49 protein-coding genes and 1 riboswitch (2 of these 50 running past the window's edge) are annotated in these 57,671 nt (G+C 62.7%); of the genes, 25 read left to right on the top strand and 24 right to left on the bottom strand.

Annotation, left to right across the window (positions count from 1 at the left end):
• On the bottom strand, window positions 1–632 hold the start of the coding sequence (locus FKV68_RS14135; RefSeq protein ID WP_180938434.1) for a serine hydrolase domain-containing protein. 730 nt of this gene lie to the left of the window's left edge; 632 of the gene's 1,362 nt are visible here — the first part of the coding sequence; it begins with the start codon at window positions 630–632; its stop codon lies off the left edge, out of view.
• Between the two features lie 177 nt (window positions 633–809).
• On the opposite strand from FKV68_RS14135, the gene FKV68_RS14140 reads away from it, so the two are divergent.
• The 5 genes from FKV68_RS14140 to FKV68_RS14160 all read left to right on the top strand — a co-directional run bounded on the left by FKV68_RS14140 (window position 810) and on the right by FKV68_RS14160 (window position 6,336).
• Entirely contained in the window at window positions 810–2,060 is a 1,251-nt protein-coding gene (locus FKV68_RS14140) for a BtaA family protein (RefSeq protein ID WP_180938435.1), read from the top strand.
• Window positions 2,057–2,734, top strand: coding sequence for a class I SAM-dependent methyltransferase (locus tag FKV68_RS14145; RefSeq protein WP_180938436.1), 678 nt, complete (start codon window positions 2,057–2,059; stop codon window positions 2,732–2,734). Before FKV68_RS14140 ends, FKV68_RS14145 begins: the two co-directional genes overlap by 4 nt.
• 197 nt (window positions 2,735–2,931) lie before the next feature.
• Entirely contained in the window at window positions 2,932–3,711 is a 780-nt protein-coding gene (locus tag FKV68_RS14150; RefSeq protein WP_180938437.1) for a glycoside hydrolase family 25 protein, read from the top strand.
• Window positions 3,712–3,952: 241 nt separating this feature from the next.
• A complete protein-coding gene (locus FKV68_RS14155; protein WP_180941514.1) occupies window positions 3,953–5,164 on the top strand; it encodes a lytic murein transglycosylase in 1,212 nt (403 codons plus the stop codon).
• 233 nt (window positions 5,165–5,397) lie between these two features.
• The gene (locus FKV68_RS14160; RefSeq protein WP_180938438.1) at window positions 5,398–6,336 is read left to right on the top strand and encodes a DMT family transporter; all 939 of its coding nucleotides are present in this window, start codon (window positions 5,398–5,400) and stop codon (window positions 6,334–6,336) included.
• A gap of 502 nt (window positions 6,337–6,838) precedes the next feature.
• Here FKV68_RS14160 and metF read toward each other — a convergent pair.
• The 4 genes from metF to FKV68_RS14180 all read right to left on the bottom strand — a co-directional run bounded on the left by metF (window position 6,839) and on the right by FKV68_RS14180 (window position 11,618).
• Window positions 6,839–7,768, bottom strand: coding sequence for a methylenetetrahydrofolate reductase [NAD(P)H] (gene metF, locus FKV68_RS14165; protein WP_180938439.1), 930 nt, complete (start codon window positions 7,766–7,768; stop codon window positions 6,839–6,841).
• Window positions 7,769–7,770: 2 nt separating this feature from the next.
• Window positions 7,771–8,793: an ArsR/SmtB family transcription factor gene (locus FKV68_RS14170; protein WP_180938440.1), complete on the bottom strand. Its 1,023-nt coding sequence runs from the start codon at window positions 8,791–8,793 to the stop codon at window positions 7,771–7,773.
• 284 nt (window positions 8,794–9,077) lie between these two features.
• Window positions 9,078–10,727: an energy-dependent translational throttle protein EttA gene (gene ettA / locus FKV68_RS14175; RefSeq protein WP_180938441.1), complete on the bottom strand. Its 1,650-nt coding sequence runs from the start codon at window positions 10,725–10,727 to the stop codon at window positions 9,078–9,080.
• Window positions 10,728–10,844: 117 nt separating this feature from the next.
• The gene (locus FKV68_RS14180; protein ID WP_180938442.1) at window positions 10,845–11,618 is read right to left on the bottom strand and encodes a ribonuclease T2; all 774 of its coding nucleotides are present in this window, start codon (window positions 11,616–11,618) and stop codon (window positions 10,845–10,847) included.
• Between the two features lie 269 nt (window positions 11,619–11,887).
• Between FKV68_RS14180 and FKV68_RS14185 the strand changes: the two genes are divergently transcribed.
• The 3 genes from FKV68_RS14185 to FKV68_RS14195 are packed head-to-tail and all read left to right on the top strand — an operon-like array spanning window position 11,888 to window position 15,486.
• Entirely contained in the window at window positions 11,888–12,841 is a 954-nt protein-coding gene (locus FKV68_RS14185; protein WP_180938443.1) for an alpha/beta hydrolase, read from the top strand.
• The gene (locus tag FKV68_RS14190) at window positions 12,838–13,791 is read left to right on the top strand and encodes a DMT family transporter (RefSeq protein WP_180938444.1); all 954 of its coding nucleotides are present in this window, start codon (window positions 12,838–12,840) and stop codon (window positions 13,789–13,791) included. The genes FKV68_RS14185 and FKV68_RS14190 overlap by 4 nt, the downstream gene beginning before the upstream one ends.
• A 48-nt stretch (window positions 13,792–13,839) precedes the next feature.
• Window positions 13,840–15,486, top strand: coding sequence for a thiamine pyrophosphate-binding protein (locus tag FKV68_RS14195; RefSeq protein WP_180938445.1), 1,647 nt, complete (start codon window positions 13,840–13,842; stop codon window positions 15,484–15,486).
• A gap of 95 nt (window positions 15,487–15,581) precedes the next feature.
• On the opposite strand, the gene FKV68_RS14200 is transcribed toward FKV68_RS14195, so the two are convergent.
• Both FKV68_RS14200 and FKV68_RS14205 read right to left on the bottom strand, forming a co-directional pair.
• Window positions 15,582–15,920 (bottom strand): protein tyrosine phosphatase family protein, encoded by a 339-nt coding sequence (locus FKV68_RS14200; protein ID WP_180938446.1) that lies wholly within the window; start codon window positions 15,918–15,920, stop codon window positions 15,582–15,584.
• 116 nt (window positions 15,921–16,036) lie between these two features.
• A complete protein-coding gene (locus tag FKV68_RS14205; protein ID WP_180938447.1) occupies window positions 16,037–16,879 on the bottom strand; it encodes a DUF4432 family protein in 843 nt (280 codons plus the stop codon).
• Window positions 16,880–17,198: 319 nt separating this feature from the next.
• Here FKV68_RS14205 and FKV68_RS14210 point away from each other — a divergent pair, with 319 nt between their 5' ends.
• A complete protein-coding gene (locus tag FKV68_RS14210) occupies window positions 17,199–18,575 on the top strand; it encodes a L,D-transpeptidase family protein (protein WP_180938448.1) in 1,377 nt (458 codons plus the stop codon).
• Window positions 18,576–18,847: 272 nt separating this feature from the next.
• Entirely contained in the window at window positions 18,848–20,137 is a 1,290-nt protein-coding gene (locus FKV68_RS14215) for an NAD(P)/FAD-dependent oxidoreductase (protein ID WP_180938449.1), read from the top strand.
• Window positions 20,138–20,400: 263 nt separating this feature from the next.
• Here FKV68_RS14215 and FKV68_RS14220 read toward each other — a convergent pair whose 3' ends face one another.
• The 8 genes from FKV68_RS14220 to FKV68_RS33535 all read right to left on the bottom strand — a co-directional run bounded on the left by FKV68_RS14220 (window position 20,401) and on the right by FKV68_RS33535 (window position 29,975).
• Window positions 20,401–21,918: a globin-coupled sensor protein gene (locus FKV68_RS14220; RefSeq protein ID WP_180938450.1), complete on the bottom strand. Its 1,518-nt coding sequence runs from the start codon at window positions 21,916–21,918 to the stop codon at window positions 20,401–20,403.
• 363 nt (window positions 21,919–22,281) lie between these two features.
• Window positions 22,282–23,001, bottom strand: a complete 720-nt coding sequence (locus FKV68_RS14225; protein ID WP_180938451.1) for a ParA family protein — start codon at window positions 22,999–23,001, stop codon at window positions 22,282–22,284.
• A gap of 192 nt (window positions 23,002–23,193) precedes the next feature.
• On the bottom strand, window positions 23,194–24,339 hold the full coding sequence (locus tag FKV68_RS14230; protein ID WP_180938452.1) for an iron-containing alcohol dehydrogenase: 1,146 nt from the start codon (window positions 24,337–24,339) through the stop codon (window positions 23,194–23,196).
• Window positions 24,336–25,721 carry an aldehyde dehydrogenase family protein gene (locus FKV68_RS14235; protein ID WP_180938453.1) on the bottom strand — a complete coding sequence of 462 codons (1,386 nt, stop codon included), beginning with the start codon at window positions 25,719–25,721 and terminating at the stop codon, window positions 24,336–24,338. Before FKV68_RS14235 ends, FKV68_RS14230 begins: the two co-directional genes overlap by 4 nt.
• 168 nt (window positions 25,722–25,889) lie before the next feature.
• Window positions 25,890–27,254: a glutamine synthetase family protein gene (locus tag FKV68_RS14240; RefSeq protein WP_180938454.1), complete on the bottom strand. Its 1,365-nt coding sequence runs from the start codon at window positions 27,252–27,254 to the stop codon at window positions 25,890–25,892.
• A gap of 93 nt (window positions 27,255–27,347) precedes the next feature.
• Window positions 27,348–28,895 (bottom strand): amino acid permease, encoded by a 1,548-nt coding sequence (locus tag FKV68_RS14245; RefSeq protein ID WP_180938455.1) that lies wholly within the window; start codon window positions 28,893–28,895, stop codon window positions 27,348–27,350.
• Window positions 28,896–29,004: 109 nt separating this feature from the next.
• Window positions 29,005–29,778 (bottom strand): N-formylglutamate amidohydrolase, encoded by a 774-nt coding sequence (locus FKV68_RS14250; RefSeq protein ID WP_180938456.1) that lies wholly within the window; start codon window positions 29,776–29,778, stop codon window positions 29,005–29,007.
• Between the two features lie 68 nt (window positions 29,779–29,846).
• Window positions 29,847–29,975 (bottom strand): hypothetical protein, encoded by a 129-nt coding sequence (locus FKV68_RS33535; RefSeq protein WP_269808438.1) that lies wholly within the window; start codon window positions 29,973–29,975, stop codon window positions 29,847–29,849.
• Here FKV68_RS33535 and FKV68_RS14255 point away from each other — a divergent pair.
• From FKV68_RS14255 to FKV68_RS14290, 8 genes are all read left to right on the top strand, one after another.
• A complete protein-coding gene (locus tag FKV68_RS14255) occupies window positions 29,974–30,831 on the top strand; it encodes a MurR/RpiR family transcriptional regulator (RefSeq protein WP_180938457.1) in 858 nt (285 codons plus the stop codon). The two genes, FKV68_RS33535 and FKV68_RS14255, sit on opposite strands and share 2 nt — an antisense overlap.
• A 179-nt stretch (window positions 30,832–31,010) precedes the next feature.
• Complete coding sequence (locus tag FKV68_RS14260) at window positions 31,011–32,114, top strand: ABC transporter substrate-binding protein (protein ID WP_180938458.1); 1,104 nt, start codon at window positions 31,011–31,013, stop codon at window positions 32,112–32,114.
• A gap of 69 nt (window positions 32,115–32,183) precedes the next feature.
• Entirely contained in the window at window positions 32,184–33,068 is an 885-nt protein-coding gene (locus FKV68_RS14265) for an ABC transporter permease (RefSeq protein WP_180938459.1), read from the top strand.
• Window positions 33,065–33,853, top strand: coding sequence for an ABC transporter permease (locus FKV68_RS14270; RefSeq protein WP_180938460.1), 789 nt, complete (start codon window positions 33,065–33,067; stop codon window positions 33,851–33,853). The genes FKV68_RS14265 and FKV68_RS14270 overlap by 4 nt, the downstream gene beginning before the upstream one ends.
• Window positions 33,854–33,857: 4 nt before the next feature.
• Entirely contained in the window at window positions 33,858–34,919 is a 1,062-nt protein-coding gene (locus FKV68_RS14275; protein WP_180938461.1) for an ABC transporter ATP-binding protein, read from the top strand.
• 122 nt (window positions 34,920–35,041) lie between these two features.
• Window positions 35,042–35,208: riboswitch (FMN riboswitch) on the top strand.
• A gap of 143 nt (window positions 35,209–35,351) precedes the next feature.
• On the top strand, window positions 35,352–35,825 hold the full coding sequence (locus FKV68_RS14280) for a 6,7-dimethyl-8-ribityllumazine synthase (protein WP_180938462.1): 474 nt from the start codon (window positions 35,352–35,354) through the stop codon (window positions 35,823–35,825).
• 191 nt (window positions 35,826–36,016) lie between these two features.
• A complete protein-coding gene (locus FKV68_RS14285) occupies window positions 36,017–36,901 on the top strand; it encodes a helix-turn-helix domain-containing protein (RefSeq protein WP_180938463.1) in 885 nt (294 codons plus the stop codon).
• Window positions 36,902–37,084: 183 nt separating this feature from the next.
• Window positions 37,085–39,310 (top strand): TonB-dependent siderophore receptor, encoded by a 2,226-nt coding sequence (locus tag FKV68_RS14290; protein WP_180938464.1) that lies wholly within the window; start codon window positions 37,085–37,087, stop codon window positions 39,308–39,310.
• Between the two features lie 99 nt (window positions 39,311–39,409).
• Here FKV68_RS14290 and FKV68_RS14295 read toward each other — a convergent pair whose 3' ends face one another.
• Both FKV68_RS14295 and FKV68_RS14300 read right to left on the bottom strand, forming a co-directional pair.
• Entirely contained in the window at window positions 39,410–40,687 is a 1,278-nt protein-coding gene (locus tag FKV68_RS14295) for a low temperature requirement protein A (RefSeq protein ID WP_245181305.1), read from the bottom strand.
• A gap of 73 nt (window positions 40,688–40,760) precedes the next feature.
• Window positions 40,761–41,564 carry a helix-turn-helix transcriptional regulator gene (locus tag FKV68_RS14300; RefSeq protein WP_180938465.1) on the bottom strand — a complete coding sequence of 268 codons (804 nt, stop codon included), beginning with the start codon at window positions 41,562–41,564 and terminating at the stop codon, window positions 40,761–40,763.
• A 285-nt stretch (window positions 41,565–41,849) separates the two neighbouring features.
• On the opposite strand from FKV68_RS14300, the gene FKV68_RS14305 reads away from it, so the two are divergent.
• The 5 genes from FKV68_RS14305 (at window position 41,850) to FKV68_RS14325 (ending at window position 46,809) form a co-directional block, all read left to right on the top strand.
• Window positions 41,850–42,968, top strand: coding sequence for an ABC transporter ATP-binding protein (locus FKV68_RS14305; protein ID WP_180938466.1), 1,119 nt, complete (start codon window positions 41,850–41,852; stop codon window positions 42,966–42,968).
• A gap of 12 nt (window positions 42,969–42,980) precedes the next feature.
• On the top strand, window positions 42,981–44,141 hold the full coding sequence (locus FKV68_RS14310; protein ID WP_180938467.1) for a polyamine ABC transporter substrate-binding protein: 1,161 nt from the start codon (window positions 42,981–42,983) through the stop codon (window positions 44,139–44,141).
• A gap of 217 nt (window positions 44,142–44,358) precedes the next feature.
• Window positions 44,359–45,225, top strand: coding sequence for an ABC transporter permease (locus FKV68_RS14315; RefSeq protein ID WP_180941516.1), 867 nt, complete (start codon window positions 44,359–44,361; stop codon window positions 45,223–45,225).
• Complete coding sequence (locus FKV68_RS14320) at window positions 45,225–46,043, top strand: ABC transporter permease (RefSeq protein WP_180938468.1); 819 nt, start codon at window positions 45,225–45,227, stop codon at window positions 46,041–46,043. The genes FKV68_RS14315 and FKV68_RS14320 overlap by 1 nt, the downstream gene beginning before the upstream one ends.
• A 4-nt stretch (window positions 46,044–46,047) precedes the next feature.
• Window positions 46,048–46,809: an SDR family NAD(P)-dependent oxidoreductase gene (locus tag FKV68_RS14325; RefSeq protein WP_180938469.1), complete on the top strand. Its 762-nt coding sequence runs from the start codon at window positions 46,048–46,050 to the stop codon at window positions 46,807–46,809.
• Between the two features lie 19 nt (window positions 46,810–46,828).
• Here FKV68_RS14325 and ertB read toward each other — a convergent pair whose 3' ends face one another.
• From ertB to FKV68_RS14355, 6 genes are all read right to left on the bottom strand, one after another.
• The gene (gene ertB / locus FKV68_RS14330) at window positions 46,829–48,487 is read right to left on the bottom strand and encodes a thiourocanate hydratase (RefSeq protein ID WP_180938470.1); all 1,659 of its coding nucleotides are present in this window, start codon (window positions 48,485–48,487) and stop codon (window positions 46,829–46,831) included.
• A gap of 164 nt (window positions 48,488–48,651) precedes the next feature.
• Window positions 48,652–48,981 carry a TfoX/Sxy family protein gene (locus FKV68_RS14335; protein WP_180938471.1) on the bottom strand — a complete coding sequence of 110 codons (330 nt, stop codon included), beginning with the start codon at window positions 48,979–48,981 and terminating at the stop codon, window positions 48,652–48,654.
• 12 nt (window positions 48,982–48,993) lie between these two features.
• Window positions 48,994–50,091: a thiohydantoin desulfurase gene (ertC, locus tag FKV68_RS14340; protein ID WP_180938472.1), complete on the bottom strand. Its 1,098-nt coding sequence runs from the start codon at window positions 50,089–50,091 to the stop codon at window positions 48,994–48,996.
• Entirely contained in the window at window positions 50,092–51,360 is a 1,269-nt protein-coding gene (locus FKV68_RS14345; protein ID WP_180938473.1) for a Zn-dependent hydrolase, read from the bottom strand.
• Window positions 51,357–52,739: a hydantoin-5-propionate amidohydrolase gene (locus tag FKV68_RS14350; protein WP_180938474.1), complete on the bottom strand. Its 1,383-nt coding sequence runs from the start codon at window positions 52,737–52,739 to the stop codon at window positions 51,357–51,359. Before FKV68_RS14350 ends, FKV68_RS14345 begins: the two co-directional genes overlap by 4 nt.
• A gap of 31 nt (window positions 52,740–52,770) precedes the next feature.
• Window positions 52,771–54,309, bottom strand: a complete 1,539-nt coding sequence (locus tag FKV68_RS14355) for an aromatic amino acid lyase (RefSeq protein ID WP_180938475.1) — start codon at window positions 54,307–54,309, stop codon at window positions 52,771–52,773.
• 132 nt (window positions 54,310–54,441) lie between these two features.
• Here FKV68_RS14355 and FKV68_RS14360 point away from each other — a divergent pair, with 132 nt between their 5' ends.
• Complete coding sequence (locus FKV68_RS14360) at window positions 54,442–55,623, top strand: LysR family transcriptional regulator (protein ID WP_180938476.1); 1,182 nt, start codon at window positions 54,442–54,444, stop codon at window positions 55,621–55,623.
• Window positions 55,624–55,707: 84 nt separating this feature from the next.
• Here the strand turns inward: FKV68_RS14360 and FKV68_RS14365 are convergent, their stop codons facing one another.
• Window positions 55,708–56,679 (bottom strand): GlxA family transcriptional regulator, encoded by a 972-nt coding sequence (locus tag FKV68_RS14365; protein ID WP_180938477.1) that lies wholly within the window; start codon window positions 56,677–56,679, stop codon window positions 55,708–55,710.
• A 109-nt stretch (window positions 56,680–56,788) separates the two neighbouring features.
• Here FKV68_RS14365 and bcoG point away from each other — a divergent pair, with 109 nt between their 5' ends.
• Window positions 56,789–57,671, top strand: the 5' portion of a protein-coding gene (gene bcoG / locus FKV68_RS14370; protein WP_180938478.1) for a 3-dehydrocarnitine:acetyl-CoA trimethylamine transferase BcoG. 20 nt of this gene lie beyond the right edge of the window; the window shows 883 of its 903 coding nt (coding positions 1–883); it begins with the start codon at window positions 56,789–56,791; the stop codon falls past the right edge of the window.

Consider the following 57,671-nt stretch of genomic DNA (forward strand, 5'->3'; position numbering starts at 1 on the left):
ATCTTTCCCTCGCCGATCCGCAGGCCGATCAGCGCCGCAGTTACCGATTTCGTCATCGACCAGCCGAGCAGAGGCGTCTCCCGATCGAAGCCAGGGCCATAGGTCTCGGCCACCAGCCGGCCGTCCCGCACGACGGCGATCGCCCGTATGCCCGGACCCGCCAGACGGGCCTCCTCGATGACGCCCTGAAGTGCCGAATCGATCTCGGCCTTGCTGCCGTCGGGCCAGCCGATGGCCGTATCGTGAACCCTCGATGCTCCTGTCTCGGCCCCTGCCTCCGAACCCGCAAGCGCTTGCGCGCCGCTGTCATCGACGTTGGTACAACCATATCCCGGCCTATTGACCGCTCGGCCGGGCGCGGCAAAGCCGAATATGCGCGCCGTCACGCTCTCCCTTTCGCGATCGACCGAGACGCGGACGAACTTCAACAGCGGATGGCCGGGCGCCTGCACGTCTTCCGCAAGAACGGCTTGCGGATCGCGTTTGGCAAGGAAGACATTGGAGCAGACGATCTTGGCGGCATAGCCGTCGCCGACCTTCAGAAGCTCCGGCGGGAACAACACCAGCCAGCCGCCGATCCCCGCAACACCGACGACCACCGCCCCGGCGATCGCCTTCAGCAACCGTTTCATGCGCGTCCTCCCGGCTCCAGCACCACCACGTTTCCGCCGCGCGGCAGTCGCGAGAGAAACAGGATTCCAGCGAAAGGAAAAGCCCTCGGAAGCCTCGCGGCTGTGCGAAACTCCGTCATCAAAGTGTAGCGGAGTCACTTTAGAAGCGGCTAAGTTTCAACTGGATGACAGGCAAAGATGACCGAACTCGCCCCCGACGCCGGCTTTGGCAGGAAGAATCCGAAGCTGAAAAGCGCGCTGCTGCAGCACAAGCCTCTCTCCCTCGCCGGCCTGTCGGAACGCCTGTTCGGGTTGCTTTTCTCGGGGCTCGTCTATCCGCAGATCTGGGAAGATCCGATCGTCGACATGGCGGCAATGCAGATCCGTGCCGGACACCGCATCGTGACGATCGGTTCAGGCGGTTGCAACATGCTGACCTATCTCTCAGCCGGTCCCGCCCATATCGATGTCGTCGATCTCAATCCCCATCATATCGCGTTGAACCGGCTGAAACTTGCCGCCTTCCGCCACCTGCCAAGCCACAAGGATATCGTGCGCTTTCTCGCCGCGACCGACACGAAGTCGAATGTGCAGGCGTTCGACCTTTTCCTCGCTCCTAATGTTGACGCGGCGACCCGCGCCTACTGGAACAGCCGCGCGCTCGACGGACGCCGCCGCATCGACGTCTTCGGCCGCAACATCTATCGCACCGGCCTGCTCGGCCGTTTCATTGCCGCCAGTCATCTGCTCGCCCGTCTCCACGGCATCAACCCCGAGGAGTTCGTCCAGGCGCGCTCGATGCGCGAACAGCGCCAGTTCTTCGACGAAAAGCTCGCGCCGCTATTCGAGCGTCCGGTCATTCGCTGGATCACCAGCCGCAAGAGCTCGCTTTTCGGCCTCGGCATCCCGCCGCAGCAATTCGACGAGCTCGCGAGCCTGAGCGATGAGAAATCGCTGGCCGCGGTGCTGCGCCAACGCCTTGAGAAGCTCACCTGCCACTTCCCGCTTCGCGAGAACTATTTCGCCTGGCAGGCCTTCGCGCGGCGTTACCCGCTGCCGCATGAAGGTGATCTGCCGGCCTATCTGCAGGCGGAGAACCACGAACCGATCCGCGATCATGCCGACCGCGTCGAGGTCCACCACGCAAGCTTTACCGAATTGCTGGCCCGCAAAGCGGCTTCGTCAGTCGATCGTTACGTCCTGCTCGATGCGCAGGACTGGATGAACGACCGACAATTGAACGACCTTTGGACGGAGATCACGCGCACCGCCGACAGCGGCGCCGTGGTGATCTTCCGCACCGCGGCGGAAGCGAGCATCCTGCCGGGCCGCGTTTCCCCGGCTCTGCTCGACCAGTGGCATTACAATGCCGAGGCGTCCACCAAACTCGGTGCGGAGGACCGTTCGGCCATCTATGGCGGCTTCCACGTCTATCGGAAGAAAGCATGAACGCCGCCCGGCCCTTGGAAAACAACCACGCCCGCCTGATGGACCAGATGTACCGCTACCAGCGCTACATCTATGACTTCACGCGGAAATATTACCTCTTCGGACGCGACACGCTGATCCGGGAGCTCGACCCGCCGGCGGGCGCCTCGGTGCTCGAGGTCGGCTGCGGTACAGGCCGTAACCTTGCCATGATCGGCGAACTCTATACCGGTAGGCTCCTCTTCGGCCTCGATATTTCCGCGGAGATGCTTGCGACCGCGAGGGCAAAGCTTCGGCGTCAGGGCCTGTGTAGCGTAACCCTGCGCGTCGCCGATGCGACGAATTTCTCGGCCACCGCCTTCGACCAACCGGGCTTCGACCGCATCGTCATCTCCTATGCGCTGTCGATGATTCCCGAATGGGAGAAGTCTCTCGACGCCGCGATCGCCGCGCTCAATCCGGGCGGCTCGCTTCATATTGCCGACTTCGGCCAACAGGAAGGCTGGCCCGGCGGCTTCCGCCGCCTGCTCCAGGCGTGGCTGAAGCGCTTTCACGTGACGCCGCGCGAGACGCTTTTCGAGGTCATGCGCGAGAAGGCGAAAACAAACGGCGCAACGCTCGAATTGAAGTCGATCGGCCGGGGATATGCCTGGCTCACCGTCTATCGCCACCCGGATCGAAACGGCGCCCGATAGCATTTTGCGTGGCCCCGGCGGGCGCCCGCTCGCGCCAGCGAATGTTTGCCCGCTCGCCGCTGCCGCAATTCCCGCTTGAGCTAACTCAATTTTTACGATGATATGGTGAAAATGGGGCACGCCTCCGAGGGGAAAATCACCATCATGAAAGCCATCGCGTGAGGCAGGATCGTCGATCGTCTCGAAACGGGAACCCCATGCGCCGGCTTCTCCTGGCTTTGCTGCCTGTTGCAACCCTTCTTTCCGCCTGCACCTCAACCGACTACGACCTGGTACAGACCGCTTCGATATCACCGCGGTTCCAGGATACGGACCCGCAGGATTTCGGCGGCCGCAATCCGCATCGTCACAACATCCACGGCATAGACGTTTCCAAGTGGAACGGCGACATCGACTGGGCACGGGTCAAGAATTCGGGCGTCTCCTTCGCCTTCATCAAGGCGACGGAAGGCAAGGACAGGGTGGATACCCGCTTCAACGAATATTGGCAGCAGGCGCGCGCTGCCGGAATTCCCTATGCGCCCTACCATTTCTATTACTTCTGCTCCACGGCGGACGCCCAGGCCGACTGGTTCATCGCCAACGTGCCGAAGAGCGCTGTCTATCTGCCGCCCGTGCTCGATGCAGAATGGAACGGTGAATCGAAGACCTGCCGCTACCGCCCCTCCCCCGAGACCGTGCGCGCCGAGATGAAGCGCTTCATGGACCGCCTGGAGGCGCATTACGGCAAGCGGCCGATCATCTACACCTCCGTCGACTTCCATCGTGACAATCTCGTCGACCAGTTCAAGGACTATCACTTCTGGGTCCGCTCGACCGCCAAGCACCCGGGTGAGGTCTATGTCGAGCGCCGCTGGGCCTTCTGGCAATACACCAGCACCGGCGTCATCCCCGGCATCCAGGGAAGCACGGACATCAACGCCTTCGCCGGGTCCGCGAAAAACTGGCAGAAGTGGGTGGCGGCGGTTTCGAGATAGACGGCAATTGTCATTCAGATTGCTCGCACAAACCCCGCATTTCTTCATTCGGTCATAATGCTCTGAGAGAGCTTCGGCAGACTTCTTGCAGCGCCGGCGTCTCTCGGACGCATAAGGATCGCTGGGGCATTTCGAATGGCTGCCTGTTTCTCAAATCGATGCCGATCTGAGAACGCGGGCATGAGACAGATTGCACGCTCGCCGGCCTGTCGGGGCCGCGCGGCGAAGGAAAGGAATTATGATGACAGGCACGGCCCGCAAAGCTCTTCTCACCCTCGGACTGCTGGCGCTGACCGGCACGTCCGCGCTGGCGCAAACCCAACAGCAGACGCCGCCCGTAGCCTGCGGCGGTGATCTCGCCACGTTCCTTGAGGGCGTCAAGGCCGAGGCGGTTGCCAAGGGTATTCCGGCCGATGTCGCCGACCGTGCGCTCGCGGGCGCTGCGGTCGACCAGAAGGTGCTGAGCCGCGACCGCGCCCAAGGCGTGTTCAAGCAGACCTTCACCGAGTTTTCCAAGCGCACTGTGAGCAAGGCCCGGCTCGACATCGGCGCGCAGAAGATCAGGGAATATGCCGACGTTTTTGCCCGGGCGGAAAGCGAATTCGGCGTGCCGGCGCCGGTCATCACTGCCTTCTGGGCGATGGAGACGGATTTCGGCGCGGTCCAGGGCGATTTCAATACGCGCAATGCGCTGGTGACGCTGGCACATGACTGCCGCCGCCCGGAAATGTTCCGGCCGCAGCTCCTTGCTGCGATCGAAATGGTGCAGCATGGCGACCTTGACCCGGCGACAACCACCGGCGCCTGGGCCGGCGAGATAGGCCAGGTGCAGATGCTGCCGGAAGACATCATCGCCTATGGCGTCGACGGAGACGGCGATGGTCACATCAATCTGAAGAAGAGTTCGCCGGATGCCATCCTCACGGCGGCGAAATTCATCCAGAGCCTCGGCTTCAAGGCCGGGCAGCCCTGGATCCAGGAAGTCAGCGTCCCGGAAAACCTGCCCTGGGAGAAGACCGGCCTGCAAGCCGGCATGACTGCCGGCGACTGGTTCGCGCTTGGCGTCGCGCCGCGTGACGGCAACACGGCGAGCAGCGGTCTTGAAGCATCGCTTGTGCTGCCGCAAGGTCGCAAGGGCGTCGCCTTCCTCACCTATCCGAATTTCAATATCTATCTCGAGTGGAACCAGTCGTTCATCTACACGACCTCCGCCGCCTATTTCGCGACTCGCCTTGCCGGCGCTTCGCCCTATCAGGGCGGCAATCCGGAACCCGGTCTCGGTGACGTCGAGATGAAGGCGCTGCAGACACGACTCCAGGCCCTCGGCCACGATGTCGGCAAGATCGACGGCATTCTCGGCTCCGGCACGCGCACCGCGTTGCAGAAGGAGCAACTGAAGCTTGGACTGCCCGCCGACGGCTGGGCAACTCCGGAACTCCTGAGCGCGCTCTGATCCGCTGCATGTTTCCTTAATCGGCCCCGATTAAGGATAAGAACATGCAGCAATTCAAAGAGCTACAGCGACCTTTGTGCGTCTGAAAAGACGCACGGCGCTGTAGCATTCCGCTCGTCATCGGACAACCGTGGCGGGCACGAGAACATGGAACTGAGCAAGAAGCGGGTGGCAACGCCCGCTTCTTTGTATTACGGCTTGCGCATCACTTGCAGAATGGCACAGGCACGACCATGGGTTCACCGGCAAAGGCGATCAACACACAGATGACGATGCGCAACTGGGCGCTCCTGACCCTGCTCGGTCTTATCTGGGGTGGTTCCTTCTTCTTCGCGCGGGTTGCTGTTGCCCATGTGCCGCCCTTCACGCTGGTTCTCCTGCGTCTCGGTCTCGCGGCGCTTGCTCTCCACATCTACATTCGCGGCCGCTACGGCATCTATCCGGCGCTCAAGGAACGCTGGCCCGAATTCGTGCTGATGGGATTGATCAACAACGCAATCCCGCACGCCTTCATCTTCCTCGGCCAGACCCATATCGGCGCCGGACTCGCCGCGATCCTGAACGCGACGACGCCGGTCTGGACCGTTTTGGTCGCCAACATGGCAACGGACGACGAGAAGCTGAGCGCCGCCAAGATCAGCGGTTGTTTGTTGGGGTTGGCGGGCACCATCGTGCTCATCGGTCCGAGCGCGTTTTCGGGTCTTGTCGGCAATTCCACAACGATCCCGCTCTGGGCACTTGTCCTGCCGGTGCTGGCCGCTGTCAGCTACGGCCTCGCCGCAACCTACGGCAAGCGCTTCCGCAGTCTGGCGCCGCCGGTGACGGCAGCCGGACAATTGACAGCGTCGACACTGATGATGTTGCCGATCGCCGCCCTTGCCGATACGCCCTGGACGCTGCCGGTGCCGCCGACGACCGCCGTGTTCGCGATCCTCGGCCTCGCCCTCGTCTCGACCGCCTACGGCTACATTCTCTATTTCCGGATCATGGCGGAGGCTGGCGCAACCAACGCTTCGCTCGTCACGCTGCTCGTCCCACCGAGCGCCATATTGCTTGGCTATCTCTTTCTCGGCGAGACACTGCAGGCGGTGGATATCGCCGGCATGGCGCTCATCGCGGCCGGCCTCGCCGTCCTCGACGGACGCGTCCTGAAGCTTCGTTATTCGACCTGAAAAAGAATCAAAAAAGGCTTCGTCATCGCCCACCGCGACGCTCACGCAGCATTACAAACGGTTACATTAACCCGCGCGAAGCAATTGTGAAAAAAATGTGGCAAGGCAGAAAATTAAATAATTTCCGTTGTTTAGTTCTGTGAATAACGCATTGTTACAGTCTGTCTTTCGCAGCGCAGCACAAGTTTCGCTTTCATACGCCGTTTTTTCGCCCTATGTTTTACTCGTCAACGCAGGGAGGATCATCTTATGGGACTTACACATTCGTTGAATGTCCTCATGATCAGTGCAGCGTTCGCATTCGTGGCCATAATGCTTTTTGTCTGAGCAGGGCCGCTGAGAAGTCCAAACCGAGACAAGGACTTTAATTTCCGGAAATCCATTTACAGCAAGATTTGTCAGGCAGGCCACTCGAGGATCCGGTCGACAAGTTGCGATAACAGCCAAAGCCCATGAACGCCGATCCGTTCATGGGCTTTATCTTTGCTTGAACTTGGTGCGTTTACGCGCTCGCCCTGATCGGAAGCTCGACAGCGGTCTCCTGCACCGGCATACGCTCAAACCCGACAAGATCGCAGACCGCCGTGACAAGCGGTGAGCGGTTCATCGTATAGAGATGGAAATCGCGCACGCCGCGCCGGGCGAGATCGACAATCTGTTCGGCGGCGATATGGGTCGCTTCCTTGAACCGCTCCGTGGGCTGGTCTTCAAGGTGGGAGAGCCGCGAAATGACCGCCTCGGGAACCCGTGCTCCGCACAATCCGGCGAATCTCTGGACCTGAGCGAGATTGTTGATCGGCAGGATTCCGGGCACGATCGGAACCTGGACGCCGGCCCTTCGCACCTGCTCCAGATAGCGCTCGAAATCATCGTTGTCGAAGAAGAACTGGGTGATCGCCCGCGTGGCGCCGTTGTCGACCTTGCGCTTCAGCATGTCGATATCGGCGGCGACATCCGGGCTCTCCGGGTGCTTCTCCGGATAGGCCGAAACCGAGATTTCGAAGTCGCCACGGGCGCGCAACGCCTTTACGAGGGCAGCGGCATTTTCATAACCGCCGGGAAACGGCTGATAGGCGCTGCCGATGCCGCCCTGCGGGTCGCCCCGGAGCGCCACGAAATGCCGGACGCCGAAGGCGAGGAACTCCTCGATCACTGCATCGACTTCGGCTTTCGGGGCGCCGACGCAGGTCAGATGCGCCGCCGTGTTCCCGATGCCCATTTCCCCGATCATGCGCCTGACGGTCGTCAGCGAACGCGCCTTAGTCGAGCCGCCGGCGCCGTAGGTCACGGTGACGAAGGCAGGGTCAAATACGGAAAGGTCCGCCACCGTCTGGAAGAGCTGGACCTCCATTTCGTCGGTCTTCGGAGGAAAATATTCGAATGACAGTCTGAGGTTACCGCGCTCGGCCGGATAAAGCGTCCGTGTCGTCATTCTCAAACTCCCCCTGCCTGAACGCGCTGACGCGGCATATCGGCGATGTGATCGGCAACGCGCTGATCGCGCGCCAGCCAGATCGTCACTGTCAGTTTGCCCTCGTCCGCGCCTTCCGGCGCGAGGTCGGTTGTTTTCTCGAGCGCGAGGCCAGCCTTCAGCAGCCAGTCGGCCATCGCCTGATGGGAGAAGCCGAGGCGGGCATGGGCATGCTCATGACGCAGATATTCGAGCCCGTGCGGTGCGAAATCGATGATGACGAGCCGGCCACCGGGCGCGAGCATGCGCGCGGCCTCGGCAATCGCCGTTTCGGGCTCCTCCAGGAAATGCAGCACCTGATGGATCGTCACGAGATCGAAAGCCTGCCCATCGAGCGGCAGGTTGAAGATATCGCCGTGGCGGATGGAAGCTTTCGTGATTCCCGCCCTGTCGAGGTTGGAGCGCGCCACGGCAAGCATGTCGCGGCTGGCATCGACGCCGATGCCGCGCCGGTAGATGCCCTCGAAAAGTTGCAGGATACGACCGGTGCCGGTGCCAAGATCGAGCAGGCTTTCGACCGGTTCCTCGCCGACCATCGCCTTCAGTGTCGCTTCGACGTCGCCTTCGCTGACGTGGAGCCGTCTCAGTTCGTCCCATTCGGCGGCATTGCGGCTGAAATAGGCCTGTGCCTTCTCGGCGCGCTGGCGCTTCAGGACCGCGAGCCGGGTCGCATCCTTCGCAAGGATGGCGTCTTCAGCCGCGGCCGCCGCGAGCAGTCCGCGCACCAGCGCGACGCGCCCCCCCTCCTGCCGCAGGCGGAAATAGGCCCATGCACCCTCCTGATAGCGATCAATGAGCGCCACTTCGGCAAGCAGCTTCAGATGCCGGGAGATACGCGGCTGCGATTGTCCGAGAATTTCGGTAAGATCGGTGACGGTAAGGTCGCTGGCAGACAGCAAAGCGAGCAAGCGCATCCGCGTCGGCTCACCCGCCGCCTTCAGCACGTCGACCAACGCGTCCAACCCAAGCGTTCCTCGGCTCACCATCGCCTCCTCATCAACACATAAAGATATGTTTATGTGATTTGGGGGGCGCACGCAAGTGAATTTGCGCACAAAGACAATCGAATGGCGCGGAGAAGATAGGCGAACGGGCGGATCCTGCGATCCGCCCGTTCAAGGAGAGCCTGCTGCATGTCTTCTTAAGTCGCAGACGATTTAAAACATCCAGCGATTCAAGGTGCTATAGCGTCCGCGCGTCTAGGCGCGCGGCGCTGTAGCACGCGTGACCGTTGATGGCTTTGGCTGCTTCGCCCCCAAAGCGACATGCATTAGCGGGTGAGGCGCTTGTAGGTCACGCGCTTCGGATTGACTGAATCCGGGCCGAGGCGGCGGATCTTGTCCTTTTCGTAGTCCTCGAAGTTGCCTTCGAACCACTCGACATGGCTGTCGCCTTCAAAGGCGAGGATATGGGTCGCCAGACGGTCGAGGAACATGCGGTCGTGGCTGATGATGACCGCGCAGCCGGCGAAGTTTTCGAGCGCGTCCTCGAGTGCCGCCAGCGTTTCGGTATCGAGGTCGTTGGTCGGTTCGTCGAGCAGGACCACGTTGCCGCCGGACTTCAGCATTTTTGCGAGGTGCACGCGGTTGCGCTGGCCGCCCGAAAGCGTGCCTACCTTCTGCTGCTGGTCGCCGCCCTTGAAATTGAAGGACGAGCAATAGGCGCGCGAGTTAACCTCGTGCTTGCCGAGCTTGATGATGTCGTTGCCGCCGGAGATTTCCTCCCAGACAGTCTTGCTTCCGTCGAGTGCGTCGCGGCTCTGGTCGACATAACCGAGTTGGACGCTTTCGCCGATGCGGAATGCACCTTCGTCCGGCTGTTCCTGGCCGGTGATCATCCGGAAAAGCGTCGTCTTGCCGGCGCCGTTCGGGCCGATGACGCCGACGATGCCGCCGGGCGGCAGTTTGAAGCTCAGGCCTTCGATCAGCAGTTGGTCGTCATAGCCCTTGGAAATGTTCTCCGCCTCGATGACCACCTGGCCGAGGCGCTCGCCGACAGGAATGATGATCTGGGCGTCGCCGGGACGCCGGTCGGCGGCCGCCTTCACCAGCTCGTCATAAGCACGAACACGCGCCTTGGACTTCGCCTGTCGGGCCTTCGGGCTCGAGGCGATCCACTCCTGCTCGCGGCTGATGGCCTTCTGGCGGGTAGCCTCCTCGCGGCCTTCCTGGGCCATGCGCTTGGCCTTTGCCTGCAGATAGGCGGAGTAGTTACCCTCGTAGGGAATGCCGCGGCCGCGATCGAGCTCGAGGATCCAGCCGGTGACGTTGTCGAGGAAGTAGCGGTCGTGGGTGACCATCAGCACGGCACCCGGATATTCGCGCAGGTGCTTTTCGAGCCAGGCGATCGTCTCGGCGTCGAGGTGGTTGGTCGGTTCGTCAAGCAGAAGAAGGTCCGGCTGCGACAGCAGGAGCTTGCAGAGCGCGACGCGGCGCTTCTCACCGCCGGAGAGATTGGTAACCTCCGCGTCGCCCGGCGGGCAACGCAGCGCGTCCATGGCCATTTCCACCTGGCTGTCGAGATCCCAGAGGTTCTGGCTGTCGATGATGTCCTGGAGCTTGGCGCCCTCATCCGCCGTCTCGTCGGAATAGTTCATCATCAGTTCGTTGTAACGGTCGAGGATCGCCTTCTTGGCGGCGACGCCTTCCATCACGTTCTCGAGCACGGACTTCTGCGCGTCGAGCTGCGGCTCCTGCGGCAGATAGCCGACGGTCGCGCCCTCGGCGACCCAGGCTTCTCCGGTATATTCATGGTCGAGGCCCGCCATGATCCTGAGTACCGTCGACTTACCGGCGCCGTTGGGACCAAGAATACCGATCTTCGCGTCCGGGTAGAACGATAGATGGATGTTCTCCAGGACCTTCTTGTTGCCGTAGGCCTTGTTGAGCCCGGCCATATGATAGATGAACTGACGTGCCATAAGGGAATGCTCCGCATCGGAAGGGAAATTTGCCCGCTATGTAGGCGAATTACGGTGGCGGGGCAATCCGCCAAAGGCCTGCCCACGCCAATCCCTTCCGGCGAGCAACCTTGTGTATCAACCGCGCCCGGCGGCGTCGGCGATCCCCTTGGCACATTTGAACTCGGTCGTCCCGGCCGCCTGGATCAGGTCATCAAGATCGGCCTTGCCCGCGAGGTCGCCGGACAGTCCGATGGTGAAACCGGTGATGACGCTGCGGCCGTTGACCGACTGGCAACGCATCCGCACCCGCTCGCCGGCGCCGGCGCCGAAGCTCTGGTCGAAGGCCTGCTTGATCTCCCGTTCGTCGATCTCGGAACCGAGTTTGTCGGCAAAGAGAGCCTGCACGGCGGACGAGTTCAACTCATCGAGAAGACGCAATTGTAGCCTGAAATAATCGTCAGCCTTTGCCGTCTGGCACGTGCCGCTCTGGAGCCATTGGTGGCGATCGAGGCCGGACCTGATGCCCGGCATGGCGACGAGCAGACGTGCGGCCGTCTCGTCGGCCATGGCAAGCTTCGGCAATTCCAGCCAATCGCCCTTGCGATCACGCGCCTTGAGCTCCGCCTCGACGCCGCAATAGCTTTTCTTCAGCGGCCAGAGGCCGTGAAGCGAGAAGTGCGTCGCATCAAAGCGGTCGGCCGTCTGATCCGCGCACTCCTTGCGGTTCGGCCGCGTCTCGCAAAATCCAGGTTGCCAGCTGACAGCCAGCACATATTGCGTCTTGCCGGAGTTCGTCACTTCTGCCGCATCATCCGTCGACACTTCCTCGGCTGCGGCAAAGGACGACAATCCCAGCCCCAGAATGAGCGTCGCAACTCTCGCAAGATTCGTTTTCACCCTCGCTCGCATTTCAGATAGCCTCCAACAGGAAAACAAAACGAGAACAAATATCAACGAAAGCGCGAAAATTGCAACCCATAATCCTCATTTTCGGATTCGTTGTGATCTCATGCGCAACAAGCAACAAGCAGCGATTGCCTTTGCGGCGCAAATCGATTTGATATCGGCCGGTGCATTTTCAGCTGAGCAAGCGTTTTGGAAGTGCTTCCGGTTCGCGCAACGGATGCTCCGTTGGCAAGCCACACGCGAGAGTCTGACGATTGTTCCGGGGGCATGGCATGTTCGGGCAGGTGAGGACGCATCAAAGCCCGACGGGTGCTACGCTCGGCTGGCGCCATTTCACGGCCTCGACCGAACCGCGGGGCATCCTGATCATCAGCCACGGGCTCTCCGAACATTCCGGCCGATATGCGCGTTTCGCCGAGTCGATGGCGGCACATGGCTTTCAGGTCTATGCCCATGACCACCGCGGCCATGGGGAGAGCCGGGCGCCGGATGCCCCGCTTGCAACCTTCGCGCAGCGCGATGGGGCGGAAAAGGTGATCGCGGACGTGCGGGCGATGCGCGACTTGGCAACCGCCAACCATCCGGGCCTGCCGGTTGTCCTCTTCGGTCATTCGATGGGTGGCCTGATCGCGCTCAACGCCGCCGAGACCGACCCAGAGCTTTATGACGCGCTTGCCGTCTGGAACTCCAATTTCCGCCCGGGCCTCGCCGGTCGAGGCGGTCAGGCGATACTGATGATCGAGCGGATGCTGAAAGGTTCGGACGTGCCGAGCCCGCTTCTGACGAAGCTCACCTTCGGCGCCTGGAGCAAGGCGATTGCCGATCGGAAGAGCGATGCCGACTGGCTGTCGCGTGACGAACGCGAAGTCGCCAAATACGCGACCGATCCGCTCTGCGGTTTCGATGCGACGGTGTCGCTTTGGATCGATCTGTTCAAATTCGCCTTCGCCGGCGCCCGCGCGGATCGGTTGGCGCGATTGCCCACCAATCTGCCCATCCATCTCGTCGGCGGCAGCGCGGATCCTTCGACGTTCAACGGCGCCGCCATTCGCTGGCTCGGCGAGCGAATGAAGGCACGCGGCATGACCGACGTTACCATCACCATCCATGACGGCATGCGCCACGAGACGCTCAACGAGATCGGCCGGGAGAAGGCGACCGAAGACTTTGCCGCCTGGTGCCTGAAGGCAGTCGATAAAAAGCGCCGACGAGACGGAAGACCATGACCGACCTCTCCCTGCCCAGAATCGCCGCCGGTCACGACCGCGTTTCCTACGGCCTGACGCTGATGGTCATCGCCGTCCTCATCTCGCCGCTGATCGACATTTTCGCCAAACTTGCGATCGCCACGGTTCCGTCGGCCGAGATCACGGCCGTCCGCTTCCTGCTGCAGGTGGTCTTCATCCTGCCGGTCGTCCTTGTCCGCCGCACCCTCTTCGACCTCACCTGGCGCAAGAGCGCGCTGCATGCGCTGCGTGGCGGGCTTCTGGTGCTGACGATGCTCTCCTTCATCACCACGCTGAAGGTGATGGAGGTTGCCGACGCGATCGCCATTTTCTTTGTCGAGCCGATCATCCTCACCATTCTCGGCGCAATTTTCCTTAAGGAGACGATCGGCTGGCGACGCTACACTGCCTGCGCCGCCGGATTCTTCGGTGCGCTGCTCGTCATCCAGCCGAGCATGCAGGAGGTGGGCCTGATCGCACTGCTGCCGATCGTCGCCGCCTTCGGGCTCGCCGTCTTCCTGCTCGTGACCCGCATGGTCGCGCAGAACGAGGACCCCTGGTCGATGCAATTCCACGCAGGCATCTGGGGTGGCCTCTTCTGCCTCGTCCTGCTGTCGTTCGGGGAAGGCAGCGGCTCGAGCGTGTTCGATCCCGTCTGGCCGGAGGGCGATGCGTGGCTCTACCTGCTCGGCGTCGGCGTCACCGCAACGATCTCTGGCGTGCTCGGCGTCTATGCCTATCGCGCCGCCCCGGCTTCGGTGCTCGCGCCGCTGCAATATCTCGAAATCGTCTCGGCGACGATCTTCGGCTGGCTGGTCTTCGCCGATCTTCCGGACGCGCTGAAGTGGTTGGGCATCGCGATCATCATCGGCTCGGGTCTCTATATCATCTGGCGCGAGCGCATGGCCGAGAAGACAGCAGGTGTCGCACCGGTCTCGCCGGCGATCTGAGTCGCCTGTAAACAGATTAAGAATGAAAGAGCATTGGGAGGAGTTCGGATGAAAACGGGTGGTCAACTGGTTGTCGAGGCGCTGGTCGCAAATGGCGTCAGGCGCATCTCGTGCGTGCCGGGAGAGAGCTATCTGGCGGTCCTGGACGCACTCCACGACACCGACATCGATGTCATTGTCTGCCGCCAGGAAGGCGGCGCGGCGATGATGGCGGATTGCTGGGGACGGCTCACGGGCGAACCCGGCATCTGCATGGTGACCCGCGGCCCCGGCGCCACCAATGCGTCCGCCGGGCTTCATATCGCCAGGCAGGACTCGATCCCCATGATCCTCTTCATCGGCCAGGTGCAGCGCGACGCGCGCGAACGCGAGGCCTTCCAGGAGATCGAGTATCGCCGCGCCTTCACCGAGGTCGCGAAATGGGTGGGAGAAATCGACGACCCGGCGCGCATCCCAGAATTCGTCACCCGCGCCTTTGCCGTCGCGACGTCCGGCCGGCCGGGCCCAGTGGTGTTGACGCTTCCCGAGGACATGCTGACGGAGAGCACCGAGGCACCTCAGGCCCGCGCCTACCAGCCGGTCGAGAGCCACCCGGGCCGCGGCCAGATCGCCCGGTTCGAGGAACTGCTCGCAGCCGCGAAACGGCCGATTGCCATCCTTGGCGGCACGCGCTGGTCTGCCGAAAGCGTGGCCGGATTCCAGCGTTTCGCGGAGCGATGGCGGCTGCCGGTCGGCTGCTCCTTCCGCCGCCAGATGCTCTTCGATCACCTGAACCCGGTTTACGCCGGCGATGTCGGCATCGGCATCAACCCTGCGCTGGCGAAGGAAATCAAGGAGGCCGATCTCGTCCTGCTCGTCGGCGGCCGTTTTTCCGAGATGCCCTCCTCCAGCTACACGCTGATCGACGTCCCCTACCCCAGGCAGACGCTGGTCCATGTCCATCCGGATCCCGCGGAGCTCGGCCGCGTCTACCGCCCGGATCTGGCAATCGCCGCAAGCCCGCGCGATTTCGTGGCGGCGCTCGGCGACCTCGCACGTGCGGCCGAACCCGAGTGGTCCGCGCGCACGGCGGCCATGCACGAAGCCTATCTCAAATGGTCGACGCCGCCTGAAAAGGGTCCCGGCGATGTGCAGATGGGGCCGATCATGAACTGGATCGAGGCGAATACCGCGCCGGACACGATCTTCACCAATGGCGCCGGCAACTACGCCACCTGGGTGCACCGCTTCCACCGCTTCCGCCGGTATGGCACCCAGGCCGCACCCGCTTCGGGGTCGATGGGCTACGGCCTGCCGGCGGCCGTCGCGGCCAAGCAACTCCACCCGGAGCGCGAAGTCGTCTGCTTTGCCGGTGACGGGTGCTTCCTCATGCATGGGCAGGAGTTCGCGACCGCAATCCGCTATCAGCTGCCGATCATCGTGCTCGTCGTCAACAACGGCATCTACGGCACGATCCGAATGCACCAGGAGCGCGAATACCCCGGCCGCGTCAGCGCCACGGATCTTACCAACCCGGATTTTGCAGCACTTGCGCGCGCCTATGGCGGCCACGGCGAAACGGTGGTGCGAACCGAAGAATTTGCCGACGCATTCATCCGGGCACGCGCCAGCGGCAAGCCGGCGATCATCGAAATCAAGCTCGATCCGGAAGCCATCACGCCGACCAGAACGCTGACCGAAATTCGCAACGGTTGAGGAGAGCCGAACTCCGGCGCTTCTCACCCCCCTCTGCCCGGCAGGCAGAGTGGGGCGCCGTAGCGACTCGCGTGGCAGATGGCAAACCGATCCCGTCAGCTGCGGATGTGCTGCGTCTGCTGATAGACTGCGGTCGAGCGGGCGCCGGAGCGGCAATAGCCGAGCATCGGGCGCTGGAACTCATCGAGTGCATCGACCATGCGGGTCACCGCGTCGGCGGTCACGCCCATCGGGCCCACTGGAATATGCGTGATTTCGAGGCCCAGCTCGGCGGCGCGCGCGGCGATCGCATCGAAGGTCGGCTGATCAGGGGTCTCGAAATCCGGGCGGTGGCAGACGATGGACTTGAACCCGAGCGCCTTGATCTCGTCGAGGTCCTCGACCGTGATCTGGCCGGAGACCGAGTATTCATCGTTGATCTGGCGAATGTCCATGATGATGCTTCCTCTGAACGCTGTCGACCTGATTTAGGCCCGGCGTCAGGCGGCGTCAATCGCAAGAGCGGGATGAGGAAGTTTCCGCCCGCAGCCGCTCTTGCCATTGCGGTCGATCAGGACACCGCGAAGGCGAGCGCATAGCCGCGCGCCTGGCCTGGCTCGATGACGCCGAGTTCGCCCGATGCCGCCAGTTCCGGCCGCTTTGCCAGCCGATGCGACCCCGGTTCGATACTGATGACATTGGCGCCGTCGCGCTGGCAGCGCCACATCTGCAGGAACGGCAGCGTATCCACGCGAAACCGAACGGCAAGCCGCCGCCCGCCAAGCCCCGGCAAGGGCGCAAGCGAAACCTCCGACCAGCCTTCCTCGTCATGCGCCGGAATACAGAAATGGGCGCTCTCGCCCATGCCGAACTGCCAGCCGAGCGATCCACTTTCGAGCGAGGGACTGACGATATGCGTTTCAGGGCCGAGCAGCCGGCCGCCGATATTCATGTGATACATCATCATCGGCGCGAAGGCCGAGGCGCCGACGTTCGTTACGCGATCCTCAAGTATCACGCTTCGCCCATTTTCGCTCACGGACCATCGACGCTCGACCGCCGCCTTGCCGCCACAGGCAAGATCCACCTCGATGAGAGCCTCGCAACGTGTGCCGTCTGCGGACATCTCCGCCCGGATGACGGACGTGCCTGCAAGCGAACCGTGCAGAGGATAGCGCCTTCCGTCGTCGCGGCCTTCGACGGGTTCGGGATGGCGGATGTGATCGGGACCGCAAGTAAAGAGAAAGCCGGCGAGCGCATGATCGATTCGTGGGTCGCCATCGGACGGGATGGCCGACCCGGGAGAAAGGTCCGTGCCATCGACCGCAAAGGCGGCAATGTCGAGCGCCGATGAGCGATCGAACAGGAGATGGTTAGAGACGCCGTCACGCGTGCTGCTCAAGGTCGTTTCCATAGGTTGCTCCGGCTGGCACACACGAATCGCGCGCGGGTGCAAATGCATGATAAAGCAAAGCAAAACGCCCCGAGCATGCTAATTTCCAACTGAACAATCGGGCTTCGTGGGCGTTACAGACATAGACGGAGGAGGAATGCGGCGCGAAGATCGCTTCTCTGACCCTTGCGCGTTCATCCTCTCCTGTTGAAAGAGAGGCGAGACCGATCTAACTACGGTTAACCGATCGGTCAGGATGAATTTTAACCAACCGTTCACGATGGATTCACTTTTTTCACATTAACGTCCAAATCGGCATGTACCGCCCGGATCAATCATCATGAAAACAGGTTCTATCGTGACGACTGCGACCCGCACCGGCCTTTCGCTTCTCGCCGCAGCCGGCCTTTTGGCCGTGGAGCTTACACCTGCCTCCGCGCAGGAAGGTTATTATCGCGGCCGCGGCGATGTGATCCTGGTCACTCCGAACGGCGAAATTCTCGACTACACACCGGGACGGGACGAGGTCCGCGCGATGCGTGACGGTCGCGGCCGCACTGTTCTCGTCGATCCTTGGGGCAACGTCGTCGCGACGGTGATGCCGTCGGACGGCTACGGCAGAGCGCGCCGCCGGCAAAGCGATGTCGACGTCTATTCGAATGACGGCTACCGCGATCGCGGCTACGGTTATTCCGAGCCCGGCGAGTTTACCGGCACGGTCCCGGACTACCGCGAACCGGCTCCGGTCGAGCGCGAGGAACTGTGGGAGAACCTGCCGGGCCTGATCGATGGCAGCGAGCAGGCAGCCTACGATCCGCAATACGATGAGCCGCTTAGCCAGCCGATGCCGCCGGCAATCTCGGTGAAGGGCAAATCGCGTGCAGAGATTACCGCGCTGCAGGTGTTTCTCGACCGCGAAGGCTTCTCGCCGGGTGTGATCGACGGCAAGATGGGTTCGAACGTCACCAAGGCCATCGAAGCCTGGCAGCAGGCAACCGGCGAGACGCTCGATCCGAACAACACCGAAGACATTCTCGAACGTCTGCGCTTCAACGGCGGCCTGCCGATCACCACCTATACGATCACCGCGGCCGACGCGGCCGGGCCCTATGTCGCGGCGATCCCGGAAGACTATGCCCACAAGGCAATGCTTCCGCATCTCTCCTTCACGTCCACGACCGAGATGCTCGGCGAGAAGTTCCACATGGACGAGAACTACCTGCGCGAGCTCAATCCGGGCGTAGACTTCACCATTCCGGGTACTATCATCAAGGTCATCAATCCAGGCCCGACAAAGGCGGCCAAGGTCGCGCGGATCATCGCCGACAAGGCCCGCAAGCAGGTTCTCGCCTATGACGAAGGGGGCAAGCTCGTTGCCGCCTATCCTTCGACGATCGGCTCGTCGGACACGCCCTCCCCGTCCGGCATCGTGTCGGTCGAGCGGATCGCCTTCGATCCGGGCTACACCTACAACCCGAAGATCAACTTCCAGCAGGGGGCGAACGACAAGATCCTGACCCTGCAGCCAGGACCGAACGGTCCCGTGGGCACGGTATGGATCGCCCTGTCGAAGCCGACCTACGGCATTCACGGCACCCCCGACCCGTCGAAGATCGGCAAAACCCAGAGCCACGGCTGCATCCGCCTGACCAACTGGGACGCCACCGAACTCGGCAAGATGGTCAGCAAGGGCGTGACGGTCGAGTTCGTCGATTGATCCCGTAACGCGCCCGCCGCCCGGCGAAGGACACTCTCCTTTGAGGACCAGTACCTCACAAGGGCGCGTACAGGAGATTTTCCTGGTCGCAATCTGCGGCCGCCGCCGGGCATTGCGCGGCTTCATGACCTCATGAAACATTGTCATGAAAAACTTTGCGACAATGGTTCTATCACTGGCGAAGAGTTTTCCATCACGATCAATCGGTGCAGGATAAGGAGGGACGTTTTTCGGCCTTCATTTCCCACTCCGAAGGCAAAGGAATATCCGCAATGGCAACGGAGCGTGCTCTCCCCAATCTCTGGCATGCCACGGCTCCGGCCGCTCCTGAAGCCGGCCCGCTTGCAGGCGAACTGACGACCGACGTGGCGATTATCGGCGGCGGTTTCACCGGTCTCTCGGCCGCCCTGCATCTTGCGGAAAAGGGCGTGAACGCCACCGTGGTCGAAGCGCGGATGATCGGTTTCGGTGGCTCCGGGCGCAATGTCGGTCTCGTCAATGCCGGCATGTGGGTGAAGCCGGACGATCTCGTGGCAACCCTCGGCGCCGACGCAGGGAACCGCTTGTTGAAAGAGCTCGGCGACGGTCCGTCGCAGGTCTACGATCTCGTCGCGAAACACGGGATGCAATGCGAAGCCGTGCGGAACGGCACGCTCCACATGGCTGTCGGTGCCGAGGGCGTGAAGGACATTGAGGATCGCGAGGCGCAGTGGAAGAAGCGCGGCGCGCCGGTCGAAGTGCTCTCCGCCGAGAGGACGCACGCGCTTTCCGGCGCGGAGGGCTTTGCCGGTGCGTTGCTTGACCGTCGCGCCGGAACGATCCAGCCACTCGCCTACGCAAGAGGGCTGGCGCGCGCGGCGCTTGCCGCCGGCGCCAGGATCTTTACCGACACTCCGCTCGTTGCCGCCGAGCGCCAGGGCGATCTATGGAAACTGAGCGCCGGCCGCGGCAGGATTACCGCCCGCCACGTCATTCTTGCCACCAACGCCTATGGCGGCCTCGTTGCCGACGTGCCGTGGAAGGCGCATACCCAGGAACTGACGATCCTCCCCTATTTCCAGTTCGCCACCAATCCGCTTCCCGAGAAGGTTGCAGCGCGAATCCTGCCGGAGCGTCAGGGCACCTGGGACACCGGGCTCGTCATGACCTCCTTCCGCATGGACCAGCAGAACCGGATGATCTTCGGTTCGATCGGCCGGCTCGACGCCATGGCCGAGGGCACGCACCGCGCCTTCGCGGCCCGCTCGCTGCGCAGGCTCTTCCCCTATATCGGCGATTTCCGCTTCGAATACTGGTGGGACGGCAACATCGGCATGACGACCAACAACCTGCCGGCGATGCACGTCCTTGCTCCGAACGTCGTTTCGGTAAGCGGCTACAATGGCCGCGGCATTGCGCCGGGAACCGTCTTCGGGCGTGCGCTCGCAGACCACGTCATGGGAGACGCCTCGGCAATCCCGCTTTCAGAAACCCCGATCACGCCGGATCCGTGGAGGACCGTGAAGTCGGCCTTCTATCACGCCGGCGCGCAGGCAAAGCACTTCGTCGATCGGCGGTTCTGAGCTCCGCTGCTCTTCACCTCCTGCCTGCCGGTTGTTCTCTCCCCGTCATTCCTGTGCTTGTCACAGGAATCCGGTCGCACCGCGCCGTCGGTGCGGAAGACTCCATCTTGGCGCTTTGTGCCACGCCGAAGGGCAGCATTGTGGCGCCAACAGCCACTTCCGGTCGACAAGCCAACGTCATTCACGGCGCAGACGCGCCGTGGCTGGATCCCTGTGACGAGCACAGGGATGAGGAGGGTGTGTGGCTGTGTTTCGGCGGTAGTTTAAGCCGCGACATGATAGCCGAATGTCGCGCCCGCCGTACCGCTGCCGGACGTCTTGAAGGCGCGGAGACGCCGCGCGATCTGCTCGGCCTCCGCCGTCAGCGCCTGGCTCGAGGCGTTCGCCTGCTCCACCATCGCGGCATTCTGCTGGGTGATCTGGTCCATCTGGCTGATGGAACTGTTGACCTCCTGAAGGCCCGTCGCCTGCTCGGCGGTGCTGGCGCGGATCGCACCGAAGACCGCGCTCACCTCCACCACCTGCGCCACGATCTGCTGCAGCGACTGGGCCACCTTGTTGACCGAGTTGACGCCATCCTCGACCTGCTCGCGCGATTTCGCGATCAACGACTGGATCTCCCTGGCCGCCTCGGCACAGCGCTGCGCGAGCGCGCGCACCTCCGAGGCGACGACGGCAAATCCCCTCCCCGCGTCGCCAGCACGGGCCGCCTCGATGCCGGCATTGAGCGCCAGCAGGTTGGTCTGGAAGGCGATCTCGTCGATTACATCGACGATGCGAGCGATGCTCGCCGACGAGGCCTGGATTTCCTGCATCACGCCGATGGCATAGCTGACGACCTCGCCGCCCTGCTCGGCATTGGCACGCGCGGCGATGACGGTCGAATTGGCCTGGTCGGCCCCTTCGGCCGTCTGACGCACGGTGCGTGTCACCTGCTCCACCGCGGCCGCCGTTTCCTCGAGATTGGCCGCCTGACGTTCCGTGCGTTTTGCGAGATCGTCGGCCGCATCCGCGATTTCCTTGGCATTCAGGTGAATCTGGCTGGCGCCTGCGCCGATCCCGCCGATGACCCGCGCCAGTTCGCTGATGGCGTGATTGAAGTTTTCGCGAAGTTCGCCGTAAGCCTCCGGCAGGTCGGAAGTGATGCGCGCAGTCAGGTCGCCATCGGAAATCTGCTTCAAGGCCGCGCCGAGCGTGCGGCTGACGAGTTCCCGCTCGCCGGCAAGCACCTCCTCCTGCACGGCACGCTGCTTCGTGACGTCGGAGGCGTCCATATAGACCGAGATGGAGAGGTCCATATCGAGGAATACGCCCTTGATCAGGCTCGCCAGCATCGCGCCCATCTCCTCCGCCGAAGTCGTCTGGCGGGAGAAGACACCTCCCTTCGGCCAATGCGTCTTCACGGCCGCACCGATCAGGTGCTCGGCAATCAGTGCATAGCCGCCGATATACCAGCGCGGCTCGAGGCCGATCTTGGCGTGGACCTGGCCGATCGTGCGCACCTTGGAGCCATATTCGGCATTGAAATTCGCATCAGCGATGTTCGCCCAATGGCCGAGCTGGGCGTTCTTGGCGCGGGTGATACGCCCGTCGGACGAGAAGAAGGCCTTGGTCTCCGGCGTCTGCTTCACCCTTGCATAGAACCGGTCGAGCGCAGGTCCGAGCTCCTTCTGCAGGATCGGCTTCAGCGCCCTTAGATTTGTCTTGGCGGCTTCATCCAATGCCATGAAATTGAGACGGCCGGCGATATCCTGGCCGGCGGTGGAGGGTTCCGTCTTCATCCGTGAACTTCCCTGCGTAGAGCTCGACTGAGTCATGGAAGGCGGAACCACCGATACTGAACATCGCATCGGGAACCCATCGCCGCGTTCATGGCGGCCGCGTCGCCTGCATGTTTTCTTCGATCGCCCCGACTTCAGGACAAAACATGCAGCAATTCAAAGTGCACAGCGACCTTTGTGCGTCCTAAGAGACGCGCAGCGCTATAGACGTTGACGCGTATTCACTTTCCTTCGGCAGGGTTAAAAGAGCGTGGTAAAGGAAACCTTACGCGCGACGGCCATTCGGTGGACCTAGACAAAAGATTCAGCCGGAATTGACCGACGTCAATTCCGGTTGAATTCGGGAGAAGGCCAAAAATACTGCTACGCTGCGCGCAGTTGCGCCCAGGACGGCGCCCGCGATGCCCATGAGCGCTGCGGGCGAGCAGGCAAGAGCGCCTGGACCTCTTGGGCAAGCGCAAGAGCATTCTCGCGCGCCTTGTCGAGATTGCTGACACGACCTGTATCCATAGTCTGCAGCGTTCCGCCGCATTCGAAAATCTCACGGTAGGCAGCGCGTTCCACGATCGGCGTTTCGAGCATTGCAACACCGCGCGACGCAAGCAGCGTCTTGATCGTCTGGAGCGCGCGCGTCGTCACCAGCGAGTTGACGCGCGTGAGCACGACGGAATGCTTGATGCGCACTGTCGCCTTTTGTTCGAGATGGCGGATCAGTTCGAGGATCTGGACGGCGCCCTGCGCGTCCATCGCGCAGCCCTGGACCGGGATAAGCACCTGATCGGAAAGGCCGAGCGCGAGCGCGACGATCGCATCCTTCGCCCCGGCGAGGTCGATCACGATGAAATCGGCCTCGTCTTTCAGTTCGCGGATATGACAAGGCAGCGATGCCGGCGTGATGTGCGAGATCACCTCAAGATTGGCGACATGGCCGGAGACCTCCGACCAGCGCGTGATCCAGCGCTGCGGATCCGCATCGAGCACCACCACCTTGTTGCCCTGTCTTGCCAGTTCCGTCGACAGGATCAATGCCGCCGTCGTCTTGCCGGCGCCGCCTTTTGCGTTGGCAAATGTGATGACCGCCATCTTCCACCTCATTCCGTCATTGTTTCGAGCCCCAGGCCGATGCATCGGCGGCGCCCTTAACAGAGCCTTTCAGAACATGGTTAACGAAACGGAAATTTTGGCGGGCAAAGATTAACCGCGGGCTTGGCAACCGACGGCAAAGCCCGGAAAACCAAGGTCTTCCGGGCTTCGAAAAAATTAACGCGATCCAGCTCAGATGCACTCTCTGAAGAGTTTTTTCGCCGCGTCGAGGGTCAGTTCGACCGGGTTGCCGCCGGCGGTTGGATCGACGATCGCCATTTCCGACATTTCATCGATGCGGTCAGTGCCGACGCCGAGCGCGGAAAGCTTATCCGGCACGCCGAGTTCCTCGCGCAGCTTCAAGACGTAGTCGTAGAAACCGTCGAAACCGCCGGCGATGCCGAGATAGGCGGCAGCGCGGGCGATCTTGTCCTCGATTGCCGGCCGGTTGAAGCGAAGGACGGGCGGCATTACCACGGCATTGGTCATGCCGTGGTGGGTGTTGTAGATCGCGCCGACCGGATGGGAGAGCGAATGGATCGCGCCCAGTCCCTTCTGGAACGCGACGGCACCCATGGCCGCGGCACTCATCATGTTGGCGCGGGCTTCGATATCCGCACCGTCCTTATAGGCGCGCGGCAGGTATTCCTTGACGAGACGCATGCCCTCGAGCGCAATGCCCGCCGACATCGGATGATAGAAGGGCGAGGAATAGGCCTCCAGGCAATGGGCGAAGGCGTCCATGCCGGTACCGGCCGTGATGACCTTGGGCATGCCGACCGTCAGCTCCGGATCGCAGATCGTGACGCCCGGAAGGAACTTCGGGTGGAAGATCACCTTCTTCACGTGGCTCGCCGAATTGGTGATGACGCTGGCGCGCCCCACTTCCGAACCGGTGCCGGCCGTCGTCGGTACTGCAACAATCGGCGCGATGCCCTCGACGCTCGCGCGCGTCCACCAGTCACCGATATCCTCGAAATCCCAGACCGGCCGTGTCTGGCCGGCCATGAAGGCGACGCATTTTCCGAGATCAAGGCCGGAACCGCCGCCGAAGGCAACGACGCCGTCATGGCCGCCGTCTTTGAACGCCTTTACTCCCGCTTCCAGGTTCTTGTCGTTCGGGTTCGGGTCGACGTCGGCGAAGATGGTGCGGCCAAGACCGCCCGCCTCCAGGATGTCGAGCGCGTTCTGCGTGATCGCCATCGGCGCAAGGCCGCGGTCGGTCACGAGCAGCGGCCTTTTCATGCCGAGAGCCTTGCAATGGTCCGCAAGCTCTTTGATCCGGCCGGCACCGAACTTGACGGCAGTCGGATAGCTCCAGTTGGCGGTGATCGTCATGCTGTTACTTTCTTCAGATGGTAGGATTTCGGACGAGTGAGATTGTGGAAGCCGAGGATCGAGAGCGAGCCGCCTCGGCCCGTTTCCTTGACCCCCGTCCAGCAGAGCGCCGGATCGAGATAGTCGGCGCGGTTCATGAAGACCGTGCCGGTTTCGAGATTACGGCCGATGCGCGAGGCGCGTTCGGCGTCCTTCGTCCAGAGCGAAACAGTCAGGCCATACTGGCAATCGTTCATCAGCTCGATCGCCTCGCCGTCGTCCTTCACCTTCATGATGCCCACCGCCGGCCCGAAGGTTTCCTCGCGCATGAACTCCATCGAATGATCGACATCGACGAGGATCTGCGGCGCGAGATAGGCACCGCCGTCATCCTGCGGGAATAGTTTGGGATCGATCAGCGCCTTGGCGCCCTTCGAAACGGCATCGGCGATCTGATGCCGCACGGTTGCGGCAAAGCGTTTGTTGGCCATGGGGCCCAGCGTCGTCTCCGGATCGAGCGGATTGCCGAGCTTGTAATTGGTAACCCAGGCAACCGACTTCTCGACGAAGGCGTCGTAGAGCGATTCATGCACATAGATACGCTCGATGCCGCAGCAGCACTGGCCGGAATTGTAGGTCGCGCCGTCCATCAAAGTGTCGACGGCGGCATCAAGGTCCGCATCCTCCATCACATAGCCCGGATCCTTGCCGCCGAGTTCGAGGCCAAGCCCAGTGAAGGTGCCGGCGGCGGCACGTTCGATCGAGCGGCCGCCCTCGACCGAACCGGTGAAATTGATGAAATCGAAGCTCTTGGCGGCAATCAGCGCCGCCGTCGTGTCGTGATCGAGGAAAAGGTTCTGGAACACGTCCGCCGGCACACCAGCCTCGGTGAAGGCGCGCACCATGCGCTCGCCGACGAGGATCGTCTGGCTCGCATGCTTGATGATGACCGTATTGCCGGCCATCAGCGCCGGGGCCACCGTGTTGATCGCGGTCATGTAAGGGTAGTTCCACGGCGCGATGACCAGGACGACGCCATGCGGTTCGCGCTCGATGCGCCGCTCGAAACGGTCGCTCTCTTCGACAACGATCGGTTTCAGTGCATCGGCGGCGATCGAGGCGACATAGTTCGAACGCTCGTTGAAGCCCCTGAACTCGCCGCCGTAGCGCACCGGCCGGCCCATCTGCCAGGCAAGCTCGGGCACGACCTCGTCGACCATCTCGTTGAGCCGCGCGACGCCCGCGAGCACGAGCTTGACGCGCTCTTCGACCGGGCGCTTCGCCCAGATTTTCTGTGCCATGCGCGCGTGGGCCACGGTCTGTCTGGCGAGTTCCAGCGGCATCGCGGGGCGCTCGGCGTAGACCTCGCCGTTCACTGGGGAAATGCATTTGATCATCGTCATGATCGTCATCCTGCTTTTGCTTTCAACAACAAGACCCTTCCCGGCGGCGCACACCGCCCTCCCTACGAGAGGAGAGAAAGACACCACGCGCTCTCCGCATTCACACACCTAACCGGAGTGCGCCAGAAAGCCCCTCCTCCTGTGCGGAGGGGTTGGGAAGGGAAATTCTTACGCTCTTTCGAAACCGCGCGCGACCTCCCAGTCGGTGACGCGGCGGTCGTATTCCTCCTGCTCCCACCGCGCCGCGCGGGTGTAGTGATCGATCACATCGTCGCCGAAGGCGGCGCGCAGCATCTTCGAGCCGGTTAGCGCCTCTGTCGCATCCCTCAGCGTGTGCGGGATCTCGCGTATGTCCTTGCCATAATAGGCATCGCCGACGAACGGCGCTTCGAGTTCCATCTTGTCCTCGATCCCGGATATGCCGGCGGCGATCAAAGCGGCAAAGGCAAGGTACGGGTTGAGGTCGGAACCGCCGACGCGGCATTCGATGCGGATCGCCTTGGTGGCCTCGCCGCAGAGGCGATAGCCGGCGGTGCGGTTGTCCTTGCTCCAGATCGCCTTGGTCGGCGCAAAGGTGCCGGCCATGAAACGTTTGTAGGAGTTGATATAAGGCGCCAGGAAATAGGTGATTTCGCTCGCATGGGTCAGAAGCCCGGCGACGTAGTGCCGCATCAGCTCGGACATGCCGTGGGGCGCGCTCTTGTCGAAGAAGAGCGGCGCCTCGCCGTCGGCGCTCCAGAGCGACTGGTGGATATGCGAGGAGGAGCCGGCAGCCGAATAGTTCCACTTGGCGAGGAAGGTGATGGCCTTGCCGCGCTGCCAGGCGATTTCCTTGCAGCCGTTCTTGATGATGGCATGCCGATCCGCCATGGTCAGCGCGTCGGCATAGCGGACGTTGACTTCCTCCTGCCCGGCAGAGGCCTCGCCCTTGGAATTTTCGACCGGAATGCCGGCGCCTTGAAGGCCGTTGCGGATGGCCCGCATCACGTCCTCTTCCTTGGTCGTCTGGAAGATGTGGTAGTCCTCGTTGTAGCCGCTGACGAGCTGCAGGTCGCGATAGCCGGACTGGCGCGCGTCGTCGTAGGATTGATCGAAGAGGAAGAATTCCAGCTCGCTCGCCATGAAGGCCTTGAGGCCCATCGCCTCGAGGCGCGCGACCTGCTTCTTGAGGATTGCGCGGGGCGAATGCGGCACCTCTTCGTGCGTGTGGTGATCGAGCACGTCGCAGAGCACCAGCGCCGTGCCTTCGAGCCACGGAATGCGCCGGAGCGTCGCAAGATCCGGCTTCATCGTATAGTCGCCGTAACCCTTCTCCCAGCTCGTCGCCTTGTAGCCGGAGACCGTCTCCATCTCCATGTCGGTCGCAAGCAGGTAGTTGCAGCTGTGCGTTTCCTTCCACCCGCTTTCGACGAAATATTCCGCATGGAAGCGTTTGCCCATCAGCCGCCCTTGCATGTCGACCTGGCAGGCGAGCACCGTGTCGATGCGGCCGGCGGCGACATCCTCTTTCAATTCCTCGAACGAATAGCTCATGAAAGTATCATCCCATGTTCGGTGCGGCCGTTCCCGTGGCCGCAAAAAATGAGGCGGAAGCCGCAGGCGCGGCCCCGCCTTCTTGTTGTTCAATCAACGTTGCCCGACGGCCTTTTCGGCAGCGACGATTTCAGCCTGACGGCGCGCAACTTCGTCACCGATCGGCGGCCCGCGGAAACGGCGGCTCTCGAAGCCGAACCAGACGATGCCCGTGACGACCAGGAAGCCGACGGTGATGTAGAGCGCCCAATCGTTCGGCGGCTGAATGCCGAGCACGAAGATCAACACCATGGCGATGATCGACAGCACGGCGAAGAGCTTGAACGTACCCTCGCCGAGATCCCAAGGACCCATCTTGTCCCACTTCGAGGTTCCCCAGGCGAAAAAGCCGAGCGTGATCGGGATCGCGAAGGAGAAGAACAGGAAGATGACCGTGCAGGATACGACGATGGTGTAGACGGGCGTTTCGCCGATCGAGACGAGCGACGAGCCCCAGACGAAGAGCACGGCAAGGATCGACCCGGTCCAGATCGCCGCAACCGGCGTGCGATAGGTCGGGCTGACCTTGGCAAGCGCCTTCGAAGCCGGCAGGCCGCCATCACGCGAGAAGGCGAAGATCATGCGCGAGACCGAGGTCACCGTCGCCAGACCACACAGCCACTGGCTGACGAAAATGGCGAGATAGAGAATGTCCTTGATGACCGGGTTGACCTGCGCGTCCATCGCCCAGAAGAACACGTTCCAGCCCTGCTTGGCGGCCTCGTCCATGTTCGGGATCATCAGCACGAAGGAGCACAGCATGATGTAGCCGAAAAGCGCCGACCAGAGCACCGACGAAACCATGCCGCGCGGCACGGAATGCGCGGCCCTTACCGTCTCCTCCGACGTGTGCGCCGAGGCGTCATACCCGGTGATCGTGTAGATCGGCAGAAGGAGGCCGAGCAGGAATACCCAGGTTCCAGACGTCTCCGGCCAGACGTCGCCGCCCGCTTCGCCGGAATAGTTCGCGAAGGTGAAGAGCCTGCCGATCTCGTAGGTGTCGGCCGCGGCAAGGCAGACCACGGCGAGCAGGATTGCGGTCACGAAGATCAGGTAGCCAGAGAAGTCGGTCAACTTTGCTGTCAACCCGATACCCATGTGGTTCACAAGGGCCTGCAGGCCGGTGATGATCGTAAGGAAGACAATGCGGGTGGTCGTCGTGTCTTCGAGGCCGAAATAGGGTGTGCCGAACGTGCCCATGAAGAAGTAGTAGGTGCCGACGTTGATGGCACCGAGAACCGTCACAAGTCCGAGCAGGTTGAACCACGCCGTCAGCCAGCCGGTGAACCGGTTGCCGAGAATCGAGCCCCAGTGATAGAGGCCGCCGGCGGTCGGATAGGCAGAACCGATCTGCGCCATCGCGACGGCGAAGACCAGCGAGATGAAGCATCCGAGCGGCCAACCGATACCGATCGCCGCGCCACCCGCACCGGATGTCGCCTGCGCCAGCGAGTTGATACCGCCCGACAGAATGCAAATGATCGAGAAAGAAACGGCGAAGTTCGAGAACTGGCTCAAGCGCCGCTCGAGCTCCTGGGCGTAGCCCATCGAATGCAGGACCTGCATGTCCTGCTTCTTATCGACATCGGTGTAGTCTGACATCTTCTATCCCCTGTTTTCTCCTTGACCTCGCGCGCCATTGCAGGAGGCCCCATCACACCCGCTCCGGCATCGGAACGGGACCGCGGCTTTGCCGCTCCCCAGAGTCTTTTTATCGTGCAGGAAGGGCGGCGATACTCTTGACGAGCAGCCCTTCCAGGTAATCAGCCATGACCCTCTGGCTAATCTCGTCCCGAATGAGATCGTTTCTGATCTCGATCATCACGTTCGGCACTCCGTTTCGCACGCCGTACTCTACCAGACTGTGCGTCACACCGTCCGCCGGCCCATAGGGCTCATTGCGGCGGATGTCGTAGGCGACCTCTCCGTCCGTCGCGATCGCGAGCATGCGGTCGGCGAGCCGGCTGTCGGCATCGTGCAGGATGCCGATTTCGACGGCGCGCGGCTCACCGAAATAGACAGGCGTGAAACTGTGCATGGTGACAAGGAAAAGGCGCCGTCCGGCGGCTTTGCGTTCGGACACAAACCGCGCCACGGCATCGCGAAACGGGAGATAGATCTCCTCCACCCTCGCCTGCCGTTCTGCGGCCGACATCGCCCTGTTGCCCGGCACGTCGTAGATTTCGCTGACGGCCGGCATTGCGGCATCGGACTGCGGCGGCCGGTTGCAGTCGTAGGCAAGACGCGAAAAGCGCTGATGGATGAGTGTGCTGTCAAGCCTCGCGGCAAGATGGGTGGCGACCGCCAGCGCACCGGGATCCCAGGCGATGTGGCTCTCCAGTGCTTCTTTTGAAAGGCCGAGCGTCCCCAGACGCTCCGGCAGGCGGCGTGACGCGTGCTCGCAAACGAAGAGGAAGTCTCCCTTCCCGTCCGCATTGTCGATGGCGACCGGATCGCCCTCTGCCTGCGTCAAAAGTCCCGTCAAAACCGGCACCCCCAAATTGCCTCGTCAGACGATCTTGATGAAGAGAATTCTTCACGAATCAGGGAGTGTCAACGGAAATCTGAAACGATCTCTTCAAAAAGCAGATTGACTCCGATTGTGACAGCGATGTTTAATTCATCACAAGCTGGCGCAGACCAGTTCAGGGGCACGGCATTGACCAGCAAAGCGGCATCCATGACGGTGTCGGATGTGATCAACGCACATTTCGCGGCGCTCACGCGCGCCGAGAAGCAATTGGCGGAGACACTTCTCGACAACTATCCCGTCTCCGGACTCGGTTCGATCACCACGGTCGCCGAGAACGCCGGCGTTTCGACGCCGACGGTCGCGCGCATGGTCCAGAAGCTGGGCTTCCGCGGATTTCCGGACTTTCAGGCAAGGCTCCACCAAGAACTCGAGGCGACGATCTCCAATCCAATCGCCAAGCACGATCGCTGGGCCGCCAGTGCCCCCGGCACGCACACGCTCAACCGGTTCGCCGATGCGGTCATGGGAAATATGCGCCAGACGCTGTCCCAGATAGAACCGCGCGAATTCGACCAGACCGCCACCCTGATCGCCGATTGCAAACGCAATATCTATCTCGCCGGCGGGCGCATCACCCGTTCCTTGGCCGACTACTTCTTCACCCATCTCCAGGTTATCCGCACCGGCGTTACCCAGATCGCCGCCAACCCGAGCTCTTGGCCGCACTACGTCTTGGACATGAAGCACGGCGACGTTCTGATCCTGTTCGATATCCGCCGGTACGAACAGGAGATGGAAACGCTTGCCCGCATCGCCCGCGACCGGGGCGTCGAAATTGTTCTCTTCACGGACCAGTGGGGTTCGCCTGTCGCCAAGTCCTCTTCCAAGGTCTTCCGCGTGCAGATCGAAGCACCCTCGGCCTGGGACAGTTCGGTCATGCTGCTCTTTCTCGTCGAGGCGCTGATCGAGGCCGTGCAGAACATGAACTGGGACGAGACGCGGGACCGGATGAAGATGCTCGAAGGCCTGTTCGACTCGACGCGCATCTTCCGCCGGCCGGTCTAGGGAGGAACCGGCAGAATTATGGACCATTTGCGCAAATCAGGACGACCGCCGTCCCGCGACCGACACGTATGGCGCGAACGGGACAGAGCCTGTCACACAGGCTTCATCGCGCCTCTTTAACAGCATCGCCGAAATTACAACGAACGATTTCAACTGAAAGCACAATAAGGAGAACGTCAGTGATTTCAAAGACTCAACGCCTGCTCTCGCTTTCCACCGCCATGCTGCTCGCAACGTCGGCAATCGCCGTCGCCGAGCCGAGCGAGGAGCTTATCGCCGCCGCCAAGAAGGAAGGCACGCTGACCACGATTGCTCTTCCGCACAACTGGTGCGGCTACGGCGACGTCATTGCCGGCTTCAAGGCCAAGTACGGCCTCGAAGTCAACGAACTGAACCCGGACGCCGGTTCGGGTGACGAAATCGAGGCCATCAAGGCCAACAAGGGCAACACCGGTCCGCAGGCGCCCGACGTGATCGACGTCGGTCTGTCGTTCGGTCCCTCGGCCAAGGCCGAAGGCCTGATCCAGCCTTACAAGGTCTCGACCTGGGACTCGATCCCGGATAGCGCCAAGGACGCCGAAGGCTACTGGTATGGCGACTATTACGGCGTTCTCTCGTTCGTGGTGAACACCGACATCGTCAAGGAGGTGCCGAAGGACTGGGCCGACCTCAAGAAGTCGGACTATGCGAACGCAGTCGCGCTCGCCGGCGATCCGCGCGCGTCCAACCAGGCCGTGCAGGCCGTTTATGCCGCCGGCCTTTCCGCCGGTGAGAAGGACGCCGCCAAGGCTGGCGAGGCTGGCCTCGGCTTCTTCGGCGAAGTCAACAAGGCCGGCAACTTCGTTCCGGTCATCGGCAAGTCCGCCTCGCTCGCCCAAGGCTCTACTCCGGTCGTCATCGCCTGGGACTATAACGGTCTCTCCTGGCGCGACAGCCTCAACGGCAACCCGCCGGTCGAAGTCGTCGTCCCGGCTTCCGGCGTCGTCGCCGGCGTCTACGTCCAGGCGATCTCCGCCTTCGCGCCGCATCCGAATGCTGCCAAGCTCTGGATGGAATACCTCTATTCCGACGAAGGTCAGCTCGGCTGGCTGAAGGGCTATTGCCACCCGATCCGCTTCAACGACCTCGCCAAGAACGGCAAGGTCCCGCAGGAAATGCTCGACAAGCTGCCGCCGGCAGCGGCCTATGAAAAGGCCGTCTTCCCGACGCTCGAGGAGCAGGAAGCCGGCAAGACGGCAATCACCACCAAGTGGGATGCCATCGTCGGCGCCAACGTCCAGTAAGTGACCTCGGCCTCCCCGTCCCTCACCGGCGGGGAGGCTTCCTTTGAAGCCGGGACGGCCGGAAACGCGATGACCACGACAACAGCAATAGCAGCACCCCGGATCAGCAAACGGGCGATCATCGATTGGCTCGGCATCGCGCCGTTCATGATTTTCGCGCTGATGTTCCTGATCGTCCCGACGCTTTATCTCGTGACCGGCGCCTTCCTGACGCCCGAGGGCGAGCTCACCTTCAAGAACATCGCCGACCTCTTCACGCCTTCGATTCTCTCGGCCTACTGGATCTCGATCCGGGTCTCGGTCGCTTCCTCGCTCGGCGGCGCGCTCATCGGTTTCTTCCTCGCTTGGGCGATCGTGCTCGGCGGCGTCCCCACCTGGGTCCGCTCCGGCCTTCTCACCTTTTCCGGCGTTGCCTCGAACTTCGCCGGCGTGCCGCTCGCCTTCGCGTTTCTCGCGACCCTTGGGCGCACCGGCCTCGTCACCGTTTTCCTGCGCGACTGGTTCGGCTTCAATCTCTACTCGACCGGCTTCAACCTCCTGAGTTTCTTCGGTCTCACCATCACCTACATGTATTTCCAGATCCCGCTGATGGTGCTGATCCTGACGCCGGCACTCGACGGCATGAAGAAGGAATGGCGCGAAGCATCCGAGATCCTCGGCGCCTCGCACTGGCAGTACTGGCGCATGGTGGCGCTGCCCATCCTCTGGCCGAGCCTGCTCGGCACGACGCTCCTGCTCTTCGCCAACGCTTTCGGTGCAATCGCCACCGCATACGCCCTCACCGGCAGTTCGCTTAACATCGTCCCGATCCTGCTCTATGCGCAGATCCGCGGCGACGTGCTGCACAACCCGAACCTCGGTTATGCGCTGGCGCTCGGCATGATCGTCATCACCGGCATTTCCAACATTCTTTATATCTGGCTGCGGATGCGCGCCGAACGGTGGCAGAAATGAAAGCACAACGCCTCGGCGCCTGGATCGCCATCGCCATCGGAGCGGGCTACTTCATCATTCCGCTGCTCGGCACGCTGGAATTCTCGCTGCGCATGCGGCGCGGCCAATATTCCTTCGACGCCTACGAGTCGGTCTTCTCCGATATCCAGTTCCGCGAGACCTTCGGCTATTCGATGCTGATGGCGTTTTTGACCATCATCTTCGGCATGCTGCTCGTGGTGCCGACCGCCTATTGGGTGCGGCTGCGCCTGCCGCAAGTGCGCCCGGTCGTCGAATTCATCACGCTGCTGCCGCTCGTCATCCCCGCGATCGTCATCGTCTTCGGCTACCTGCGTCTTTATAACTCCTCGTCGGTGCTGCCGCTGACGGGCTCGACCTCCGGCACGAATGCGCTCCTGATGTTCTCCTACATGACATTGTCGCTCCCCTACATGTATCGCGCGGTCGATACCGCCATGCGGGCGATCGACGTCAGGACGCTGACGGAAGCGGCCGAGAGCCTCGGTGCCAAATGGCCGACGATCCTCTTCCGCTGCATCTTCCCGAATGTGATGAGCGGCGTGCTGTCCGGCTCCTTCATCACCTTCGCGATCGTGATGGGCGAATTCACCATGGCGGCGCTGCTCAATCGGCCGGCTTTCGGCCCCTACCTGCAGCTCGTCGGCGCCAACAAGGCCTATGAACCTTCGGCGCTCGCCGTCATCGCATTCGCCATCACCTGGCTCAGCATGGGTCTGATCCAGCTCGTCTCCCGCTTCCAGAAATCCGCTCCGGCCAAGGCTTGATCACATGGCGTTCCTGACACTGACCAATATCCAGAAGTCCTTCGGCCCGGTTCAGGTCGTGCACAACTTCAACATGGGCATCAACAAGGGCGAGTTCGTTTCCTTCCTCGGGCCCTCGGGTTGCGGCAAGACCACAATCCTGCGCATGATCGCCGGCTTCGAGACGCCATCGGGCGGCTCTATCGTCATCGACGGCAAGGACCAGGGCGCGTTGAAGCCCAACCAGCGCAATATCGGCATGGTCTTCCAGGCCTATGCGCTGTTCCCGAACATGAACGTGCAGGACAACGTCGCCTTCGGCCTCAAGGTGGCAGGCGCCCAGAAAACGGAAATCGACCAACGGGTGAAGCAGATGCTCGGCCTGATCAAGCTCGAGCACCTGGCGGACCGCTATCCCTATCAGCTGTCGGGCGGCCAGCAGCAGCGCGTGGCGCTCGCCCGCGCGCTCGCCGTCAAGCCGCAAGTGTTGTTGCTCGACGAGCCCCTCTCCGCGCTCGACGCGAAGATCCGCGTTTCGCTGCGCGAGGAGATCCGGCAGATCCAGCAGCAGCTCGGCATCACCACCGTATTCGTGACGCATGATCAGGAAGAGGCGCTCTCGATCTCCGATCGCATCGTCGTCATGAATGCTGGCCACGCCGACCAGATCGGGACCCCCTTCGAAATCTACAACACTCCGGCAACCCGTTTCGTCGCCTCCTTCGTCGGCACACTCAACATCATCGAAGGCAAGGTTGCGGACCCGGCCAGCGGGGCCGTCACCATTGGCGATCAGCGCATTTCCCTCAAAGCGCCGATCTCCGGCATGAAGGGCGGCGACAGTATCTCGCTCGCACTCCGCCCGGAGGCCGGCTCGATCGTCGAGAGTGCGAAGGGCGACACAGCTCTCGCAGGCGAAGTCGTGTCCACAAGCTTCCTCGGTTCCGTCATCCGCACAAAATTGCGCGTTGGTAACGACATCATCTCCTTCGACACGTTCAACGATCCGGGCCTCAACCCGCCGGTTTCCGGCGAGAACGTCACGCTGCGCTTTGCCGCCAAGGACCTGCTCGTCATCCGCGAATAGGCCCCGCTGACCACCGGAATGGTTGTTCCAGCAAAGCACCGTTCGTAGAAAAATCTGTCGCGATTTCCCGATTTTGCGTCGCAGCGCGCATTTGACCGCGCGCCGCCGGCCTATATAGTCGCAAGCGTTCTCAGGGCGGGGCGAAATTCCCCACCGGCGGTAGCGATTACATGGTCGAATGATCATGCGTTCGGAGCCCGCGAGCGCTTTGGGGGCCTAACTCCGAAGGTCAGCAGATCCGGTCGAATTCCGGAGCCGACGGTTACAGTCCGGATGGAAGAGAGCACGCAGGTGCGGTGCCCCCGCTGCAACGCCGTGCGCCTTTTCAGGCGCACAAAGGTCGCTGCAGCATCCAGCGTTGCTGGGCTTTCGTGCATGCTGTTCGCCCGACGGGATCATTGGAAAACGCCAAACCCTGAAAGGCTTGAGACCATGACCATTCTCTCCCAACCCGCCGCCAGAATTGCAATCGTCCGCGCCCGCTGGCACGCCGACATCGTCGACCGGTGTGTCGATGCTTTCGTCGCGCAGTGGACGAAGCTCGGCGGCAACGCGGCGGACGTCGAGATCTTCGACGTTCCGGGTGCCCTCGAAATCCCGCTTCACGCACAGACCCTCGCCCGGACCGGCCGCTATTCGGCGATTCTCGGAACCGCCTTTGTGGTCGATGGCGGCATCTATCGCCACGATTTTGTCGCCGGCACGGTGCTCGACGGCATGATGCGCGTGCAGCTCGACACCGATGTGCCAGTCCTTTCCGCTGTACTTACCCCGCACAATTTCCAGGAAAGCGAACCGTTGATCGCCTTTTTCCGCGACCATTTCGTCGTCAAGGGCGAAGAGGCCGCCAATGCCTGCGCTCAGATTCTCGACGCTCGCGCCAAGCTGGCCTTGATCGACGCCTGAGGATCCGCTCGAACAGACATGTCGAGGGGCACGACCGGTACGGGTCGTGCCCCTCTCTTTTTTGCCAAACCCCGAATGGCTGCTGCGGCGCATTGAAAATCCCGATGCACTGCGATATCGAAACTTGACTGAAAAAAGAAAGATTAATCACTTCGTGGGGCCGGGAAGGCCAGCGAGCCAGGGACGTGACAATGACATTTCAGCCGCGCATGCAAAACAGGATCAGCGGTTTCTCTGTCATAGGCGGAATGCACCGGCGTCATTGGAACGGCGTCGTCGCGGATGTGTGGGACGTCGAGTGCATTCCCCACGCCGGCGGCTACTACATCGCGGAAGACCCGCGCATGTTCATCGTGCTCGACGCCAAGGGCGGAGGAAATTGCCGGGTCAAACTCACCTCAAGCGGCCGGAGCGCGGTGCAGAACTATCATCGGCAGGCCCTCTCCTACATACCAGCCGGCGTGGAGCTCTGGACCGATGTCGTCGATATCCAGTACCTGCGGCATCTCGACCTGCATTTCGATGTCGATGCGCTCAGCCGGCGCCTGCTGGAAGATCTCGACCCCAGCGCGATCGAGACGCCTCGGCTCATGTTTCAGGATCCTCGCTTTCTCCATCTTGCCGAACTGATCGCGGCCGAATGCCTCAATCCGCAGCCGTTGCACGACCTCTACGGTGACGGGCTGACGCTGGCGCTGTTCATCGACCTGATGAAGATCAACCGAAGCGCGAGCCGCAAACGCAGCCAGTTGGCAGGCTGGCAACTGCGCCGCGCCGTGGACTACATCGGGGAAAACATCGTCCGCAACGTCCGGCTCGAAGAGCTGGCGAACCTCACCGGACTATCGCAATCCCATTTCAGCCACGCCTTCAAAGCCTCGACCGGCATGGCGCCGCACCAATGGCAGACAAATGCCCGGATCCAGCGCGCCAAGGAAATGCTGATCAAGGGCGACCGGTCGCTGACGACAGTAGCGGCCGAAACGGGCTTCGCGGATCAGGCACACTTCACGCGCGTCTTCAGGAAGACGGTCGGTACCACGCCGGCGCTCTGGAAAAAGTGCCGCCTCTCCTGACGGCGGTCGGCCGACCGCCTGGTGCCGTGCGGAAATTTGCCCAGGATCGTTCAATTTTCCCGGATCCGGACAAGCCCGGCCGATATACTTGAGATAAACGCTCACCTTATCAACAGGACGACTGACCACGTCGCGCTTTCCGGGGGCGGAGCACGGCGTGACCTATTTCGGGGCAGAGATACGATGCAGAGCAAAGGTAACGGGGTGCGTTTGAAGGACGTATTGGCGGGCGGTGTGGCGTTTGCGGGACTGCTGATCGCCGGAGCCACGCAGGCGCAGGATGGCAGCGCCACCACACTCGAAAGGCTGGTCGTTGAAGGCGGGGCGTCAGCGAACGGCAGCCCCACCGGCCCCGTTGAGGGCTACGTGGCCAAAGCGACCGCAACGGGGTCGAAAACGGCCACTCCGCTGACCGAAATCCCCCAGTCCGTCTCCGTCGTCGGTCGCGAGGAGTTGGACGATCGCGCCGTGGTCAACAAGATCGACGAAGCCTTGCGCTATACGCCCGGCGTCATGGCCGCACCCTTCGGCGTCGACGCCGATACGGACTGGTTCTACATTCGCGGTTTCGATGCCAGCCAGACGGGCGTGTTTCTCGACGGCCTCTCCCTCTCCAGCTACGCATTCGGCAATTTCCAGATCGACCCCTTCATGCTGGAGCGGATCGAGGTGCTGAAGGGGCCGGCCTCCGTGCTCTATGGCGGCGCCAATCCGGGCGGCATCATCAATCTGATCAGCAAACGGCCGCTTGACGAGCCGCTCTACTACACGGAAGTCGGCATCAACAGCGATGGCAACGCCTTCACGGGCTTGGACGTCAACGACCGGCTGACCGAAGACGGGACGATTCGCTACCGGCTGACCGGAAAGATCGCCGGCGGCGACAATTACTCGGATTTCTCCGAAGACCTGCGGGGCTTCATCCTGCCGCAACTGACCTATGCCCCGGACGACGCGACCAACGTGACGGTATTCGGTCTGCTGCAAGGGCTCGACCAGGTTCATGTCGGCAACGGCTTCCTGCCCTATGTCGGAACTGTGGTCGACGCCCCCTATGGCAAGATCGACCGGGATGCCTACTTCGGCGAACCCGATATTGACGAGGGGACCTATGCCCAGCAGATGCTCGGCTATGAATTCAAGCACGATTTCGACAATGGATGGACCTTTAGCCAGAACGCGCGCTACGCCCATCTACACAAGCACGAGCGGAACCCTTACCCCTACGGCTATGTTGGCCCGGGCTTCGGCAATGTCGAGCCCATCGGCCCGGATTACCTTCTGAACCGCATCGGATTCGAGGCGACGTCGAGGGTCGACAGCTTCTCGATCGACAACCGGGCGGAGACGGATTTCGATCTCGGCGCCACGAACCACACTTTCCTCGCCGGCCTCGACTACAAATATTACCGCCTCGACCATATAGGGGCGTCGGGAGGCGCCACGCCGATCAGCCCCACCGATCCGGTCTATGGTGTGCCCCAGGGGCCGACGGCCGTCTATATCAACCAGATCTTCACCCAGCAGCAGATCGGCATCTATGCCCAGGATCAGGTGCGCTTCGGCGACGGTTGGCTCGTAACGCTCAATGGGCGCTACGACTATGTCGATACCGACCTCAAGAACGGCGCTACGGCCTGGGCCGGAGCCTCCAACTTCGGATATGATGACGGCGCGCTCAGCGGCCGGGCCGGCCTCGCTTACGAGTTCGACAACGGCTTGACGCCCTATGTAAGCGTCGCGACCTTCTTCAACCCTCTCGTGGGCTCACGCGACTCGAACCCTGATCCTGCGGTCACCACTTTGGTGCCTCTGAAGCCCGAAGAGGGCTACCAGTACGAAACAGGAATCAAATACGAGCCGACGTTTATCGACGGATTGTTAACCGCCTCCGTCTTCGAGATAACCAAGCAGAACGTCCAAGTGACCGAGCCCGTGCTCGGGCTCTCTACACAACTCGGCGAGGTGCGCTCCCGCGGGGTCGAGCTTGAAGGCAAGGTTAATCTTGATGAAAACTGGAAGGTCATCTCCGCTTTCAGCTATACCGATCTCGAGATCACCGAAGACACCAATCCGTCGCTGCTCGGCAAGTCACCCTATCTCATACCCGAAACGCAGGCCGCGCTGTGGCTCGACTACACGGTGACCAGCGGCGCCTTCGAAGGCGTGAGTCTCGGCGCCGGCGTTCGTTACCAGGGCGAATCCTGGGCCGATGCGGAAAATACCAAAAAGGTGCCGGATGCGACGCTCGTCGATGCCGCAATTCGATACGAGAAGAACGACTGGGCCGCATCCCTCAACGTCGCCAACCTCTTTGACAAGGAATATGTCAAGGGATGCCAGGGGCTCTTGACCTGCGGCTACGGCGAAAGCCGGACGATCACGTTGAAACTCAGCAAGACGTGGTAACCGGATCTTGAATCGCATTGTGAAGCGCCTGAATCGGATCTTCAGGCGCTTCACCTAAAGTCATGATGTGCCTCGACAATCCCGTACCGAAGCATGCCCTCAATGCGCGCGCTGCTCGCCCCCGAGCGCGCGTTCGAGCGCCCGTGCCTTGTGGCGATGGCCGGCGCGTTCGTAACCGATGACGGTGATGATCGGCGCGAACATCAGAATAATGAGGCTTACCGCCACGTCGATACCCGCCATTGCGGCTCCGACTGAAGTCGCCAGCACGAGGATCGTGGCAAGGAACTGCCAGAAATGGCGGCGCTCCGCCGCCCTGACTAGGTAGATGTACATGGCGTAAATCAAGCCTATGTAGATCGCGACCGGAACGGCAACGGTCATCACCGCCGCAACGGATGAAATATGCGCCTTGTCCTCGATATAGTAGGCGGCGACATGCAGACCCGCGCCCGTCGCGACGATTGCGGCGAAGATCGGCATGTGCCCATAACCCCATACGAGGGAGCGCTTGCGGAATTTGTGGAGGATTTCCGCGCTCGGCAGCGTGAAGTAAATCCACCACATGCCGAAGGTCAGCCCTGTGCCTGCGATGCAGACAAGGGCGACATCGGCACTCCAGCCGTGCCCCTCGACCACCGCTGTCACGGAGGCGACCGTTCCAACCACTCCTTCGCCGAGCGCAATGATGGCGAGCAGGCTGTGGCGCTCGGCTATGTGGTGGGCATGCCAGGGCGTTCCGCCCTGGAACGATTCCCCGATCACCGGCCCGGCCATCTCAACCGCCGTCAGCACGACGACGAAGGCAAGCGTCACCAGCAGGGAGAAATCGATGAAGATCAGCACGATCCAGCCGATCTGCGCAATCGAGATGGCGATGGCATAGGTCGTACAAGCCTTTCTGCGGAGCGGGTCCTCTCGCGCCGCTCTGAGCCATTGGAACACCATGGCGACCCGCATCACCACGTAACCGAGCACCATGATGCCGTTGTTCAGGTTTTCGCCCTTGTCGATCGACTCGAACATAGGCGGAAGCCCGATGGCGAGAATGAGCACGCCGGCCATCTGCACCATCGTCACGCAACGAAACACCCAGTCGTCGGTATCGTAGGCGGATGCGAACCAGGAAAAGTTCACCCACGCCCAGCAGATCGCAAACGTCGCGAAGCCGAAGCCGATCAGTCCGGCCTTGACGTGCCCCTCGGCAAGGAGATGGGCAAGTTGTGCGGCAGCAAGGCTGAAGGCGATGACGAAGGTCAGGTCAAAGAGCAGTTCCAGCGGCGTAGCTGCGCGATGGCTCTCGTGCGGATCCCGACCGCTCATTCTGGCGACATGATGAGCAACCGAATGCGGCTTGGATGGCGGGATCTCGGACATTGAACGCTCCGGCTCTTTAAGGGACTGCGGGCATCCTCAAATATTCCCTGGAAGCCAGTCAAGGCCGCGCGCCTTACTGACCGAGATTCTTGAGGTAGAGCGAAAGAAGCTGGGTCTGAGAGGAGATGCCGAGCTTGCGATAGACGTTGCGCCGGTGGACCTTCACCGTGCCCGTCGAGATGCCGAGTTTGAGGCCGATCGACTCTGACGAATGCCCCTGAAGCACCAATTCGATGATCGCCGCCTCCCTTTCGGTCAGGTTCAGATGTTGCCAGACGCCGTCGGCGGGCGGATGCGCCGCCTTTCGCCGGCTCCGCCCTGTCTTCGCCAGTGCCACGTCGAAGCGGCGGCCGAGATCGGCCCAGTGATGGCGCACGAGCGCCGCCACCAACGGCTCGGCCCTCTTGAGCAAAGCGAATTCTGCCGCGCTGAAGCTGCCGGTCGCCTCACGCCGCATCAGCGAGAGGACGACAGTGATCTCATCGCTGATCGGCACGAAAAAGCCGACCTCCTCCGCAAGCCCGGTCTGGACGTAATAGGTGCGATAGTACTCGCTGGAGAAAAACCGATCCGGCGCCAGTTCCCGCATCCGCCAGACGCCAGGCTTCGGCGCGCATGCGGCATGATAGAAGGGATCGAGCAGATAGGGCCCGGCCTGATAGAGACTGACGAAAAGAACGTGATCCTTCGCGTCGAAGGTGCTGTAAAGATCGATCGGACGTTCCTTGCCGCGATAGGCGAAGACGACGACGTAATCGAAGTTCATCAGGGTCGACATCAGCCGACGAAATGCGCCACCGACGGCCTGGTCCTCCATCGGCGCACCGTCGACCAACGGCGCCAGCGCCTGAAAAAGCCCATCGAGGTCGATACTCAACCGCGCTCCCCGCCCGATTTTCCCGCTTCCGGGTATACTCCTTCCACAGGGCAATCCGGGTTGAAATACCTCTCTTGGGGTATATACCAGCGCCGCCGCATTTGACTAGGCTGATCGCTAATGACGGTGGAAGTAGCGGCCTCCTGCATGTTTCTTAGATCGCAGCCGATTTAGAGATAAGAACATGCAGCAATTTCAAAGTGCTACAGCGTGCTTCGCAAGTCCGATAAGACGCGCGGCGCTGTAGGAACGCCACATCTTCAAAAACAACCGCAGGGAACAGACGTGACATCCGCTTCGACGAACGACATCGAATTCCGTTCGGTCGCCAAACGCTATGGCAGCGTGACGGCAGTCTCGGACATCAACCTCGCGGTGCCGAAGGGCGCCTTCGTGGCGCTGCTTGGCCCTTCCGGCTGCGGCAAGACCACCTGCCTGCGGATGATCGGGGGCTTTGAGCAACCGAGCGAAGGCACGGTTTATGTCGGCGGCCAGCCGATGAACGGCGTGCCTGCCTATCGCCGACCGGTCAACATGGTATTCCAGCAATATGCGCTGTTCCCGCATCTCGATGTCGAACAGAACGTCGCCTATGGCTTGAAGCAGATGCGCCCGCGCATCGCCGCCGGCGAGATCAGCCGCCGGGCGCAGGAGGCGCTGGAGATGGTGCGCCTCGGAGGCTTCGGCAAGCGCCGCATCCACGAGATGTCCGGTGGCCAGCAGCAGCGCGTGGCACTCGCCCGTGCGATCGTGAACAAACCGAAGGTGCTGCTCCTCGACGAGCCGCTGGCCGCTCTCGACAAGAAGCTGCGGACGGCCATGCAGATCGAACTCCAGAGCCTGCAGCGCGAACTCGGCATCACCTTCGTCCTTGTCACGCACGACCAGGAGGAAGCGCTGTCGATGAGCGATCTCGTTTGCGTCATGAGCACCGGCCGGATCGTCCAGATCGGACCGCCGCAGGAGATCTACGACCGCCCGGCGAGCCTCTTCGTCGCCGACTTCGTCGGCAAGACCAACCGCATAGCGGCGACCATCGACGCGGGCACGAATTCGATCCGGCTGGCGAACGGCGTCGGCCTCCCGAAACCCGCGAGCGCCAACGGCACGCTCGGCGCGGCCATGGTTGCGCTCCGCCCGGAGGCGATCAGCCTCGTCCGCGATGGCGCGGCGACGCTTCAAGGCACAGTCACCCACCGCATCTTCCTGGGCTCGTCGGTCGAATATTCTGTCGAGGTCGATGGCCTCGGCGACTTCCTGGTGACCGCCGACCGCCGGAGCCTCAACGAAAGCGATCTCGCGGAGCCCGGCGAACGGATCGGACTCGCCTTCGACCCCAATGCACTTCACGTCTTTCCGGCCTCAACCGCCGGATCTGCTGCCATCACTACACGTCAACGATAAGGGAACAGCATCATGACCAAGTGGTACAGAGAGAATGCCCCGATCACCGCCGGCAAGCTTGCCGATGAACTGATGCGCCTGAAGCGCGGCTCGGTCACGCGCCGCCACTTCCTCGGCGTCACCGGCCTCGGCCTTGCGACCGCCGTCTTGGCGCGCCAGCCCGGACTCTTCAATTCCACCGCTTTCGCCGGCGACCTCGGCTCCCAGATGTCGATCGCGACCTGGCCGAACTACCACGACCCCGCGACCTTCGAGGCCTTCACCGCTGCCACCGGCGTTGCCGTCGAAGTCAACGTGTTCGGCTCGAACGAGGAAATGCTGGCGAAGCTCCAGGCGGGCGGCACCGGCTGGGACCTCTTCGTTCCGACCAACTACACGATCTCGACCTATGCGAAACTCGGCCTGATTGACGAGCTCGACCTGTCGAAACTGCCGAACTACGACGCCTCGACCGAGACCGCGCGCTTCACCAACGAGGGCATCGTCGAGGGCAAGACCTATGCCGTGCCGAAAAACTGGGGCACGACCGGGATCGCCGTGAACTCCAGCAAGATCAAGACGCCGGTCACGAGCTGGAAAGAGTTCTTCGACGTGGCAATGACCGAGGCGGATGGCCGCGCCATGGTGCACGACTACCAGCTCACAACCATCGGCAATGCGCTGGTCTCGCTTGGGTTTTCCTTCAACTCGGTCAAGCCGGACGAACTCGCCAAGGCCGAGGAACTGCTGATCAAGGTGAAGCCGCATCTTTATGCGATCAACAGCGATTACCAGCCGTCGATGCGCGCGACCGACGCCTGGATGACCATGTGCTGGACCAATGACGGCGCCCAGCTCAACCGCGACATCCCAGAAATCCAGTTCACCCTCGGCAAGGATGGCGGCGAGATCTGGTCGGATTTCTACGCCATCCCGAAGAGTGCGGCCAACAAGGCGGCCGGCTATGCGCTACTCAACTACCTGATGACGCCGGAAAACGCCGTCAAGGAGCACATCGCCAACGGCGCGCCGACGACCGACAGCCGCGTCCTGAAGCTGCTGCCGGCCGAGGTCACTTCGAACAAGATCGTCTATCCGGACGAAGCGGCGCTGACGCCGCTTGAATTCGGCGCCGCCGTGACGCTCACCGATCCCGGCCGTGCCGAGCTGATGGCGCGTTTCAAGTCGGCGTGATTTCGAAATCTGCCCCTCACCCTAGCCCTCTCCCCGCATGCGGGGAGAGGGGACAAGGAAGTGCCACTCGCCGCTTTCTTTCGCCTCATCAGTGCAGATGAGAGGAAACAAAGTGGGTGCCGCGAGTCACCTTCTCCCCGTCAAAACGGGGGAGAAGGTGGCCGGCAGGCCGGATGAGGGGCAGATCTTGAACGTGCAATCTGACGGACCGAACTTCATGCAAGCGGCAATGAACACGAAGAGGAACCTGGTGACGACAGCGCTGGTTGCGCCGGCGGCCGCGTGGCTTTGCATCTTCCTCGTGCTTCCCTTCATCGCCATGCTCGTCTTCGCCTTCGGCGAGCGCGCGCCGGAAGGTGGGTATCAGGCGGCCTTCACCTTCGCCCAGTTCGCCAAACTGCCAACGCGGGCGGCCGCCTTCTGGAACACGCTGGTGCTTGCACCCGCCGGCGCGCTCCTCTGCCTGCTGGTCGCCTATCCCGTCGCCTATTATCTCGCCGTCAGGGCGAACCCGCGCTATCGCCTCATCCTCGTTTCGCTCGTGGTCGTGCCGTTCTGGACGAGCCTGCTCGTGCGCACTTACGCCTGGATGTACATCCTCGGCTCGCGCGGCATTCCCAATCTGCTCGCGATGATCGGCATCGAGGACGTGCGCATGCTGAACACGCCCGGGGCGGTCCTCCTCGGCATCGTCTATGGCTACCTGCCGCTGATGATCATGCCGATCTATGTCAGCCTCGAAAAGCTCGACCGCCGGCTGCTGGAGGCTTCCGCCGATCTCGGCGCCAAGCCGGTCTCCACCTTCTTCGGCGTCACCCTGCCGCTTTCGCTACCTGGTGTGATGACCGGCGTCGCGCTCGTCACCATCCTGCTCCTCGGCGAGTACCTGATCCCGCAGCTTCTCGGCGGCGGCAAGGTCTTCTTCATCGGCAATGCGCTCGTCGATCTCTTCCTGCAATCACGTAACTGGCCTTTCGGGTCGGCGATCGCCGTGACCCTGGTCGCCGTCGTCGTGGTGGTGCTGATGGTGGCGATGCGGATCGCCTGGAAGGTCGCCGGCACAAGACAGGTGGACCTCGTCTGATGCGCGCCTTCATCTCCTCCGTCTATCTCTTCCTCTATGCGCCGATCGCGCTGGTCGTGCTGTTCTCCTTCAATGCCGGCCGCAATGCGAGCGAGTTCACCGGCTTTTCGACCGCCTGGTACGGCAAGGCTCTCGGCAACACTTTCCTGGTCTCGGCGCTGCAAAACAGCCTGATGATCGCCTTTACGAGTGCGGCGCTCGCGGCCGTCTTCGGCACGATGGCAGCACTCGGCATGGAGCGGCTCGGCACGCGCACGCGCGCCGTCTTCGATGCCTTGTTCGCTGCGGCGATCGTCGTGCCGGGCGTCGTCATCGGTATTGCCACCCTGGTCGCGCTCGTCGCCGTGTTCTCGTTCGTCAATCCGGCGCTGGCGACAATCTGGCCGGGCGATCAGCCGCCGCAGCTCGGCCTCGGCTACGGCTCGATCATCGCCGCCCACGGCCTTTTCTCGATGGCGCTCGTAACCATGATCGTCAAGGCGCGGATCGCGAGCCTCGGCCGCGACATCGTCGAAGCGTCGAGCGATCTCTACGCGACGCCCCTCACCACTTTCCGCCTGATCGTGCTGCCGCAGATCCTGCCGTCGATTCTTGCCGGCTTCCTGCTCGCCTTCACCTTCTCCTTCGACGATTTCATCATCGCCTTCTTCGTCGCCGGTTCGAAGACGACCCTGCCGATCTATGTCTTCGCCTCGATCCGCCGCGGCGTGACGCCGGAAATCAATGCGATTGCGACGCTGGTATTGGCCGCCTCGCTGCTCCTGATCCTGACTGCGCGCCTTCTGATGCGCGAAAAGAAAAGCAAATCCGGGGAGTGAAACAATGATCCTGAAAGACCGGGTCGCGATCGTCACCGGAGCAGGCTCCGGCATCGGCCAGGCGGGCGCGGCCATCATGGCGCGCGAAGGCGCCCATGTGGTTGTCGTCGACCGCAGCCGGAAGGCCGCGGAAGCGACCGTGGCGGCGATTGCCGGCAAGGGCGGCAGCGCCGAGCCGCTCGCCATCGACGTGACGGACGACCGGGCACTGTCGGACGGGATCGCTGACGTGCTCTACCGCCACGGCCGCATCGACATCCTGCACAACCACGCCGGCGCCCAGGTTGCCGGCGATCTCGAAGGGGTCGAGGTGGCGGGTTTCGATCGCTCCTGGAACCTCAACGTCCGCGCCCATTTCATGGCCGCCCGCCTCGTCATGCCGTCGATGAAGGCGGCAGGCCGCGGCGTCATCGTCAATACGTCCTCGTCCTCCGGCGTGCTCTACGATCGCGAGATGATCGCCTACACGACGACGAAGCACGCCGTCATCGCCATGACCCGGCAGATGGCCGGCGACTATGCGAAATGCGGCGTGCGCGTCAACGCGCTCTGCCCCGGCTGGGTGGATACGCCCTTCAACGAGCCCTTCATCGCGCAAATGGGCGGGCGCGGCGCGATCGAGGCCTATATCCGGGAGAAGGTGCCGCTCGGCCGCTGGGCGAGCGTCGACGAAATCGCCGAGTCGATCCTCTTCCTCGTCTCCGACCGGTCGTCCTACATGACCGGGCAGATCCTTGTGGTCGATGGCGGGGAGACCATCGTCTGATACCCCATCGCGGCGACCCTCACACCTTGACGTACCCGATGCCCTTCGCCGCAATCTCCTCGAAGGATTCTTCGTAGCCCGCATCCGCATAGCGGATGACCCCGAGCGACGTGTCGTTGGTCAGCGCATGGTCGAGCCGCTCGTCGGCGGCCTTCGTACCATCCGCAACGACCGTCACCCCGCAGCTCGTCATGTAACCGGCATAGCCGCCCCCGCCCGAATGGACGACGACGAGGTCGGCCATCGAGGAGCAGAGCAGCATGGCGTCGAGCAGCGGCCAATCGGCGATCGCGTCCGACCCGTCCTTCATCCGCTCGGTCATGATGTTCGGATGCGCCATCGCGCCGGCGTCGAGATGGTCGCGTGAGAAGGCGATCGGTCCCTTGAGCTCGCCACTGGCAACCAGTTGATTGACGCGCCGCGCGAGCGCCGTGCGTTCGCCGTGGCCGAGCCAGGCGATGCGTGCCGGCAGGCCTTCGAAGGGAATGTGCTGACGCGCAAGCCGAATCCAGTTGGTGATTATCCGGTTCTCCGGGAACATTTCGAGGAGCAGGTCGTCGATCAGGGCGACGTCGCTCTCGTCGCCGGAAAGGGCCATCCAGCGGAACGGACCAATGGCGCGGGCAAAGAGCGGCCGGAGATAGGCTTCGGTGAAGATCGGAATGTCGAAGGCATCGGCAACGCCCCCCTCCCGCGCCTGCGTACGGATCAGGTTGCCATTGTCGAAGACCTCAGCGCCCTTTTTCTGAAAGTCGAGCATGGCCTTCACGTGCTCGACGATTGAGGCGCGGCTTGCGGCCATCAGCTGGCCCCGCCCGTCTTCGCGCAGCGACCGCACCTGATCGAGGCTCATGCCCTTCGGCACGTAGCCGTAGACGAGGTCATGCGCCGACGTCTGGTCTGTGACCACATCCGGGACGATGCCGCGCCTAGCGATCTCCGGATAGATTTCCGCGGCGTTGCCGACGAGACCGACCGAGAGCGCCCGTTTCTCCTTGACCGCCGCGTCGATCATCGCGAGCGCCGTGTCAAGATCCGGCGCAATCTCCTGAAGATAGCCGACCTGCTGGCGCTTCTTCGCGCGTTCCAGATCGATGTCGACGCAGAGGATGGCCGCGCCCGCCATGCGGCCCGCAAGTGGCTGTGCACCGCCCATTCCGCCGAGGCCGGCAGTCAGCACGAAACGACCGGAAAGGTCGCCGCCGAAACGGCGCTCGGCAATCCGCATGAAGATCTCGTAGGTGCCCTGGATCACCCCCTGGCTGCCGATATATTGCCAGGCGCCTGCCGTCAGCCCGCCCCAGCAGATCAGCCCCTTGCGCTGCAGCTCATAGAAGACCTCGGCCTTCGCCCATTGGCCCACGATGTTGCAATTGGCCATGATGACGAGCGGCGCCTTGGCATGGGTCTTCAACAACCCGACCGGCTTGCCCGACTGGATGACCAGCGTCTGGTCCTCATCCATCTCGATGAGCGCCCTGACGATTGCCCGGTGCGACGGCCAGTTGCGCGCGGCCTTGCCCAGCGCCGCGTAGACGACGAGATTGTCCGGATCCTCGCCGACCGAAAGGACGTTTTCGAGCAGCCGCAGCAGCGCCTCCTGTCGCCAGCCCTTGGCACGCAACTCCGGCCCGCCGGGAACGGGAAAGTTCGGGTGACGGGGATTTGGTTTGGGCATGGCAGTCGTTCCTTCGTGCGTCACGGTCGTGTCTTTGCCCCTCACCCTAACCCTCTCCCCGCAAGCGGGGAGAGGGGACTGTGAGAGCGCCGCATGTCCCTTCTCCCCGTCTCACGGGGAGAAGGTGCCGGCAGGCGGATGAGGGGCGAACCACGCCCTTTGATTCATTTCGGCGGCAGCGTTTCGACGAAGCCTGTCGCCGCATCCAGTAGGCGCCGGCGCAAAGCGTCATCGCCATAGGCCTCCGCGCCGGCGCGCACCCATCCGTGCATCCGGCGTTCGCCCATCACCATCTGCACGATGCCGGGCAGCGCCAAGGCCCAATCGTCGTTGCCCTTACCAAGCCGCGCCAGCATTCCATCCTCGCGGGCGCCACAGAGCAAATTGCCGTTCAGGAGAAAGGCCAGGCCACCGAACATCGGCTTTTCCGAAAGTCCCGGCCGCTCGCCGAGGTCTTGCCTCACCAACTCCTCGAATCCCGCGTCGCGTGCCACATCGTCCTCCCGTCAACGCTCGCCGGCGAGCGCGTAGCGTGCAATCTCGATCCCCATCGCCTTTTCGACAGGCGGATAGACGGTCGGGTCAATGACGCTGGAGGCGAGCGGGATCACGCTCTTCGGCACATGCAGCACAAAGACCGTCATACCCACCTGCAACTGCCCGACGCTCAAAGGTTCGCCTTCCGGAGACAGCGTGGTGATGACATCCGGGAATGTTGCAAGGCGCGTACCGTCCGGCGTTTCGACGGCCATGTATTCGTTCATCACATGGAGTATCGTCGAGTCATCGCCCTGCCCCAGCGTAACCGTGCCGATGTCGAAGGCCTCCTTGGTATAAACCACGGATTTGTCGGTGATCGTTCCCTCGGCGAGAATGGAGCCGTTGGTGGTATTTGCGATCGCATCGATGACGGCGCTGCCGCCCTTGCCTTCCGCAGCGATAATCGCCTCGCCCAGAGTCAGCGTCATGGAGATGCCGCCGAGCGCGGCATTGGCCTTGACGTAGGATGCGCGCACCGGATTGCGGCAGGAGGCGATGAAGCCGCCTGACATGTCTGCTGCGGTCCTGAGGATCGGCGACACCTTGGCTGTCGCCCCCCGAACCACGAGCTCGATATAGCGGTTCTCCTCGCGGTTTCCCCCGACCGCGGTCTGGATCATCGGTTCGGGCGAACCGGCGAGGCCGATCGATCCCATGTCACCCGTCGGATGCGCACGGATATCGCCGACGGCGTCCACGACCTTGGTGCCGAGCATCGCCGAGGGCAGCCAGCCATTCAGCGTCGAGGATTTGCCGTTCTGCCCGATGATCAGGCCGGCGAGCTTTTCGCCGAGCGCCTCCTGCAGCAATTGAACGGCTTTCACGTAATCGACACCGCGCATCTCCCAGGGTGTCGTCGAGGCCGGCGCACCGATCGCAGCGGCGGTCGCCACCCAATCGTCCGGCTCCAGCTCGTTGATCGAAACCAGCTCCGGCTTGCCGATGGAAACGGCGGCGTATCCGAGCATGCGTCCGTGATCGGCCCAGCCGCCGCCACCCGCCGCATAGACGGAACCGCCCTTGACCGCCGCCTCGACATCCTTTTCCGTCAGTATCCGGCCCATCTATTTCTTCTCCTGCAATTGTCCGTCGAGCCGTCGCACGGCTTCGAAGAGCGCCGCCGCGCCAAGCGCGATATCGTCGTTTTTCGCCCACTCTTCGGGAGCGTGTGACCGGCCATCGCGACAGGGAATGAAGATCATCGCGGCTTTCGTTATCCGGCCCATCCAGGCCGTGTCGTGCCCGGCCCCGGAAGCCATCAGCCGGTGACGCGCGCCGACGCACCCGCAGGCCGCTTCCAGCGTCGCGAGAACCAAGGCGTCGCCGGGTGTCGGGTGATTGTCGGAGATCATCTTCGGCGGCGTGATCGTAACGCCGGTCTCCTCGGTGATGCGGACGGCAAGCGCCTCGATCTCGGCGATGAACGCTTCCATCTGCGGCCGCAGTTCGGCACGGGCATCGATCAAAAGCCGTGCCCGCGAAGGCACGACATTGGCGGCATTGGGTTCGATCTCGAATTCGCCGACGGTCGCGGTGAAGTGACCCTCGCCTGCCGCATGGGCGAAGCCAAGCGTCTCGATCTCCAGCACGAGCCGCGACGCCGCGACAAGCGCGTCGCGACGGCGCCCCATCGGCGTCGTTCCCGCATGATCCGCCTGTCCCTCGACGACGATCTCGATGCGCGTGATTCCGGAGATTGCCGTCACCACGCCGATATCGAGGCGCTCGGCCTCGAGCACCGGTCCCTGCTCGATATGCAGCTCCAGGAACGCCTTGACGTCGGAGCGCTTCGACGAGGGCAAACGGGAAGGATCACCGCCTGCTTCGACAATCCCTTGGCGGAGCGTCAGTTCGTCGTTCGCACGGCTCAGCCAGCCATCCGGAATAAGCCCGGCCATGCCGCGGCTGCCGACGCAGGAAACGCCGAAGATCGACACCTCCTCGGCAAGGAAGTCTACTATCTCCAGATCATGGTCAAGCTCGATGCCCGCGTCTGAAAGCGACCGCGCCACTTCGAGCGCCGCCGCCACGCCGGCGATGCCGTCGAAGCGGCCGCCTTCCGGAACCGTGTCGGAATGCGAGCCGAGCATGATCGTGCCGAGCGCCGGCTTGCGGCCGTTGCGCCGGCCGATGAGATTGCCAGCCGCATCCATCCTCGTGTCGAGGCCCGCGGCTTTGAAGCACTGCTCCAGGAAAGCGCGACCTTCGAGAAAGAGCGGCGTAAACGCGCGGCGGGTATAGGGCCGATCGGGCTCGGTGATGCGCGCCAGCCCCTCGACAATTTCGGCGATGCGCTGCGCATCGACCGGCAGATTGGTCTGCGTTGCGCTCATTGCCGCCACTCCTGAACCGGCAGGCTCGGCAACGGCCGCACGAAGGCGCCGGTGCCGGGCTCCGCGACGACCCGACTGTCTTCACAGACGAGGCGACCGCGCAGATAGGTGGCGGAAACCCGCCATGGCAGGCGAATGCCATTGTAGGGTGACCAGCCGACGATATTGTTGCCGCTCTCGGCCGCATCGTAGACATAGGATTTCGGCGTCATGACGATGATATCGGCGTCCTTGCCGGCTTCGAGCGCGCCCTTGCAATGGTCGAGGCGGAAGTGCCGCGCAGGGTTGAGCGCCATCAACTCGGCGGCCCGCGTCAGCGGGATGCCGCGCTCCAGCGCACCCTTGACGAAAAGCGGCACCATCACCTCGAGACCCGGCACGCCGGAGGCATTGGCGAGCATGTCCGGATTGGTCTTGCGATCCTCCGACCAGCTTACATGATCGGTGGAAACCAGCGTCACGTTGCCCTCGGCCACATGCCGCCAGAGTTTTTCCACCTCCGCACGCGGGCGGATCGGCGGATTGATCTTGGCCTTGCCGCCGAGGCGGCGCACGTCGTTCTCCTCGTCCAAAGTGAGGTAATGGATGCAGCACTCGATCGTCGCCGCATGACCCTGCGCCCGATAGGCGGCGGCGATTTCGTAGCCACGGCCAAGCGAGCAATGCACCACATGCGCTGGACAGCCGGTTGCCGCACCGGTTTCATAGATCTGGTTGGTCGCAAGAAGCTCGGTGAGCGGCGGCCTCGAAAGACCGTGTGCTCGATAGTCTCTGATGCCGGCAGCCTTGACCTTGTCGATCGCGGCCCTTACCGCCTCGTCATCCTCATTGTGAACGCCGGCGGTCAGTCCTGTCGGGGCGATGGCCCGGAAGCACTCCTCCAACAATCTAGCGGGAATTCGCGGGAACCGTTTCGGATCCGTTCCAAACGTCGAGAACTTGAAGGCGGCAACACCCGCCTCCACCATCTCGCCAATCCGCAACGCCCCCTCTTCGGGGTCAATGGTACCGTAGAGCGCGAAATCGACGCGGGCCTGCGGGCTCGCATGGGCGATCTTCCGTCTGACCGCTTCCGCCGAGCAGACGAGATTACCCTCGTCATAGGGCATGTCGACGATCGTCGTGACGCCGCCGGCGGCAGCCGAGCGCGTCGACCAGATGAAATCCTCCTGGTTCCTCTGCGACAGCGAATGCACCTGGGCATCAATTGCACCGGGCAGGATCAGTGCTTTGCCGAGGTCATGCCGCTCGCGCGCAGACGGGGCAACCCCCTGACCGACATGCACCACCTTGCCGCCTCGGACGGCCACATGCCCGCCTTCGACGACGCGATGCCGGAGGACGACGGTGCCTTTCAGAACGAGATCGAAATCGGACATTGCTCTTTTCCTTCCCGTTCATTCTGCCAGTTCATTTGGCCAGCGCGAAGAAGTCGTCGAATTCCGGCATCGGCGCAGTCTCGACGAAGGCACGCAACAGGTCGTGGTCGGTGAACACCGCCTGCAGCGCTTCGATCTCCTTCGAGAGCGGGCGGTCCTTGAGATAGATCGGGCTGACCGAGCGGGTGCGATCATAGGCGAGCTTGACGACGCCCATCGGTTCGTCGCCGACAAGGTCGATCGCCTGCGCCGAGAGCATCGCCTCGATCGCGGCAAGCTGGCGGAGATCGCGAACCTGCGCCTCCATGCGCTCGACGATCAGCGGCAGGAAGGTCGCCTCCTCTTCCAATCCGCCGGCCACCACGATCGACTGCGCGGACAAGGGAACGGCAAGCGACTGGACACGCATGTAGAGTTCGACGGCGAGCTTCATCAGAGGCCCGAGCCCGGTGGCGACCTCCCCGGGCGCGACGAGATTGACCGAGAGGTTGCGCCGCCCGCCGTTCGAAAGCAGGATGCAGCGGTTCAGGACATTGCGCGCCACATGCGAGAAAGCGATCTGCGCCGCCTCGATATAGAGCGTCGTCGTCAGCGGCAGGGACGCACCGGATGAGTGCACCTGCCCGCCGAGCACCACGGGGTTGTCGTCCGAGAGATAGGTTGCCTCGACAAGTCGGCCGGCGGCGACCAGCAGGGTGTCGACGACCGAACCGAAGACCTGGGCGGTCATGCGGAGGCTCAGCGGATCGTGTATCGCCATTGGCAAGGGCCACTCGGTGATGCCCGACTGGCCGTAGAGCCAGGAACCGACGAGTGCCTCGCCGCGCGTCGACAGCGTTGCAGCGACCAGCCAAGGATCCGCCGACGCTCCGAGTGCGCGTGACGACATGACGCCGGTGACAAGCAGCACGCGGATCGCCGCAGCCGCCTCACGCAGGACGTCGCCCGCTGCCGCATAGGAGATTGCATTGACGCTGAGTGCGGCAAGCGCATCGCGCGGCCGCATGACGAAAGGCGTCAGCCCCGCCTCTTTCAAGGCCGATTCCGCCGTCATGAGCTGACCGTTAAAATAGGCTTCGCCGACGCCGGTCAACACGGAGGCCACCTGGCCCATCAGTCCGATATCGGCGCAGCCCATCGAGCCGTGGCGGCGCACGGCCGGGACGATCCCCCGCTCAAGAAGCGCGACGAAGGCATCTATAAGTTCCGGGCTGCACCCGGTATGCCCGCGCATCGCGGTGTTGACGCGGATGGCGATCGCCTTGCGGATGACCGGCGCGGGAAAGAATCCGCCGGTGCCGAAGTGATGGGCGCGTACGAGCGACGTGTTGAATTCGGCGAGATCGTCGGCCGTCCACAACCGGTCCTTCATCGAGCCGACGCCGGTGTTGGAGCCATAGACCGGCAGGCCCATGGCGACGCGGTCGGCGACCACCTTGTGGGCAGCGGCGACCCGCTCCATGCCGCTATCATCCGGAACCGGTCGCGCCAGCCCTGAGCCGATTTCTTCGAGTACCCCGAAGTCGAGCGGTTTCCCGCACAGGACGATGGTCTTGACGGATTGCAGCATGCCGAAACGAACCTCTTTTGCGAGCATGCTATGCGCACAGTGCCGATGCGTGGTATATCCCAAATTCGGAACGAATGATGCTGAAATCCGAACAGTTCGAACAGCATCCCTGTTCGAAGCGCGGGTAGATACGTGGATATTGCAACGATCGTCCTTGTCGACGCGACTCTGCGTGAAGGCGGCATACGGCGTGCGGCAAAGCTCAGCGGCCGCCCACCGTCGAGTGTCAGCGCCGCCGTCCGACGCTTCGAGCAGACGATTTCCGTTCCGTTGCTCCGCCGCGAGGGCGCCATGCTCGTGCCTACGCTGGAGGCGCAGGCCCGCACCGCGGACATAGCGGAAGCGGCCGACACCGCAACGCTTCTCGTGAACCGCCTTGGTAGCCTGGCGGCAGGCCCGATCCCGCCCGTCAGCCTGGCTGCGCTCGACCGTTTCGTGAAGATCGCCCGCAACGGCAGCATACGCTCCGTCGCCCGGATGCTCGGTCTCGGCCAGCCGCAGTTGACCCGCCAGATGGCGAACCTCGAGCGCCATCTGGGATACCGGCTGTTCGAGCGCGCCTATCACGGCGTGGTCTGCACCGAGGAAGCGCTCGCCGCCATCCCGCTGGCAGAAAAACTGCTTCAATGCTGGGGACGCCTGACACGCGCATCGGACGACCGCTTCCGCCGCGACGCGACGACATGGCGTCTCGGCGCGGTGATGCCGCTCGGCCCCGAGAGCGAGATCGCGCGCATGCTGGCGGCGCTGACGGCCGCCTGGCATGCTTCCCGCCCCCGTCAGCACCTCTTCATTTCGAGCACGACTGCAGACGAACTCATCGCCGGGCTGAAGAGCCGACGCTTTGACGCCGCGCTCCTCGACGTCGCCGACTTTCCCCACGAATTCGACGGTCGGCTCGTATCGGAAACGCCGCTGGCGCTCGCCGGCGCCGCGGCAACGCTCTCCGAGATGGGCGGCGACTTCGCCCGTCTGCTCTGCACCTCCCCGATCGCCGTGCCGAGTGCCAAGAGCGGGCTGAGGCGCGAGGCGACGCGTTTTCTGGAAGATACGCTCAGCGAGAGCGAGCGGCGGCGCGTCACCCTGATCGAAGTGGACTCGATCCCGGTGATCATCAATCTCGTCAGCCACCACGGCTATCTCTCGATATTGCCGGAAAGCTCGCTCGCCCGCGTCCATCGCCCACCCGCGATGATCCGGCTCTCGTCCCGATACAGGCAATCCCTGACCCTCGTCTGGCCCAGGAAGGCGCTTTGGGCCCAGGCCGGCGAAGCCATCTTCAGGATGATGAAGACCGGAACGGTGCGAACCTGAGTCGCCGTCTGACGAAGTCGCACCAAGCCGCTGATTCGAATCGCCAATCTGGTGCGGCCTGATTCTCCGTCTGAAGCTGTTCAATCAGCTCTTGAGCTTCAGGCGCCGGCGCGTTTCGCTGGGGCTTTCGCGATAGTGCGCGCGGTAGCTGCGCGAGAATGAGGACGACGAATTGAAGCCGGCGATCGCAGCGATATCGGCAAACTCCATCCGCGTTTCGATCACCTTTCGGCGCGCGGCATTAAGACGGAGAGCGAGATAATGCTCATGCGGGGCGACGCCCATCGTGTCCTTGAAGAGGTCCTGCAGATGCCGGGCGCTGACACCGGCGCGGCGTGCAAGCCGTGCCAGCGTCAGCGGCGCCTCGACGGTCTCCTCCATCAGCTTGACCGCCGCGCCGACCCGGGCGTCGAGAATGCGCATATTGCCGATTGCCGGCACCTGCAGCAGGTCGCCACGCGTGCGCTCCTGCTCGTAGATGAAGAGGCGCGAGACCTCGAGCGCCAGCGAGTAGCCATGCGCCCGGCGGATCAGTTCGAGCATCAGGTCGAGCGTCGGCAACGAACCGCCGGTGGTGATGCGCTTGCCGTCGATGACGAAACGCTCTCGCACCATGGTCACATGCGGATAGGCGGCGGCGAAATCCTCGAAATCCTCCCAATGGGTCGTGGCGGAAAAATTGTCGAGCAGGCTGGTCTCGGCAAGCAGCCACGAGCCGGATTCGATCCCCGCCATGACCTCCCGATGCCGCGCCGTCTGCGACAGCAGCATCTTGAGTTGCGAAGTGGCGCTGCGCTTCCAGTTGTAGCTCGAAACCACGAAGAGCGGCGCGGTTTCGCGCTGCGGCCGGAACGGGCCGGAGACCGGAATGGGAATCCCGCTCTTGGTCTCGATCGCTTCGCCGTCAGGGCTGAAAATCGTCCAGTTGTACAGCGCGCGGCCGGCGATTCGGTTGGCGGCACGTAGCGGCTCGATCACGGAAGCGACGAGGATCAGATTCGTCTCCGGGAGAACCAACAAATCGATGTGCTGCACCTGCGAAGCAACCTGATCCATGGCAAAACTTCCTGCTTACGTTGCCGATAATGTATATGATACAGCCGATAATGAAAAGCAGTGCCGGCCTTTCTGCCCCGTAATAGCTCCCAACAAAAGGGAGACAGCAATGCCGCTCAGCATGAACCGCGAGGTATTCATCACCTGCGCCGTCACCGGTTCGGGAGACACAGTTTCCAAATCCAGCCACGTCCCGATTACGCCGAAGCAGATCGCCGAAGCCGCGGTTGAAGCCGCCAAGGCGGGGGCAGCAATCATCCATTGCCACGTCCGCGACCCGGAGACCGGCGCACCGGCCCGCCGCCTCGACCTCTACCGGGAAGTGACCGATCGCATCCGTTCCGCCGACGTCGACATTGTGCTGAATCTCACCGCCGGCATGGGTGGGGATCTTGTTTTCGGCAATGTCGAAAGCCCCCTCCCGGTCAATGAGAAGGGCACTGACATGGCCGGCGCCACCGAGCGTGTCGCCCATGTTGCCGAATGCCTGCCGGAAATCTGCACACTCGACTGCGGGACCATGAACTTCTCGCTTGGCGACTACGTCATGACCAACACCCCGTCGATGCTGCGCGAGATGGCCCGCCAGATGACCGCGCTTGGCGTCCGCCCCGAGATCGAAGCCTTCGACACCGGCCACCTCTGGTTCGCCAAGCAACTCGTCGAAGAAGGCCTGATCGAGGATCCCGTGCTGATCCAGCTCTGCATGGGCATTCCGTGGGGCGCGCCCGACGACCTCAACACCTTCATGGCGATGGTCAACAACGTGCCGTCGAACTGGACCTTCTCTGCCTTCTCGATCGGCCGAAATGCGCTCGCCTACCCGGCGGCGGCGATCCTTGCCGGCGGCAACGTCCGCGTTGGCTTGGAAGACAACCTCTATATCGGCAAGGGCCAGCTCGCCACCAACGGCCAGCTCGTCGAAAAGGCGGTGTCCGTTATCGAGGGCATGGGCGCAAAGATCGTCGGCCCGGCAGAGGTCCGCGAGAAAC

It is taken from the genome of Sinorhizobium mexicanum, from assembly GCF_013488225.1.
GTDB classification, from domain to species: domain Bacteria; phylum Pseudomonadota; class Alphaproteobacteria; order Rhizobiales; family Rhizobiaceae; genus Sinorhizobium; species Sinorhizobium mexicanum.

Excerpts from the sequence above, each read along its gene's own strand:
- FKV68_RS14140 (WP_180938435.1), top strand. The coding sequence starts at position 810 with ATGACCGAACTCGCCCCCGACGCCGGCTTTGGCAGGAAGAATCCGAAG.
- FKV68_RS14145 (WP_180938436.1), top strand. The coding sequence starts at position 2,057 with ATGAACGCCGCCCGGCCCTTGGAAAACAACCACGCCCGCCTGATGGAC.
- FKV68_RS14150 (WP_180938437.1), top strand. The coding sequence starts at position 2,932 with ATGCGCCGGCTTCTCCTGGCTTTGCTGCCTGTTGCAACCCTTCTTTCC.
- FKV68_RS14155 (WP_180941514.1), top strand. The coding sequence starts at position 3,953 with ATGACAGGCACGGCCCGCAAAGCTCTTCTCACCCTCGGACTGCTGGCG.
- FKV68_RS14160 (WP_180938438.1), top strand. The coding sequence starts at position 5,398 with ATGGGTTCACCGGCAAAGGCGATCAACACACAGATGACGATGCGCAAC.
- metF (WP_180938439.1), bottom strand. The coding sequence starts at position 7,768 with ATGACGACACGGACGCTTTATCCGGCCGAGCGCGGTAACCTCAGACTG.
- FKV68_RS14170 (WP_180938440.1), bottom strand. The coding sequence starts at position 8,793 with ATGGTGAGCCGAGGAACGCTTGGGTTGGACGCGTTGGTCGACGTGCTG.
- ettA (WP_180938441.1), bottom strand. The coding sequence starts at position 10,727 with ATGGCACGTCAGTTCATCTATCATATGGCCGGGCTCAACAAGGCCTAC.
- FKV68_RS14180 (WP_180938442.1), bottom strand. The coding sequence starts at position 11,618 with ATGCGAGCGAGGGTGAAAACGAATCTTGCGAGAGTTGCGACGCTCATT.
- FKV68_RS14185 (WP_180938443.1), top strand. The coding sequence starts at position 11,888 with ATGTTCGGGCAGGTGAGGACGCATCAAAGCCCGACGGGTGCTACGCTC.
- FKV68_RS14190 (WP_180938444.1), top strand. The coding sequence starts at position 12,838 with ATGACCGACCTCTCCCTGCCCAGAATCGCCGCCGGTCACGACCGCGTT.
- FKV68_RS14195 (WP_180938445.1), top strand. The coding sequence starts at position 13,840 with ATGAAAACGGGTGGTCAACTGGTTGTCGAGGCGCTGGTCGCAAATGGC.
- FKV68_RS14200 (WP_180938446.1), bottom strand. The coding sequence starts at position 15,920 with ATGGACATTCGCCAGATCAACGATGAATACTCGGTCTCCGGCCAGATC.
- FKV68_RS14205 (WP_180938447.1), bottom strand. The coding sequence starts at position 16,879 with ATGGAAACGACCTTGAGCAGCACGCGTGACGGCGTCTCTAACCATCTC.
- FKV68_RS14210 (WP_180938448.1), top strand. The coding sequence starts at position 17,199 with ATGAAAACAGGTTCTATCGTGACGACTGCGACCCGCACCGGCCTTTCG.
- FKV68_RS14215 (WP_180938449.1), top strand. The coding sequence starts at position 18,848 with ATGGCAACGGAGCGTGCTCTCCCCAATCTCTGGCATGCCACGGCTCCG.
- FKV68_RS14220 (WP_180938450.1), bottom strand. The coding sequence starts at position 21,918 with ATGAAGACGGAACCCTCCACCGCCGGCCAGGATATCGCCGGCCGTCTC.
- FKV68_RS14225 (WP_180938451.1), bottom strand. The coding sequence starts at position 23,001 with ATGGCGGTCATCACATTTGCCAACGCAAAAGGCGGCGCCGGCAAGACG.
- FKV68_RS14230 (WP_180938452.1), bottom strand. The coding sequence starts at position 24,339 with ATGACGATCACCGCCAACTGGAGCTATCCGACTGCCGTCAAGTTCGGT.
- FKV68_RS14235 (WP_180938453.1), bottom strand. The coding sequence starts at position 25,721 with ATGACGATGATCAAATGCATTTCCCCAGTGAACGGCGAGGTCTACGCC.
- FKV68_RS14240 (WP_180938454.1), bottom strand. The coding sequence starts at position 27,254 with ATGAGCTATTCGTTCGAGGAATTGAAAGAGGATGTCGCCGCCGGCCGC.
- FKV68_RS14245 (WP_180938455.1), bottom strand. The coding sequence starts at position 28,895 with ATGTCAGACTACACCGATGTCGATAAGAAGCAGGACATGCAGGTCCTG.
- FKV68_RS14255 (WP_180938457.1), top strand. The coding sequence starts at position 29,974 with ATGACGGTGTCGGATGTGATCAACGCACATTTCGCGGCGCTCACGCGC.
- FKV68_RS33535 (WP_269808438.1), bottom strand. The coding sequence starts at position 29,975 with ATGGATGCCGCTTTGCTGGTCAATGCCGTGCCCCTGAACTGGTCTGCG.
- FKV68_RS14265 (WP_180938459.1), top strand. The coding sequence starts at position 32,184 with ATGACCACGACAACAGCAATAGCAGCACCCCGGATCAGCAAACGGGCG.
- FKV68_RS14270 (WP_180938460.1), top strand. The coding sequence starts at position 33,065 with ATGAAAGCACAACGCCTCGGCGCCTGGATCGCCATCGCCATCGGAGCG.
- FKV68_RS14275 (WP_180938461.1), top strand. The coding sequence starts at position 33,858 with ATGGCGTTCCTGACACTGACCAATATCCAGAAGTCCTTCGGCCCGGTT.
- FKV68_RS14280 (WP_180938462.1), top strand. The coding sequence starts at position 35,352 with ATGACCATTCTCTCCCAACCCGCCGCCAGAATTGCAATCGTCCGCGCC.
- FKV68_RS14285 (WP_180938463.1), top strand. The coding sequence starts at position 36,017 with ATGACATTTCAGCCGCGCATGCAAAACAGGATCAGCGGTTTCTCTGTC.
- FKV68_RS14290 (WP_180938464.1), top strand. The coding sequence starts at position 37,085 with ATGCAGAGCAAAGGTAACGGGGTGCGTTTGAAGGACGTATTGGCGGGC.
- FKV68_RS14295 (WP_245181305.1), bottom strand. The coding sequence starts at position 40,687 with ATGTCCGAGATCCCGCCATCCAAGCCGCATTCGGTTGCTCATCATGTC.
- FKV68_RS14310 (WP_180938467.1), top strand. The coding sequence starts at position 42,981 with ATGACCAAGTGGTACAGAGAGAATGCCCCGATCACCGCCGGCAAGCTT.
- FKV68_RS14315 (WP_180941516.1), top strand. The coding sequence starts at position 44,359 with ATGCAAGCGGCAATGAACACGAAGAGGAACCTGGTGACGACAGCGCTG.
- FKV68_RS14320 (WP_180938468.1), top strand. The coding sequence starts at position 45,225 with ATGCGCGCCTTCATCTCCTCCGTCTATCTCTTCCTCTATGCGCCGATC.
- FKV68_RS14325 (WP_180938469.1), top strand. The coding sequence starts at position 46,048 with ATGATCCTGAAAGACCGGGTCGCGATCGTCACCGGAGCAGGCTCCGGC.
- ertB (WP_180938470.1), bottom strand. The coding sequence starts at position 48,487 with ATGCCCAAACCAAATCCCCGTCACCCGAACTTTCCCGTTCCCGGCGGG.
- ertC (WP_180938472.1), bottom strand. The coding sequence starts at position 50,091 with ATGGGCCGGATACTGACGGAAAAGGATGTCGAGGCGGCGGTCAAGGGC.
- FKV68_RS14345 (WP_180938473.1), bottom strand. The coding sequence starts at position 51,360 with ATGAGCGCAACGCAGACCAATCTGCCGGTCGATGCGCAGCGCATCGCC.
- FKV68_RS14350 (WP_180938474.1), bottom strand. The coding sequence starts at position 52,739 with ATGTCCGATTTCGATCTCGTTCTGAAAGGCACCGTCGTCCTCCGGCAT.
- FKV68_RS14355 (WP_180938475.1), bottom strand. The coding sequence starts at position 54,309 with ATGCTGCAATCCGTCAAGACCATCGTCCTGTGCGGGAAACCGCTCGAC.
- FKV68_RS14365 (WP_180938477.1), bottom strand. The coding sequence starts at position 56,679 with ATGGATCAGGTTGCTTCGCAGGTGCAGCACATCGATTTGTTGGTTCTC.